This window comes from Emcibacter sp. (genome assembly GCF_048269205.1).
Classification (GTDB): Bacteria; Pseudomonadota; Alphaproteobacteria; order Sphingomonadales; family Emcibacteraceae; genus Emcibacter.
Genome location: NZ_JBLXJC010000005.1, coordinates 1 through 50,565, shown reverse-complemented (window position 1 = coordinate 50,565; position 50,565 = coordinate 1). Strand labels below are relative to the sequence as shown.

50 protein-coding genes are annotated in these 50,565 nt (G+C 52.8%); 11 read left to right on the top strand and 39 right to left on the bottom strand.

Annotated elements, in window-relative coordinates; translation table 11 throughout:
- The 4 genes from ACN0YD_RS14615 to ACN0YD_RS14600 all read right to left on the bottom strand — a co-directional run.
- A partial coding sequence (locus ACN0YD_RS14615) for an acetyl-coenzyme A synthetase N-terminal domain-containing protein (protein WP_417321060.1) occupies nucleotides 1-177 on the bottom strand: 177 nt, incomplete at its 3' end.
- A gap of 12 nt (nucleotides 178-189) precedes the next feature.
- Entirely contained in the window at nucleotides 190-996 is an 807-nt protein-coding gene (locus ACN0YD_RS14610) for an SDR family NAD(P)-dependent oxidoreductase (protein WP_417321055.1), read from the bottom strand.
- Nucleotides 989-1,411, bottom strand: coding sequence for a 2,4'-dihydroxyacetophenone dioxygenase family protein (locus tag ACN0YD_RS14605; protein ID WP_417321054.1), 423 nt, complete (start codon nucleotides 1,409-1,411; stop codon nucleotides 989-991). Before ACN0YD_RS14605 ends, ACN0YD_RS14610 begins: the two co-directional genes overlap by 8 nt.
- Before the next feature lie 111 nt (nucleotides 1,412-1,522).
- Complete coding sequence (locus ACN0YD_RS14600) at nucleotides 1,523-3,712, bottom strand: TonB-dependent receptor (RefSeq protein WP_417321053.1); 2,190 nt, start codon at nucleotides 3,710-3,712, stop codon at nucleotides 1,523-1,525.
- Nucleotides 3,713-4,055: 343 nt separating this feature from the next.
- On the opposite strand from ACN0YD_RS14600, the gene ACN0YD_RS14595 reads away from it, so the two are divergent.
- Complete coding sequence (locus ACN0YD_RS14595; protein ID WP_417321051.1) at nucleotides 4,056-5,027, top strand: helix-turn-helix domain-containing protein; 972 nt, start codon at nucleotides 4,056-4,058, stop codon at nucleotides 5,025-5,027.
- 57 nt (nucleotides 5,028-5,084) lie between these two features.
- Here the strand turns inward: ACN0YD_RS14595 and ACN0YD_RS14590 are convergent, their stop codons facing one another.
- Genes ACN0YD_RS14590 through ACN0YD_RS14565 form a run of 6 tightly spaced genes read right to left on the bottom strand, consistent with a single transcriptional unit; the run spans nucleotide 5,085 to nucleotide 12,285 of the window.
- Complete coding sequence (locus ACN0YD_RS14590; protein ID WP_417321049.1) at nucleotides 5,085-5,846, bottom strand: SDR family NAD(P)-dependent oxidoreductase; 762 nt, start codon at nucleotides 5,844-5,846, stop codon at nucleotides 5,085-5,087.
- A 26-nt stretch (nucleotides 5,847-5,872) separates the two neighbouring features.
- Nucleotides 5,873-7,258, bottom strand: a complete 1,386-nt coding sequence (locus ACN0YD_RS14585) for a parallel beta-helix domain-containing protein (protein WP_417321048.1) — start codon at nucleotides 7,256-7,258, stop codon at nucleotides 5,873-5,875.
- Nucleotides 7,255-8,454: a cytochrome-c peroxidase gene (locus ACN0YD_RS14580; protein WP_417321046.1), complete on the bottom strand. Its 1,200-nt coding sequence runs from the start codon at nucleotides 8,452-8,454 to the stop codon at nucleotides 7,255-7,257. Before ACN0YD_RS14580 ends, ACN0YD_RS14585 begins: the two co-directional genes overlap by 4 nt.
- Nucleotides 8,454-9,380, bottom strand: coding sequence for a tetratricopeptide repeat protein (locus tag ACN0YD_RS14575; RefSeq protein WP_417321044.1), 927 nt, complete (start codon nucleotides 9,378-9,380; stop codon nucleotides 8,454-8,456). Before ACN0YD_RS14575 ends, ACN0YD_RS14580 begins: the two co-directional genes overlap by 1 nt.
- On the bottom strand, nucleotides 9,364-9,981 hold the full coding sequence (locus tag ACN0YD_RS14570; protein WP_417321042.1) for a c-type cytochrome: 618 nt from the start codon (nucleotides 9,979-9,981) through the stop codon (nucleotides 9,364-9,366). Before ACN0YD_RS14570 ends, ACN0YD_RS14575 begins: the two co-directional genes overlap by 17 nt.
- A 12-nt stretch (nucleotides 9,982-9,993) precedes the next feature.
- Entirely contained in the window at nucleotides 9,994-12,285 is a 2,292-nt protein-coding gene (locus ACN0YD_RS14565; RefSeq protein WP_417321040.1) for a TonB-dependent receptor, read from the bottom strand.
- Between the two features lie 332 nt (nucleotides 12,286-12,617).
- Between ACN0YD_RS14565 and ACN0YD_RS14560 the strand changes: the two genes are divergently transcribed.
- A complete protein-coding gene (locus ACN0YD_RS14560; RefSeq protein ID WP_417321038.1) occupies nucleotides 12,618-13,280 on the top strand; it encodes a TetR/AcrR family transcriptional regulator in 663 nt (220 codons plus the stop codon).
- Nucleotides 13,281-13,325: 45 nt separating this feature from the next.
- Here ACN0YD_RS14560 and ACN0YD_RS14555 read toward each other — a convergent pair whose 3' ends face one another.
- The 5 genes from ACN0YD_RS14555 to ACN0YD_RS14535 all read right to left on the bottom strand — a co-directional run bounded on the left by ACN0YD_RS14555 (nucleotide 13,326) and on the right by ACN0YD_RS14535 (nucleotide 16,461).
- On the bottom strand, nucleotides 13,326-13,460 hold the full coding sequence (locus ACN0YD_RS14555; RefSeq protein ID WP_417321058.1) for a 2-oxo acid dehydrogenase subunit E2: 135 nt from the start codon (nucleotides 13,458-13,460) through the stop codon (nucleotides 13,326-13,328).
- Nucleotides 13,450-13,587, bottom strand: a complete 138-nt coding sequence (locus tag ACN0YD_RS14550; RefSeq protein ID WP_417321036.1) for a 2-oxo acid dehydrogenase subunit E2 — start codon at nucleotides 13,585-13,587, stop codon at nucleotides 13,450-13,452. Before ACN0YD_RS14550 ends, ACN0YD_RS14555 begins: the two co-directional genes overlap by 11 nt.
- 157 nt (nucleotides 13,588-13,744) lie before the next feature.
- On the bottom strand, nucleotides 13,745-14,770 hold the full coding sequence (gene dmpG, locus ACN0YD_RS14545; RefSeq protein WP_417321034.1) for a 4-hydroxy-2-oxovalerate aldolase: 1,026 nt from the start codon (nucleotides 14,768-14,770) through the stop codon (nucleotides 13,745-13,747).
- Between the two features lie 11 nt (nucleotides 14,771-14,781).
- The gene (locus ACN0YD_RS14540; protein WP_417321032.1) at nucleotides 14,782-15,726 is read right to left on the bottom strand and encodes an acetaldehyde dehydrogenase (acetylating); all 945 of its coding nucleotides are present in this window, start codon (nucleotides 15,724-15,726) and stop codon (nucleotides 14,782-14,784) included.
- 15 nt (nucleotides 15,727-15,741) lie between these two features.
- On the bottom strand, nucleotides 15,742-16,461 hold the full coding sequence (locus tag ACN0YD_RS14535; RefSeq protein WP_417321030.1) for a 2-keto-4-pentenoate hydratase: 720 nt from the start codon (nucleotides 16,459-16,461) through the stop codon (nucleotides 15,742-15,744).
- A gap of 195 nt (nucleotides 16,462-16,656) precedes the next feature.
- On the opposite strand from ACN0YD_RS14535, the gene ACN0YD_RS14530 reads away from it, so the two are divergent.
- A complete protein-coding gene (locus tag ACN0YD_RS14530; RefSeq protein ID WP_417321028.1) occupies nucleotides 16,657-17,439 on the top strand; it encodes an IclR family transcriptional regulator in 783 nt (260 codons plus the stop codon).
- A gap of 117 nt (nucleotides 17,440-17,556) precedes the next feature.
- Here the strand turns inward: ACN0YD_RS14530 and ACN0YD_RS14525 are convergent, their stop codons facing one another.
- The 9 genes from ACN0YD_RS14525 to ACN0YD_RS14485 all read right to left on the bottom strand — a co-directional run bounded on the left by ACN0YD_RS14525 (nucleotide 17,557) and on the right by ACN0YD_RS14485 (nucleotide 28,505).
- Nucleotides 17,557-18,405: an SDR family NAD(P)-dependent oxidoreductase gene (locus ACN0YD_RS14525; RefSeq protein WP_417321026.1), complete on the bottom strand. Its 849-nt coding sequence runs from the start codon at nucleotides 18,403-18,405 to the stop codon at nucleotides 17,557-17,559.
- Between the two features lie 11 nt (nucleotides 18,406-18,416).
- Nucleotides 18,417-18,920, bottom strand: coding sequence for a flavin reductase family protein (locus ACN0YD_RS14520; protein WP_417321024.1), 504 nt, complete (start codon nucleotides 18,918-18,920; stop codon nucleotides 18,417-18,419).
- A complete protein-coding gene (locus ACN0YD_RS14515) occupies nucleotides 18,898-20,601 on the bottom strand; it encodes an FAD-binding protein (protein ID WP_417321022.1) in 1,704 nt (567 codons plus the stop codon). Before ACN0YD_RS14515 ends, ACN0YD_RS14520 begins: the two co-directional genes overlap by 23 nt.
- A 65-nt stretch (nucleotides 20,602-20,666) precedes the next feature.
- Nucleotides 20,667-22,916, bottom strand: a complete 2,250-nt coding sequence (locus tag ACN0YD_RS14510; protein WP_417321020.1) for a TonB-dependent receptor — start codon at nucleotides 22,914-22,916, stop codon at nucleotides 20,667-20,669.
- Between the two features lie 403 nt (nucleotides 22,917-23,319).
- Nucleotides 23,320-24,123 carry an enoyl-CoA hydratase-related protein gene (locus ACN0YD_RS14505; protein WP_417321018.1) on the bottom strand — a complete coding sequence of 268 codons (804 nt, stop codon included), beginning with the start codon at nucleotides 24,121-24,123 and terminating at the stop codon, nucleotides 23,320-23,322.
- Nucleotides 24,120-24,905, bottom strand: coding sequence for an acyl-CoA dehydrogenase family protein (locus tag ACN0YD_RS14500; RefSeq protein WP_417321016.1), 786 nt, complete (start codon nucleotides 24,903-24,905; stop codon nucleotides 24,120-24,122). Before ACN0YD_RS14500 ends, ACN0YD_RS14505 begins: the two co-directional genes overlap by 4 nt.
- Entirely contained in the window at nucleotides 24,902-26,020 is a 1,119-nt protein-coding gene (locus ACN0YD_RS14495) for an acyl-CoA dehydrogenase family protein (RefSeq protein ID WP_417321057.1), read from the bottom strand. The genes ACN0YD_RS14500 and ACN0YD_RS14495 overlap by 4 nt, the downstream gene beginning before the upstream one ends.
- Nucleotides 26,021-26,052: 32 nt before the next feature.
- Complete coding sequence (locus ACN0YD_RS14490; protein WP_417321014.1) at nucleotides 26,053-26,847, bottom strand: enoyl-CoA hydratase/isomerase family protein; 795 nt, start codon at nucleotides 26,845-26,847, stop codon at nucleotides 26,053-26,055.
- Entirely contained in the window at nucleotides 26,844-28,505 is a 1,662-nt protein-coding gene (locus tag ACN0YD_RS14485) for a class I adenylate-forming enzyme family protein (protein WP_417321012.1), read from the bottom strand. Before ACN0YD_RS14485 ends, ACN0YD_RS14490 begins: the two co-directional genes overlap by 4 nt.
- A gap of 274 nt (nucleotides 28,506-28,779) precedes the next feature.
- On the opposite strand from ACN0YD_RS14485, the gene ACN0YD_RS14480 reads away from it, so the two are divergent.
- Complete coding sequence (locus ACN0YD_RS14480) at nucleotides 28,780-29,943, top strand: acyl-CoA dehydrogenase family protein (protein WP_417321011.1); 1,164 nt, start codon at nucleotides 28,780-28,782, stop codon at nucleotides 29,941-29,943.
- A 22-nt stretch (nucleotides 29,944-29,965) separates the two neighbouring features.
- Here ACN0YD_RS14480 and ACN0YD_RS14475 read toward each other — a convergent pair whose 3' ends face one another.
- Nucleotides 29,966-30,262, bottom strand: coding sequence for a DUF1330 domain-containing protein (locus ACN0YD_RS14475; RefSeq protein ID WP_417321009.1), 297 nt, complete (start codon nucleotides 30,260-30,262; stop codon nucleotides 29,966-29,968).
- Between the two features lie 137 nt (nucleotides 30,263-30,399).
- Between ACN0YD_RS14475 and ACN0YD_RS14470 the strand changes: the two genes are divergently transcribed.
- Nucleotides 30,400-31,023 (top strand): TetR/AcrR family transcriptional regulator, encoded by a 624-nt coding sequence (locus ACN0YD_RS14470; protein WP_417321007.1) that lies wholly within the window; start codon nucleotides 30,400-30,402, stop codon nucleotides 31,021-31,023.
- A 17-nt stretch (nucleotides 31,024-31,040) separates the two neighbouring features.
- On the opposite strand, the gene ACN0YD_RS14465 is transcribed toward ACN0YD_RS14470, so the two are convergent.
- The 10 genes from ACN0YD_RS14465 to ACN0YD_RS14420 all read right to left on the bottom strand — a co-directional run bounded on the left by ACN0YD_RS14465 (nucleotide 31,041) and on the right by ACN0YD_RS14420 (nucleotide 42,179).
- Complete coding sequence (locus ACN0YD_RS14465) at nucleotides 31,041-31,832, bottom strand: enoyl-CoA hydratase/isomerase family protein (RefSeq protein WP_417321005.1); 792 nt, start codon at nucleotides 31,830-31,832, stop codon at nucleotides 31,041-31,043.
- 51 nt (nucleotides 31,833-31,883) lie between these two features.
- Nucleotides 31,884-32,657: an SDR family NAD(P)-dependent oxidoreductase gene (locus ACN0YD_RS14460; RefSeq protein WP_417321003.1), complete on the bottom strand. Its 774-nt coding sequence runs from the start codon at nucleotides 32,655-32,657 to the stop codon at nucleotides 31,884-31,886.
- Between the two features lie 37 nt (nucleotides 32,658-32,694).
- On the bottom strand, nucleotides 32,695-33,900 hold the full coding sequence (locus ACN0YD_RS14455) for an acetyl-CoA acetyltransferase (RefSeq protein ID WP_417321001.1): 1,206 nt from the start codon (nucleotides 33,898-33,900) through the stop codon (nucleotides 32,695-32,697).
- A 3-nt stretch (nucleotides 33,901-33,903) separates the two neighbouring features.
- Complete coding sequence (locus tag ACN0YD_RS14450; protein ID WP_417320999.1) at nucleotides 33,904-35,355, bottom strand: 3-oxoacyl-[acyl-carrier-protein] synthase III C-terminal domain-containing protein; 1,452 nt, start codon at nucleotides 35,353-35,355, stop codon at nucleotides 33,904-33,906.
- Between the two features lie 288 nt (nucleotides 35,356-35,643).
- Complete coding sequence (locus tag ACN0YD_RS14445) at nucleotides 35,644-36,246, bottom strand: TetR/AcrR family transcriptional regulator (RefSeq protein ID WP_417320997.1); 603 nt, start codon at nucleotides 36,244-36,246, stop codon at nucleotides 35,644-35,646.
- A gap of 115 nt (nucleotides 36,247-36,361) precedes the next feature.
- The gene (locus ACN0YD_RS14440) at nucleotides 36,362-37,249 is read right to left on the bottom strand and encodes a VOC family protein (RefSeq protein ID WP_417320996.1); all 888 of its coding nucleotides are present in this window, start codon (nucleotides 37,247-37,249) and stop codon (nucleotides 36,362-36,364) included.
- Between the two features lie 48 nt (nucleotides 37,250-37,297).
- Nucleotides 37,298-38,128 (bottom strand): alpha/beta fold hydrolase, encoded by an 831-nt coding sequence (locus ACN0YD_RS14435; protein ID WP_417320994.1) that lies wholly within the window; start codon nucleotides 38,126-38,128, stop codon nucleotides 37,298-37,300.
- A 9-nt stretch (nucleotides 38,129-38,137) separates the two neighbouring features.
- Complete coding sequence (locus tag ACN0YD_RS14430) at nucleotides 38,138-39,307, bottom strand: flavin-dependent monooxygenase (RefSeq protein ID WP_417320992.1); 1,170 nt, start codon at nucleotides 39,305-39,307, stop codon at nucleotides 38,138-38,140.
- Between the two features lie 36 nt (nucleotides 39,308-39,343).
- Entirely contained in the window at nucleotides 39,344-40,420 is a 1,077-nt protein-coding gene (locus ACN0YD_RS14425) for a Rieske 2Fe-2S domain-containing protein (RefSeq protein ID WP_417320990.1), read from the bottom strand.
- A 22-nt stretch (nucleotides 40,421-40,442) separates the two neighbouring features.
- Nucleotides 40,443-42,179 carry an FAD-binding protein gene (locus ACN0YD_RS14420; protein ID WP_417320988.1) on the bottom strand — a complete coding sequence of 579 codons (1,737 nt, stop codon included), beginning with the start codon at nucleotides 42,177-42,179 and terminating at the stop codon, nucleotides 40,443-40,445.
- Nucleotides 42,180-42,467: 288 nt separating this feature from the next.
- On the opposite strand from ACN0YD_RS14420, the gene ACN0YD_RS14415 reads away from it, so the two are divergent.
- From ACN0YD_RS14415 to ACN0YD_RS14390, 6 genes are all read left to right on the top strand, one after another.
- Entirely contained in the window at nucleotides 42,468-42,935 is a 468-nt protein-coding gene (locus ACN0YD_RS14415; protein ID WP_417320986.1) for a MaoC/PaaZ C-terminal domain-containing protein, read from the top strand.
- A gap of 114 nt (nucleotides 42,936-43,049) precedes the next feature.
- Nucleotides 43,050-44,207 carry an acyl-CoA dehydrogenase family protein gene (locus tag ACN0YD_RS14410; protein ID WP_417320984.1) on the top strand — a complete coding sequence of 386 codons (1,158 nt, stop codon included), beginning with the start codon at nucleotides 43,050-43,052 and terminating at the stop codon, nucleotides 44,205-44,207.
- Between the two features lie 2 nt (nucleotides 44,208-44,209).
- Nucleotides 44,210-45,019, top strand: a complete 810-nt coding sequence (locus ACN0YD_RS14405; protein ID WP_417320982.1) for an SDR family NAD(P)-dependent oxidoreductase — start codon at nucleotides 44,210-44,212, stop codon at nucleotides 45,017-45,019.
- A 4-nt stretch (nucleotides 45,020-45,023) separates the two neighbouring features.
- Complete coding sequence (locus ACN0YD_RS14400; RefSeq protein WP_417320980.1) at nucleotides 45,024-46,298, top strand: acetyl-CoA hydrolase/transferase family protein; 1,275 nt, start codon at nucleotides 45,024-45,026, stop codon at nucleotides 46,296-46,298.
- Nucleotides 46,299-46,892: 594 nt separating this feature from the next.
- Nucleotides 46,893-47,150 (top strand): type II toxin-antitoxin system Phd/YefM family antitoxin, encoded by a 258-nt coding sequence (locus ACN0YD_RS14395; RefSeq protein ID WP_417320979.1) that lies wholly within the window; start codon nucleotides 46,893-46,895, stop codon nucleotides 47,148-47,150.
- A complete protein-coding gene (locus tag ACN0YD_RS14390; protein ID WP_417320977.1) occupies nucleotides 47,147-47,548 on the top strand; it encodes a type II toxin-antitoxin system death-on-curing family toxin in 402 nt (133 codons plus the stop codon). The genes ACN0YD_RS14395 and ACN0YD_RS14390 overlap by 4 nt, the downstream gene beginning before the upstream one ends.
- A 117-nt stretch (nucleotides 47,549-47,665) precedes the next feature.
- Here the strand turns inward: ACN0YD_RS14390 and ACN0YD_RS14385 are convergent, their stop codons facing one another.
- From ACN0YD_RS14385 to ACN0YD_RS14370, 4 genes are all read right to left on the bottom strand, one after another.
- Nucleotides 47,666-48,766, bottom strand: coding sequence for a Fic family protein (locus tag ACN0YD_RS14385; RefSeq protein WP_417320975.1), 1,101 nt, complete (start codon nucleotides 48,764-48,766; stop codon nucleotides 47,666-47,668).
- 74 nt (nucleotides 48,767-48,840) lie between these two features.
- Nucleotides 48,841-49,467: a TrbI/VirB10 family protein gene (locus ACN0YD_RS14380; RefSeq protein WP_417320973.1), complete on the bottom strand. Its 627-nt coding sequence runs from the start codon at nucleotides 49,465-49,467 to the stop codon at nucleotides 48,841-48,843.
- A gap of 25 nt (nucleotides 49,468-49,492) precedes the next feature.
- Nucleotides 49,493-50,113, bottom strand: a complete 621-nt coding sequence (locus tag ACN0YD_RS14375) for a hypothetical protein (protein WP_417320972.1) — start codon at nucleotides 50,111-50,113, stop codon at nucleotides 49,493-49,495.
- Nucleotides 50,110-50,565: TrbG/VirB9 family P-type conjugative transfer protein (locus ACN0YD_RS14370; protein ID WP_417320970.1), on the bottom strand; the 456-nt coding region annotated here is incomplete at its 5' end. The genes ACN0YD_RS14370 and ACN0YD_RS14375, both read right to left, overlap by 4 nt.

The following is a 50,565-nucleotide window of genomic DNA, read 5'->3' as shown; positions in this document are numbered from 1 at the left end:
GTCGATCAGGTTATGACAGGCGCTCAGGCGTCCGTCCGCAAACCAGCGGTAGCTGTCACCCTCACGATGCAGGATCTCTGTGGGAGAGACCTCCCACTCAAGCTCACCCGCCGCATCACGCCAGAAATCTTCAGGTGCAGATCGCCAGGAAGAAAGTAATTGTTCGTAATCAGACATGCGTTTTTCCACTCACCGCGCAATCCAGCCGCCATCAATCACCAGTTCCGCACCGGTGACAAAACCGGCTTCATTGGAGGCGAGATAAACGGCACCATTGGCGATATCTTCCGGCGTACCCATCCGGCCAAGCGGATGAAGCGCCGCCATCTGCCGGGAAATTTCCGCGGTATCACTGCTCATGATGTTATCCCTGGCCCAGAGTTCGAAAACTTCCTGGAGCATCTGGGTGTCGATACAGCCCGGATGGATGGAGTTGGCGCGGATGTTGTATCCGTTTTCGGCAAATTCGATGGCCAGCCCTTTGGTCATCTGCCGCACCGCCCCCTTGGAGGTGTTGTATGCCAGTTGGTTGTTAAACGCGATAATACCGGCGACCGATGACAGATTGACGATGGCCGCCCCCTGGGGAACACGTCGTCCGCTTTCCTTCATAAGTTCGAGCATGGTTTTACAGCCAAGAAAACAGCCTTCCACATTGATAGATTGCACCCAGCGCCAGTCCTCAAGAGATATCTGCTCTATCGGCTTGACCAGCTCCACACCGGCGTTATTGACCAGGATATCCAGACGGCCATGCCCGGAGTTGACGATATCGGCCATCTTTTCCCAATCAGAAGGCTCCACGACGTTGAGTTGATTCACCACGGCCTCTCCACCGGCACCGACAATCGCCTCTGTCGTCTTGACCGCCGTATCTTCATTCATATCCGTGACATAAACGAAGGCGCCCTGGGCGGCCATGGCACGGGCAATGGCCTGACCAATACCCTGTCCCGCTCCTGTAACAAGGGCAATTTTATCTTTCAGTCTATCCATTTTGATTATCCTGGGTTGTTTCATATATTTCCCGAACTGCCTGATGGTCCAGCACCGAGACTATTTCTCCCTCTTCGTCCAGAAAAAGCACAGGTCCGAAGTTGGTGAAATATAGTTCTGTATACTCGGGAAAACTGGTCAGTTCATGGATAGCATCAAGGGGTTCATATCCGTAATCGCCAGTCACCGCCTCCCCGGCCCGATAGACCATGCGTCCTTTGATCACCAGATATTCGCCCGCACCCAAATGCCGATGCAACGGAAAGCAGCTTCCCGCCTGACAACGGAAAATCACTGTCCAGGCCCCTGTCCTGTCACAGGTCCTGAGTAAGCGGAAATCAATCCCCTCAACCATGGGCACCCATGGCAGATCGCCAGTTTTCAACAGTATATCATCCACTACTTCTTTTGTCATTTTACTCTCCTGCAGACCGGTCGCCTGAACAGGCCTTCCTCAATTTTACCGGCCTTTGTGTCTTCAAAAAAATACCGGCTGCCCCTTGGGAACAGGCAGCCGGTTCCGGCATCAGTAAACGAACTTCACTTCAAGACCGTAGGTTCTTGGCGGTGCCAGGTTACCTGTAGCCGTTGAATCAATTATGTCTCCGTTAAATGTGCCGTTAGTGGCCACCGCCTCATCGGCAATATTGTCGATATAGGCAGATATCTTCCATTGACCGTCAGCTGTCGCATAAGTGGCCCGTGCCTTCAGCCAGTGATAGGCGTCCTGCTTGAGTGCATCCACATTAAAGGCGGAGAAATACACATCATCCTTCCAGGCCCAGTCACCGCGCAGGGTTATGCTGTCACCGTCCGCAAGCTCGACGCGATATTCCGCCCCCAGGATAACCTTGAGTTCGGGTGCCCGGGGCAAGCTATATCCGTCCAGGTTCTGAATGCCGGCAGAAGGGTTTTTCGGATCCGTCAGCAGGGCATCCTTGAACTGGGCGTCCAACCAGGCAAAGCCGAAATCAATCTGGAAAGCTTCACTGACCAGCCAGACCCCCTCAAGCTCTACCCCCATGATTTCCGCATTGGCCGCATTACGCACGATGGTGTTGTTATTTTCCACGTCCTGGATTTGCAGGTCCGTATAGTCATAATAAAACAGCGCAGCATTCATGCGGAGGCGTTGGTCGAACAGATCGGCCTTGATCCCTGCCTCATAGGCCCAGATCTCCTCGGGATCGAAGGGGGTATTCTGGTAACTGCCGATATTATAGCCGCCACTCTTGAACCCCTTGGAGACAGATCCATACAGGAACACTTCGTCATTGACGGCAAAGTTAAGCCCCACTTTGGGTGTGAAGCTGTTGAAGGTTTCATCCTCCAGGTCCGCCACATTATCCAGCAAGCCGGGGATGAAATTTTCAAACACTACCGCATTCCGGCCACCGCGTTTTTCCGTGCTGTAACGACCACCAAGAACCAGATCGAGCCGATCAGAGAGACTATAGGTGGCTTCACCAAAGACAGCAAAAGCTTCGGTTTCCGCCGTACCGTTCAGTTTCAGATTACAACATGCCGGATCGGACGTCAGACCGAACTGTTCATCGGCAAAGGGCAGAAAATATTCGTTGCGAACATCGTTGTCTTCGGTGAAATAATAAAGCCCGACAATCCAGGTCAGATCACCGTCAGAGGGAGAACTCAACTGCAGCTCCTGACTGAACTGTCGATGATCCTCTTCCCTGAGCTGATCCACCCCGAAGGCCGCAGAGGTATCCAGGTCATTGCGGTTCAGAGGGTGGGTTTCTTTATAGGCGGTAATAGACGCCAGGCTGTAGTCACCGAGACTGTAATCCACATGGGCAGTCAATCCCCAGATTTCCGGCTTGTTGACATGCTCCAGATCGGAGCCCAGAGTCCGGGAGCGTTCTTCCGGCAGGGTGCCGCCTTCAGCAGATACATAATCGCGGAAGAAAGGATTAGTCGCGGTACCGCGGTCCAGATAAAGCCAGACGGATTGGGTGTCATCTGCCTTGTAATAATCGCCGGTCAGTGTGACGGTCAGATCGTCACTTGGCCGGGCCTCGATGGTCAGACGGGTGACAAAATCATCCTTGGATTCCCCTTCGCCTTTAACCGGGCCAAGACCAAGGGGATCGGATACCGGACGGATAAAGGTGGTATAACCGGCGTGATTTTCCTTCTGGACCGCCAGTCGCGCCAACAGCTTGTCGCCGGCCAGCGGTCCACTCACGGCCCCGAAAGCCTTGTAATGATCATAGTTCCCGACGGTGAAAGATCCTTCGAGAGAAAATTCCTCGGTCGGTTTTTTCGGGATCAGGTTAATCGAGCCCGATGTGGCGTTCCGGCCATAGAGGGTCCCCTGCGGGCCGCGTACCACCTCGACCCGGTCAAGATCGAAAAACCCTGGCACAGCGGCAGAAGACCGGGACATATAGACCCCGTCCACATGCAGGGCCGTTGAACTGTCGGTCCCGCCGATAATGCCGGAATAGCCAATGCCGCGGATATAGACCTGGGCTTCACCCTGATAGAGGGAGACATCCATGCTCGGGTTGAATTGCCCGAGCCCCTCGACGTCCGTGATAGACCTATCTTCCAGCGCCTCGCCGCCCAGCGCCGAAATAGCCGAAGCGGTTGTCTGCAGATCCGTTGTCCTGCGCTGTGCAGTAATCAGAATCTCTTCCATGGTGAATGCGTCACTTCCTCCCGTATCAGTCTCCGAGGCATATCCGTGCGAGATCATCGAACAACTTCCCATCACGACACTGCCCAGCAGGGCTGATTTAAATTTTCTTATTGAATCCACTGTTACCTCCACTTGTTAATTATGTGGAGTTGATAGCAGGATGACCGGCAAGATACTTGGTGTGTAACGAAGGCGCTTTTGTGTGACAGTGCAGCCGGAGTCTCTATTCACTTGTTTTTGGAGGGAAGCAAAGAGCAAGGAGTTGGCTGAGGAGGAAGTTATCTTGGCCGAGAAGGAACTATTTGCATTATTTTCCCAGAAATTAGCCGTTTTCTTGCTTTTTCGGCAATTCCCATAGATACTTTCCAAAAATATAACAATTAAATCAGGGATGTTTCATATGACTGTAGTCGAGTATAATTCCCGGAGAGAACAGGACCTGCGTTTCTGGTCCACCCGGCCTGATATCAACAGGGATCATTTTGATGAATGGACGGAGATGCTTAGGGCATCCCATCTTCCCTGGACCATAGAGAAAAACAGCAAACCGGACTTTAATGCAAGCCTGAGCATCAGGTCTTTCTGTGGCTATAAGCTGGTCCAGTGCGCCTGCGACAAGCTTACCGGATTCCGCAGAGCAACTGAAATCGCCAATACCGATGAAGCCTATTTCAGCATCCTTTTGCTGCGCAAAGGCCGTGAACTCATCACCGCCGGACAGAATGACATTTACCTGCAGGAGAAAGACATCCTGCTGTGGGATAGCACCCAAAGCATGTCATTTGAAGTGCCCGAAAAAATTGAAAAGACAACATTGATTATACCGGAAACCGCCCTGGCCAGCATTTTTCCGCAGGCCCATGATTATGCCGGAACCGTAATATCGGGGTCCAGCGGCATCGGCGCGTTGCTTGGGCGTCACATCATGTCGCTTCATGAAGAAATGTGGAGCCTGGATGAAACTCACCTGACCTCGCTGATGCGGCCGACACTGCAGATTCTTGCCACAGCACTTACTGGTGAAACGGAAACTTTTCAGTCCACCAGTAAGCGAATGACCCTGGGGCGCATCAAAAATTATATTGTTAAAAACCTGAAGGACTTTGACCTTACCCCCTCCCGGATCGCAGCAGATATGGGGATCAGCACCCGATATCTTCATATCCTGTTCCGTGAGGAAGACACGACGGTTAGCGCCTGGATCAAGAAATGCCGTCTGCACAAATGCCGCGAAGACCTCGCCATGGCAAGGACGACAGGTTTATCAATCACGGAAATTGCCTATAAATGGGGATTTAACGACCTCAGCCACTTCAGTAAAAGCTTCAAGGAAGAATTCGGGCTTTCCCCGAGAGGCTTTCAAAAAATCTGACACGTTAAGGCTGAAAATTGTCTATTTTTTACTTGGTCTTTAGTAGCCTATTGGCTGCTATGAGACCGCCGTCTCCGCCAGTCCCAGAACGCCATACCCGAACCCGGCGGAAACCCCGCCATCCACATTGATCGCCTGACCGGAGATATAAGCCGATGCCCCGGAGGCCAGGAACTGGTAGAGCCCCAGCAGATCATCGGTTTCTCCGATCCTGCCCATGGGGCACAAGGTCTCTGTCAGTTTCACTTCCGGGTGATCATCCGGCAGCATGGCCGTGCGGATACTGCCGGGGCAAACCGCATTGACCCGGATGTTTCGGGGGGCTAGCTCCAGCGCCGCCGTCCGGGTCAGGCTCAGGACTGCCGCCTTGGTCGCAGCATAAAAACCATAAGTGGGCAGACCGATATTTGCCGCCAGCGAGGAAGTATTGATGATGGAGCCGCCGTCCGCCATATGGGCGGGACCGTATTTGAGACCGTGCACGACCCCCTTCAGGTTCACATCCACTGCCGGATCCAGTTCCGAGATGGCCTGTTCCACCAGGGTCTGGCCGACATTTTCCATGCCGGCATTATTGATCAGGATATGGATCTTGCCAACATCCTCCTCCACCACATCCAGCACATGGGCGAACAGGTCACCATTTGCCACATCAAGCTGAACCGCCGTAGCGCCGATCCCGGCAGCCAGATCCCCGGCGTCACGCCGTCCGGCAATAAATACCTTGGCCCCCTGTCTCACGAATCTTTCCGCCACAGCCAGGCCGATGCCGGAGGTACCGCCGGTGATGAATGCCGTTTTTCCTTCAACCGAAAACATGTTTCGTTCCTTTCAGCTTGAAAAGCTCAGTTCTTCAATTCTTCCAGAATATAGCGGGAAACCTCCAGACGCACTTCCGGCGACAGATAATTCTGCGGCGGCATTTCCGGATAGTCATGACGTTTGCGGGTCGGGGCGGCAATCCAGGCCGCCATTTTTTCCGGCTTACCGCGATAGAGCGCCCTGATCGCCACCATCGGCGGACCGACGATGCGACGGGAATAGGCATGACAGCCGGTGCAGACCGCGAGATAAGTGAGCCTGCCCTTCTGCTCCAGGGTCAACGGCGGATTGGCCACCGGTTCCGCAGTCTGCATGCTTGCCACCTGCAGGCTGGTCTCGCCCTTTTCACAGAGCTGCCAGCGTTCGGTGCCGACATGGTTGAGGCTTTCAGGATCGCTCATGCAGTTTTTGCGCCCCTTGCCGGTAGCCAGGATATCGGGACCGGTTTCGATGCCCGCCATTTTCAGAAGCCCGGCAACGGCTTCTTTCGGCGCCTTCCCGTTGTCCACGAACATATTGTTCAGCACACGGATTTTGTCCGGGCGCGGGTCCATTTCCGGATCAGGCACACCGCCGATGAAGCTATGGTCTGCCGCCATGACACCGACGCTATCGTTATTCTTGATCAGATTGCCTTCGATGACGATGTCATCGGTCGCGAAGATGAATACACCGGTTCCGGCCGGCACCCCGGCGGCAATGGCCCCTTCCGGCGCAAAGTTTTTGAGGTTGTTATTGACGATGAAATTGTTGCGCACAATCATCCCGGACGAGGTCTTGACCGGCAGCGAAGGCACCAGCGACAGCATCACCCCGGCAGAATTATTATGGACATAGTTATTCTCGATCAGGATATTATGGGAGTTCTCCCCCTCGATGCCCATGACGCTGCCAAAGGTCTCGTTATGGACGATATCCACATTGTCACACATGCCCACATAAATGGCCGCATCCTCGATCCCCCAAATGGTGTTATGGGACACCAGGCCGTTCTTGCCGAACTGCGGGAAAATACCGTAAACCCCTGCCCCTTCAACGATATTACCGATGATCTTGAAGTTATTTCCGCCCTGGGTCATGACGCCGTTACCCTTGTAGCGGCGCACATGCAGACGTTCGATGGTGACACCGTGACCGGACACCAGCACCCCGTCATTAAGCTTGTCTTCCCCGTCCAGAACCGGCCATTTCCGCTTTTCCACCACGCCTAACAGATGGATCTCATCCTTGTCGATAAACACAGTCTCCCGGTAGGTACCGGGATAAACCTGGATCACATCACCGGGTTTGGCCTTACGCACGGCGTCCTGGATAGAGCCACCGTCCCTGACGGTCAGTGTCTCGGCACCAGCCGATGCTGCATAAAGCAGCATTCCGAAAGCCAGAAGTATATTTACAACAGTTCTCATGGACGTTCTCCAGATTGATGGGTTCTCATCTCGGTAACCGGAAGTCCGGATGGCACGCGGACAGGAATTTCCGGCATCATGCTTTCATCAGTCAGTGTGGCAAGGAAGGCGACCAATGCATCAACTTCCTCCGCTGACAGGTTAAAATCCGTAATATGCCAGTGGATATTGAGCTGTTCCCCGGGCGGCACCGCATTGCCGCGGCCCTTGTTGTAAAACTCGATCACCTCTTTCAGGGTTCCAAAGCGGCCGGAATGCATATAAGGGGCCGTGAGGGCAATATTGCGCAGACCCGGCACCTTGAAGGCGCCTCTCATGGCCGGATTTCCTTCCGGGATTTCGGCACCTGGATCAAAATTCACTCCCTCAGGCTCCGGACTACCGATCACGGCAAGTTCGTCGCTGGTAAACAGTGGCGGCGTGTGGCACTGGGAGCAACGGGTGACAAAGGAGCGGAAAATATTGTGCCCGGCGATTTCCTTCTCATCCAGTGCCGACTGGTCACCATGGGCGTAACGGTCATACCGGCTGTTGAGGGAAACCAGCGAGGCTTCAAACGCCACAATCGCCCGGGTTACATCGACAAAACTGATCCCAGCGCTCGCCGTTTCAGGGTAGACCTCCACAAACAACCTGCGATAGGCGGCGTTGCCGTTGAGCCGTTCCTCGACCCCCTCCGGCGTTGCCGCCATTTCATCAGGCGACAGCAGCGGGCCTGCTGCCTGCTCTTCAAGGCTTGCAGCACGGCCATCCCAGAACAGCCTTTTCAAGAACGCGACGTTCCAGAGCGATGGAGCCCCGCGGGCGAGCACTTTCCCGTCCTTGCCGATGCTTCGGCCGAGCCCGTCTGCAAAGCCCTTGTCCGGCTGGTGGCAGCTTGCACAGGACTTGGCTTGATCTCCTGAGAGGACCGGATCAAAGAATAGATAACGGCCGAGATCGATCTCCTGCGGGGAAAAGCCATCCCTGACATCTGGCAACGGTGCGCGTAGGCCACCAAATCCCTTTGGCGCGGCATACTGCTGGTATAGCGATCGCAGCAGGCAACGGTTGTCGGCAGTATGTTCAAATCCGGGTGGGCAGGAGACAGTAAGGGTGAAGCCCTCTTCCGCTTCTGACAACAGGATATCCGTCATCAGGATGAGAAGGATCACCCCCAGACTTGTCCCGACCGGCCACCAGAATCTTGAGAGCATCAGTTTTCCTTGAGAGGATGATCCCCGCCGTGGCCACCGATCGCCATGCTCTGGCGGGTCATCAACTCCGGATGAGCCTTCAACAGCGCCTGACGTTTCTCCTCGAGCTTCTTCACCAGACCGGCCGCATGCAGACGACCAGCCAGCCCGCGCCCGAGCCTCAGTTCATCAGCCACAAGCTGGTACTCACCAGGACCGGGCTCAATAGCCATCATTGCCGTCAAGGTTTCCACAGCCTTCGCCTCCTCCATCTCCTGGTCATAGGATTCCGCCAGATAGCGCAGGGTCTGGATATTGTGCGGATTGCGCTCCAGGGCATCCTCCAGCAGGGAGATGGATTTCAGCACATCGCCACCAAGGATCGGCGGCAGTTCGAAATAGATCCGGCCCAGCACCGTCTGCGCCAGACCGCCCATGGTGTCTGGGGCTGCTGTTATCACCTCCTCCAGCAAGGCCATGGCCTGGCGGGTGCTTTCCACCGACTGTTCCACTTCGCCCCAAGGAGCCGCAATAACGACGACAAGCGCCTTTAGCAGCTTGAAATCCGGACTGCCCGGCGCTTTCGCCAGAGAATTATCAGCCACCACCAGCGCCCTGCCCGCAAGAGTGTTGATCCGGCCGATTAAATGGGTATCCGTTCCCATCAGGTCTTCGCGTTTAATTGATCCCATCAGGTCCATTGCCTGAGCGGTGATGCCGAGCGCCAGGCCCTGCACTTCAAGGTTTTCTGGCGCAGCTTCCGCCGCTGCCAGGGCCAGCGTGGCGGCACATTCCATGTTGGAAAGACTATGGGTCTCCACGGACAGACTTCCCGCTTTGGCGATCTTGTCTTCCAGTTTGTCCGGCACGGGACAGTCGGCGTAGGTCGGCAGGGCCGCCCCAATCAGGAAAGCCGGAAGAACCGCCGCCCTAGCGCAACGTGCCAATATAGGCCACAACATCCTGCATTGCAGTTTCATCGGGTAATACCTCCACCATGGATTTCATCTGTTGTCCCAGGTCCGTGTCCCCGGGCCCTCCCCGCGCACCGGAAAGGAATTTCTGCATTTGACTTTTCAGGTACCAGCCCGACAGAATGCGGAGGTTCGGCGCCTGAAGTTCAGCATTGCCTTCGCCCCCCACCCCGTGGCAGGCGGCGCAAATTTCATAATAGCCCCCGCCCAGTCCGGCATTACCCTGGACCACTTCGCTCTTGTTTTCGCTCACCGGCAGGGAGGCCACATAGGCTGCCAGTGGCGCAATATCCGCTTCCTCCAGTCCTTCGGCGATGCTGCGCATCATGGCGCCGTCCTCATCCCTGTCCGGATCGGCTCCGCGCACCCCGCTCCGGAAACTTTCCAGCTGACTGGAGATATACCAGTGATACTGTCCGGCGATGGCCGGCGCGTTCTGGCTCACATCCCCCTCCCCCTTTGCGCCGTGGCAGGCGGCGCAGGTTTCCTCAAACAAGGCGGCGGGATCGGCGGCAAAGGCAGTCCCCAGACACACCTTTGCCATCAGGAAGATCAGAACTCCGGTCCTCTTCACGACCAACACTCCTTAGTAACTGAGGCTGAGAGTCAGGCCATAGGTGCCGGGATCGGCATAGTTCATCTGATCGAAACCGAAGTCCGTCACGTCAAATACATCTATCAGATAACGCTTGCCGAATATATTCCTCGCCCAAAGGGTCAACTCCCAGGCCTCGTCCTCGGAACGGAAACCGACCCGGCCATTGACCAGCCAGTAGCCGTCCTGACTCAGCCGTTCGGCATTGCTGGTCTCCAGATAGATTTTGGACTGATAGGAGAAATCGGCCCCGATGAGCAGGCTACCCATGCCTTCAAGCGGCATTTCATAAGAGGCCGCCCCGTTGAATGAGGCTTCTGGTGCCGCCGGCAGACGGTTGCCGGAATAATCCTCACCGCCCTGTGTCATGAAGTCGCGATATTCGCTGTTAAGCAGACTGAGCCCCAACGACAGGTCGAAGCCCTCGAGCGGCCGGGCCTGCAGTTCAGCTTCCATCCCGTAAACACGCGCATCGGATGCGTTAGTCAGCACCTGAACCGGCACCCCGCCCCGGTTCACCAGTGTGAACACCTGCAGATTGCTGTAGTCATAATAGAAGGCCGCCATATTCAGGCGCATTCTTCTGTCGAAGAGGTCGGACTTGATCCCCACCTCATAAGCGATCAGTTCTTCATCATCGAAGGGTTCGACCTCCTCGATCTGGAAAGCAAGACCACCTGAAAATCCACCACTTTTCACCCCCTTGCTGACTTTTGCGTAAGTCAACACATCATCGTTGACCTGATAATCAACACCGATGCTGCCGGAAAGGTCGTCAAAACTTGTGGTGTTGATATAGGGGAAGCGCGGATCTGACGGTATCGCAAGATCAAGGCCATCCAACACGGATTCATCGAAGCTGGTGCTGTAATTGATCGAGCGCTCCTCATCCGTATAGCGCAGTCCCAGATGCAGTGTAATTTTGTCTGTCGCCCGGTAGTCGAACTGGCCAAAGATCGCAGCCGTGCGAACTTCCTGTTCGTAACCGTAACGGGCCAGAAAGACAAAATTCTCCGGCGACAGGCCAGTCGGATTGGCAGGTTCCATAAACAGAGGCCTGAGATCACGCAACAGGTCAAAATAGCTGTCGCTCTCGATATTGTCCTTGTAATAATACCCGCCGACCATCCAGTCGAGATCCTCTCCACCGCTGGACGCCAGGCGAATTTCCTGACTGAACTGCCAATAATCGGCCTGATAAAGACCTTCTGCCAGACTTGCTGGTCCGCTGTCTGTATCCTCAAGCGTTTCACGGGCCGTATCTACATAGGCGGAAATGGAAGTCAGCTCTACAGCGCCAAGGTCCCATTTGACCGTCCCACTGACCCCGAAAACATCAACCGGCTCTTTGCCATCAAGACTGTAATCCCCGGCGTACAGATCGCCGTCGGTATCGCTATAGCCGAAAATATCGGTACAGTTTGCCGAATTGAAATAGGCCGGTGCGCACAGGCCACTGGCATCGGCAAACTCGGCAGATACCGGTAACATGCCACGATGCTGGAAATGTTTGGCATCGGCCCGGCTTTGACCACCATTGATGTTGAGCAGGATTTCCAGATCTTCAGTCGGGGTGAATTCCACAATTGCCCTAGCGGCCCAGTTGTCGACATCATTGACCTTTTCACCCGTCAGCCGGTTCAGGGTTATACCGTCCCGCTGGTTGAAAACACCTGCGATGCGAATGCCGAGCCTGTCCTCCACCACCGGGCCACCGATACCGGCTTCCAGCCCGACTTCGTTAAACCGGCCATAGGTCAGGCTGGCCTGCCCTTCCCAGGCATCTCCCGGTCTGCGACTGTAGACATTGATCGCGCCGCCGGTCGTATTCCGCCCATATAGCGTCCCCTGGGGGCCACGCAGGACCTCAACCCGCTCCAGATCGAAGAACTGGAAAAGCTGTCCCGCCGGAGAGCCCAGATAAACCTCGTCCACATAAACCGCAACCGCGCCTGTGGAGTTGGCATTAAAATCGTTGAAACCAATCCCGCGGATAAAGATGGTCGGGTTAACAGATCCCGCCCCGGTCTTGATCTGCAGACCAGGCACCTGATGCGCCATATCCATGACCGTCTGGACACGTTGCTCGGCCAGGGTATCGCCTGTGAAAGCGGTAACGGCAATCGGCACGTCCTGCAGGCTTTCGCTGCGCCTGCTGGCCGTAACCGTGATTTCCTCGATGAGGAAAGCGCCGTCATCGGACAGGGACTGCTCCTGTCCCCAGACCGGCAAGGCGCCGGCCGAAACTGTTGAAAATAAAACACCGGTTAAGATTCTTTGCATGCGAGTCTTCATTTGCATCCTCCCGTGGACAGAAATACTCATCTTATATTCACCCTTTTCCCTATAAATGTGACAAATATCATATTTTATAGCAAGCGTGATTTTTCATCGGCCCCTATCATTTTCACAAATAATTTTCAAACGTTTGTTTTTGCTGGGTTTTCTGGGACAAATACAACTTACAGACTTCTCTGAAAAATAACTTTTTTATGATTTTTGTTATATTTATGCTTGGATCATCAGCCGAAATCTCCCGATTCCGGTTTCCCTGCCTGCCATAATGTTCTAAGAAGATAATGAAATGCTGACATATGAATCGAACGGGGAACAGAATGCCCAACAGTGGAGCTCAGGCCGGACTACATACACCCAAAAAGCCTGTTCAGAAACGCAGCCAGGAACGAGTGGCCCGAATACTGGCCGCCGCGGAAGAGCTGCTGAAAGATGAAGGTGCCCCCGGGGTAACCGCCCATGCGGTTGCTGACAAGGCGGAGGTGCCCCCAAGTTCGGTTTATCAATTTTTCCCCTCCCGTGAGGCCATTCTATTCGCCCTGGCGCAAAGTTTTATCGACCGGGTTCAACCCTATTACGACAAGGAAATGTCCAAAGCCACAATCCGCCAGTGGCAGGACATCATCGAAACCATGACCCGCGTGGGGCAAAAATTTTACCGCGATATCCCCTATGCGGCGCCGCTGATCATCGGTTCCTATCGGACGACCGATATCTACGCCACAGACAAAAGTTATAACGAGCAGCTGGCGGGCCAGGCCATAGAAACCTTTCGTCAGCATTTCGAGCTTCCGCCGATTGAAGATATTGAAACCAAATTTCTGATTATGATTGAAATTGCCGATGCCATCTGGGCCATCAGCGTCCGCGCTCACGGCCTGATCACCGATCAATATAACCTGGAAGCCCGGCGGGGCATGATCAGCTATCTTTCCAATTATCTGCCTCCAGCGCTTCCGCCCAAATCCAGCCCAGCGTCATAGCTGAGCCAGATGCCATTTATTAATCACGGTGGATGAACCCCCGGTTCAGACCCTGATTTTCTCAATCTTGTCACACAGCCTGGTCAGGAATTCCCCGGAGGGATCGCCGTCCACAACCCTGTGATCCGTGGTCAGGGACAGCCCCATCACCGGCCGGATCGCAAGTTCGTCATTCTCCAGAACCGCCGGTTTTCGCTGAACCTGGCCGATGCCAAGAATAGCAACCTGAGGCCTTGTTCAGGATCGGTGTAAAATAATGGATACGCCTGAGCCCCAGGTTGCTGACGGTGAAACTACCACCAGTCATTTCCGGCACAGTCAGCTTTCTGCGGTTTAGGAATGAATGGGAAAGGATATTGGTGCGGCCGAGAGGAACCGGAAAATCCTATTTCTCCAATAAGTTAGAAGAAGAAATGCGCAAATAGTGCGCATTTTCTGACCTACTTTTTACTGAAAACATCCACTCAGGCGGCAGTTTCCTTTTGTTTCAGCAGGTCAAGGGCGACATCGACAATCATGTCCTCCTGCCCGCCAACCATTTTGCGACGTCCCAGTTCCACAAGGATTTCCCGCACGTCCAGACCGTAATTTTCCGCCGCCGTTTCCGCGTGCCGCAAAAAGGAACTGTAAACCCCGGCATATCCAAGAGACAAGGTTTCCCGGTCTACCCGTACTGGACGATCCTGCAGTGGACGCACAAGATTTTCCGCAGCATCCATCAGCTTGAAGACATCACAGCCATGGTTCCAGCCCATACGCTCAGCGGCAGCGACAAAAACTTCCAGCGGCGCATTACCGGCGCCGGCCCCCATGCCTGCCAGCGAGGCATCCACACGAATTGCCCCGTTTTGTACCGCTACAATTGAGTTGGCGACACCCAGGCTGAGGTTATGATGGGCGTGGATTCCGCGCTCCGTTTCCGGTTTCAGAACCCTGTCAAAGGCCTTCAGGCGGGCCGCGACATCATCCATATTCTGGGCCCCGCCACTGTCCACCACATAAACCGTGGTTGCACCGTAGTCTTCCATCAGCTTGGCCTGTTCGGCCAGCACCTCCGGCTCGATCATATGACTCATCATCAGAAACCCGACCGTGTCCATGCCCATGTCCCGGGCGGCGCCGATATGCTGTTTCGAGACATCCGCCTCGGTACAGTGAGTGGCAACGCGCACAGAGCGCACACCGAGGTTAAAGGCCCGCTTGAGGTCTTCCCGGGTGCCAATTCCCGGCAGAAGAAGGGTTGTCAGCACGGCCCTGTCCAAAACATCCGCCACGGCCTCAATCCACTCCCAGTCCGTATGGGCGCCGAAACCATAGTTAAAGCTGGAGCCCGTCAGGCCGTCACCATGCGCCACTTCGATGGCATCGACACCGGCCTCTTCCAGGGCCCTGGCAATTTCACGCACATGGTCAACGCTATACATATGACGGATGGCGTGCATACCGTCCCGAAGGGTTACATCCTGGATATAGAGTTTTTTATCTGTCATGGTTTTGCTCCTCAGGCAGCTTTGTTAAACTTCAGCCGGGCGATTCTTTCTGCCGTTCCGAGCGCCGCTGATGTCATGATATCGAGATTGCCCGCATAGGCCGGCAGATAATGGGCTGCCCCTTCCACTTCAAGAAAAACGGACGTTTTCAATCCCTCGAATTCCCCGTACCCCGGGATCTTCAGCGGATTATTGGCGCCGAAACGCTCAAACTGCACTTTTTGCTTGAGCCGGTAACCCGGCACATAGCTCTGCACCTGCTTGACCATTTCTTCAATGGAAGCTTCCACCTCCGCTTCATCAGCCGTTTCCGACAGGGTAAAAACCGTATCCCGCATCAGTAGTGGCGGTTCCGCCGGATTAAGGACAATAATAGCCTTACCCTTGCCCGCCCCGCCGACTTTTTCGATGGCGCGGCTTGTGGTTTCAGTGAACTCATCGATATTGGCCCGGGTGCCGGGGCCCGCCGAACGGGAAGAGATACTGGCCACGATCTCGGCGTAATATACTTTTGCCACACGACTTACAGCAGACACGACCGGAATGGTCGCCTGGCCGCCGCATGTCACCATATTGACGTTGGGTTCGTTGAGATGGGCTTCCATATTGACCACCGGCACCGTATAGGGGCCAATCGCTGCGGGTGTAAGATCGACCAGGATCTTGCCGGCAGCCCGACAAATCTTATCATGATTTTTATGGGCATAAGCCGAGGTGGCATCAAACACGATCTGGACATCTTTCCATTCCGGCATTTTCACCAGACCGTCGATTCCTTCGGCCGTCGTGGCAACCCCCATACGTTCCGCACGGGCAAGCCCATCGGAAGCCGCATCAACTCCAACCATCACACCCATCTCCAGCACATCGCTGGTACGAATGATTTTGATCATCAGATCAGTACCGATGTTACCGGACCCAAGAATGGCAACTTTAGTTTTTTTATACTCAGACATATTTCCAACCCCTGTTTATTGATCCGGACCGACCGTAAATTGAACGGAGCCGACATTTTCAATTGATGCTTCAAATCTGTCACCGGGGGAAATCGGCACCATCGGCCCCATGGCGCCAGTGAGTACGATATCTCCGGCTTTGAGACCAGTGCCGAACCTGGCACAGGTATTTGCAAGCCATAGCGCTGCATTGAGCGGATGGCCAAGACAGGCGGCCCCGACCCCTTCCGACACAGTTTCACCGTTTCGCGTCATCACCATCGCGGCTGCGGCAAGATCAATTTTCCGCCAGTCATGAACCGGCGCGCCCAGCACATAAAGACCGCTGGAGGCATTATCCGCTACCGTATCTGAGAGATGGATATTCCAGTCCCGGATTCGGCTGCCGACAATTTCAATGGCCGGCATGATATGGTCTATGGCCTCGATAAGGTCTTCATAAGAGGGTTCTTTGTGTTTCAGATCGGACTTGAGCACAATCGCCAGTTCAGCTTCCGCCTTTGCCTGGTGCATGACAGAAAGGGGAATTTCCGATCCGTCCGCATATTCCATGTCGGCCATCAACACCCCGAAGTCGGGTTGATCGACACCAAGCTGCTTTTGCACCGCCTCGGACGTCAGGCCTATTTTCCGACCACACAGCCGCCGTCCTTCCTGAAGCCAGCGCTCTGTGACGATGGATTGGACAGCATAACCTGCTTCAATTGTCTCCCCGATAAGCTCACGAACCGGCATACAATATTCTCCAGTCCTGTATGCTTCGAGGATAAGGTCAGCTGCCTGCCTAAATTTCTCTTTATTCATTGTCTGCTTTCCAAAACCTGTTCCCTGATACTGTTGGAGCTTATTATATGTAAGTGAAGCCATCAGACAACTTGCCTCACAATCAATATTCTCATATTGTGGGAATATCTGAATAAGAGGTGATATATGTCTGGCACTAAAACCGTGGAAAAAACCTTCGCGATTTTCACTCTGGCTGTTGACCGCAGAACCCCCCTGGACGCACGGGAAATTGCGGAAATTCTGTCATTGCCCCTGGCTACGGTTTATCGCCACCTGGCGGTGATGGAGCAGCAGGGACTGGTCCATCGGACAAAAAATGGCCTTCTGGGTCCCGGCACCGCACTTGTGGCCCTCCTCGACCAGCATCGTCTGCATGAACTGCTGTCTTCAGCAGCGCGACCGATTCTGGACAAAATTACACGTACGCTTAATCTGGTCGCCCAGCTTGGCGTTTATGAACAGGAAATGATCACCTATCTCGCCAAATCCGAACCCCAGGGACAGGAGGTCTTTACCCGAGAGAACGAACAACTGGAGGCCTATTGCACCGGTATCGGCAAGCTGTTGCTGTCAGAACTGCCGGAAACCGCTATCGAAACTTATCTGGAGGCGGGCCCCTTCCCGCCCCTGACCAATCACACCATTACTCAACCGCATAAGCTGCGCCGGGCTCTCCGGGATATCCGCTCAAATGGCTACGCAGTTGATGATGGAGAAATGGAAGCAAATATTTTTTGTCTTGCGGTTCCGGTGCGGGGATTGAAAGGAGAAGTCATTGCAGCCTTGTCCGCCACATGTCGCGATGAGATTTTTTTTCGTCGCGAGAAACAGCGGATACTGGATTTCCTCGACGATTCCGCGAAACAACTGACAAAATCCCTTTACGGAAAAGGGGTCGGAAAAACCAGCCCCACCCCAAGCGTGTGACCGCCTGATGCCAGAGACACAAATAAGATTTTGCATAATGGTTATCGAAAAAAGGAAGAGATCGTCGATTCCCTGACAACATACGCTGAATAAACCTCCCCTTTTTGGTCCTGTATACTACATGTCCACCAAAGGCTGATAGACCGGGTTTTCCTGCCTTGCGACAGCTTCAGCTTCTTCACGGATCCGCGTCAAATATTCGGGATGAGTGAATATCCAGAATTTATCTTTGCCTATCGCGTCGAAAACAATATTCGCCACCTTTGCAGGATCCATTCCGACAGCGAGAAGTCCCTGCCGCAACTGATCCTTCATGGCCTTTTTCTCTGTGTCTTCCAACGGTCTCTCATTCTCGGGCCGGTTGCGGTCCGCATCGGCAATCTGTGTCGCCACGGCACCCGGGCAAATAACCGAAACACCAACCTTTGACCGGGCCAGTTCCAGTTCAAACTTCAAACTCTCACTCAGGCTGACCACGGCGTGTTTGCTGGCGGAATAAATGGAGATGGCCGGTGAAGAGAGAAAGCCGGAGATGGACCCCGTATTGAGAATCCTGGCCTGAGTGCCCTGTGTCATCATGCGCGGCAGGAAACTTTTAATCCCGTTGACGACACCATTCAGATTCACGCCCATCACCCAGTTCCAGTCCCTCAGGTCATTTTCCCAGCTCATACCGTTGATCATCACCCCGGCGTTGTTGAACAACAGATCTACAGAACCAAAACGGTCAAAGGCGAGGTCAGCCAATGCTTTGACCTCTTCAGGGTCAGAAACATCTGTGAGGCGCACCTCCACAGCAGCATCATGGGCCGCGACCAGGTCCTGCCTGAGTTGGTCCAGGCCCGCCTGATCCACATCAGCCAGCACTAAATTCATCCCCAGGCAAGCTGCCTTTTCTGCCAACCCCTTGCCAATGCCGCTTGCAGCACCCGTAATTACAGCCAGCTTCCCTTCAAAGTCTTGCATTATTCTCTCCATTAAAGCTTACCCTCCGCCTTTTTTCTGCTCCTTATGTCGACATAGGCTCCTTGATGAAAGACCAGGACCGGCGCATTACGGGTCTCATATTCTATCACTTTCCCCACAAAAATCAGGTGATCCCCGCCTTCATACTGATATTGGGTTTCGCAGCGAAACAGGGCGGCATATTCAGGCAGTATGGGATAACCCCTGTCGCAGGGCTTCCAGTCAACACCCCTGAACTTGTCGTCACCCGGACGGGCAAACTGGTTGGAAATTGCCTCTTGATCCGCCGCCAGGATATGAACATTAAAACCGCCCGATTTCTCATAGGCTCGCATGGAGGCAGCAGATTTCGCCAGTGACCAGAGAACCAAAGGAGGATCGAGTGAAACAGAGTTAAAACTACTTGCAGTAACCCCGACCGGCTCCCCCTTCTCTGACGTCGTCGTTATAACGGTAACACCAGTCGCAAACTTGCCAAGTGCGTCACGAAATTCACGGGTTGCGGGCTGAGACATATTTTTCTTTCTGACTGGAAATATTGGAAGCAGCGTGCCGACCGGCTATACGGCCGGAATAGACACAATCCGCCAATGAGAGACCACTGACATAGCGATAAGACGACAACCCTTTTGCATTTTTCCCGGCCGCATAAAGTTTCGGGATCAGCTTCCCCCCCTCGTCAAGCGCCTGACCGGTTTCCTCGTCGACGACAATTCCCCCAAGTGAGATAGACGGGCAAAGATAGCGCCGGTTGCCTATCGAGATATCGATGGCGTAAAACGGAGGCTTCAGAAGCATGCTGGTGAAGTCAGGATGCTTTGGAAATTTTGCATCCTCAGCCCCCTCCGAGCTCTTATTGTAATGATTGACTGAGTCCGTGAGCCTGGCAGGATCCATGCCGCACTTTTGGGCGAGCTCATCGAGCGATCCTGCTTTTTTAGAGCTCAGAAACAATCCCATTAAAGCAGGGGCGCCCTGCAGACGGAACAGTTTGCCTCGACCCGGCAATGCCTGGAAAAATGCCCGCTTTCGCAAATCCGCATCAAGGATGATAAAGGCCCTGCCCTCATGGTGCCGGGCGATTTGATGGCCAATCGTGCCGCCATAGCAATCTTCCGCGATAAAACGTTCGCCTTTTCCGTCGACAATGATACCCGTCGCCAGCGCCGCCGGTGGCTGGATAATCCGCCATGCGGAAATATTCTCCATACACCCGACCTTTGCCCCCACAGTCTGACCCAGACGAATCCCCGATCCGTCACAGCCAATACTTCCCAGGGGGATGGCCCCGGAAAATTCCGGGGCATATTGCGTTACCATTTTGCGGTTATGAATATATCCTCCCGCAGAAAGGATGGCGGCTTTATTGATCTTAATGAATTTCTCGGCCCCCTCATGCTCAGAGATGGCATTCGCCTGTCGCACCAGTTTTTCTGCGATCTTCGGGAACAGAAGTGTTGTTGATCTGGCAAATTTTCTGGTTATTCTTCTGAGTTTCGTGGCGGCCGGGGATTTTTCCGGGACATGCTGGATCTTGATCCCCAGAATCTCGCCGTCTTCCGACAGAATAAACCGCCGGCCCTCACTATAGCTATAAAGCTTCAATCCCATTTTCATTGCCGCGTCAAAAAGGGGGTCGAAAAATCGATGGCCCGTCAAGCCCTCCCCTAAAGTGCGGTGACCGCGTTGCGCAGGCTTCGCCTTGGCCGCGTAAGCCGCCTGCGCTTCATTACCGGAATGGTAGAGAAAATGTCCGCTGGCGGGATAAGATGTTTTTTTGGGCGATAATGTGCTGTTGAACCTTACGCCGTGTCTGGCAAGCCATTCGACACTCTCTGAACTGGTCTCGCAAAAATCACGCAGCGTTCCGTCCTGAACTGCGTCCCCTACTTCCAGCTTCAGATATTTGTACATTTCTCCGGCACTGTCTTCGACCCCGGCTTCATTCTGGAAAGGCGTGCCACCGCCTGCATAATAGACGCCTCCGGACATTCTGGTGGCGCCACCTCCGTCAAACCTGTCTATGGCAATCACCGACGCGCCACGATCCAACGCCTCAAGAGCTGCACAGACGCCGGCTCCACCGAGACCGACGATGATCACATCTGCGACATCGTCCCATTCGATTGACTCACTGCCATCAAGAACTATGGGAGCCTCAACACGAGAGTTCCAGTCAGGGTCATCGCTATTCATAAAAGCACCTCGATTGGTTTCAAACGATTACAGGCGGCGATCACTGATCGCCGCCTGGATACTGACTAGAACCGATAGCTCGCCTGAACAGCTACTGTGCGGCCCCGCGCAAGTTGAACAGAATAGGAGCCGGCCGAGGCAACCACGTCGTTGGCAGCACCAATCACTTTTTCGTTGGTGAGGTTCTTGCCCACTACGGCCAGATTCCATCCCTGATCCACATTACTGAGGCCAACACGCACATCGATTTTCTGCCATGCGCCCTGCCGCGTGTTCGGGTCCTTGTCGCCAATCACGTCATAAGCACCTGAGAAGGACAGTATGGACTCTGCGGTGAGTTCAAAGCTGTCACCGATTTCGCGATTGTACCCCACCCGGATATTTCCTGAGTATGTCGGTGCGAAAGGCGGCGCTTTACCGGTCAGATCCTGCGCGCAGCCGATTTGCCCGGCCAGATCGGCCTCGTAAGCCTGAAGCACTGTACAACCGGCGTTGGCATAATCCCTGTATTCAGCATCCAGAAGTGCAAAGTTACCACCAATCTCGAAATTATCACTGGCCCGCCACAGCAGGTCGGCTTCAATCCCCTGCGTACGCAATCCCCCAACATTATCAATAGTTACGAAAGCTGACGTTTCTGTAAACTGAGTAATCGACTGTTGCAGGTCATCATAATCGCTGTAGAAGACAGCAAGATTGAAGGACAGTGTTCTGTCAAACCAATAGGACTTGAGGCCAGCCTCGTAGGACACAACGGTTTCGGGCTCAAACGTATAGCGATCCGGAACATCCGTTAACTCCAGAGTGTCAAAACCACCGGCCTTAAAGCCTTCACTGAACTTCGTATAAAGCGAAATATTGTCGTTGGCCTTATATTGCACCGAGAATGAGGGCAGAAAGTCATCATCCTCCACAGTACCGGAAGTTGTATGGTCGACAAAGCCCGTCAGGAAAGCAGCGACAGGCTGCAGTGCCGCCGGCAGCGGAGTCACGGACAAACCAAAGGGATCATTCGAGGTCGTATTTGTAGCAGACTGGGTGCCGGTCTTTTTCGACTTGGTATAGCGCAGCCCCACAGTGGCGGATAGCTTGTCATTGAAGGGATAGGTTATTGACCCGAATGCCGAGTAAGCCTTTTCAGTTTGATCATGCTGAAGGTCGCCGGACAGCGGTGCATATGGGGCCAAAACCGATAACGGCCCCCCGAGAAGAGCTGTGGCAAACGGGAAATTCAGCGTGGTATCAACCCGGGTGTCGGAATCAAGATAGTAGGCCCCCAGGATCCATTCTATCTCGGAATCAAAGCGCGACATCACTCGCAACTCAACTGAATCCTGAGTAAAATCTTCCGAGGTGTTGAAGGCAAAAAATTCCGCTGAAACGCTGTCCGTGTCCGCCGCCAGCAGGAAGTCCTGCTGCGAACGGGCGGCCTGCAGGAAGATGCCGGGTCCCTCGGAGTTATCACGCTCGATCGTGAAGGCATATTCCTCCGCATTTATTGAGCCCTGTTCACCGGGCGATGAGGACCGGCGATAATCCAGTTCAGCTTCTTCACCAACGGCAAGCGCATAACCACACGAGAAAGTCGTCGCAGCGGAAAACGGCGCTGGTGGCGGGCAGCCGAACAACTCCGTCGAGAAAGACCCTCTGGAGTCCTGATCACCGACCTCTACCTTGAAGGTCGCCTGCCATTCATCCGAGAGTTTAAGCAGAGATGATCCCCTGAAGAAGAAATCCTCTATATTGGGATCGGTCTGTCCCGTGCCCAGATTCTGGACGTAGCCCTCCAAGCTGGAGTAGCGCCCGGCAAGACGAATGGCCAGCCTGTCTTCGACCAGCGGGCCGCCGGCGGCACCCTCAACTGTTGTTTCGTCGCCTTCAAACTCATAAGCCGCCTGAATATAACCGTCCCATTCTGCGAGGTCCGGCTTCCTGGTGGTTACGCTGAAAGCGCCGCCGATGGCGTTATTGCCGAAATAAATGGTCTGCGGCCCGCGCAAAACCTCGATCTGGGCGATGTCGACAAGCGTTGACTGAGCATAACGTGACCGGCCATGATAGATGCCGTCAACAAAAGTCGCGACCGCCTGTTCAAAGCCGGAGTTGGATCCGGACCCCACACCACGAACATAGATATTGTTGGCAACTGAGTCCTTGGACACCATAACGTTCGGCAGATAACTGGCCAGAGATTCTGTGTCGGAAATTTGGCGGTCCTGCAAATCCTGACCCCCAACCACCTGAATGGAGATCGGCACGTCCTGAATAGATTGATCGCGCTTCTGGGCCTTAACAATAATTTCTTCAATTTGCATAATCTCTTCCGCACCGGCAGGCGCTGCAATGCCTGCCAACACTGAAATAGCCACTGATTGTAAAAGTGCGCATTTGTACCCCTTCATTGTATTTCTCCCTGAATGAGCGCCCCTCCCGGAGCGAATGATTTTCTATTGTTAGCCAATTTTATTTTTGGATTTTCGATGAAATCCTGAAACCGTATCCCTATATTTTTCTGCTCTCAGTATTAACATAACACCCCTCGCATTCCACTCGCGTTCAACTCACAGTTTACTTTGGACAGGGGTATAACAGCTCGCGCACACTGTCATATGATTTTTCCTATCTCATTGATGTTTAGAATGAATTACCTATATCTCATACTTTTATTTCTTGTTCTCTTTCGGCTTTCTGACATGATAAGTATCGGGCTGGCACTTCCTATCGCGCCCGCATATTTTCTACCATCGACCTAACCGCTTCCCGGTGTTCTTCGGAAGTGTGACAAACACTCTGCAGGCTGGCGCAATAGTCGAGGAAATCTGGAAGCGCCATTCGCTGTCCGGCACGCAGAAGTCTCTTTGAGACTCTCAGGGCGTGGCGTGGTTTGGAGGCAAATTGCCGTGCAAGCTCCTCACATCGGGTCATGAGTTCTTCTGCCGGACAGACTTCCATAAGTATGCCGATATCCTGCGCTTCGGCTGCATCAATAATTCGACCGGAAAAAGTGAGTTCGGCCGCTCGCTGCAACCCTGCTACGCGCGGTAAAAACCAAGCCCCGCCATCGCCCGGCACGATCCCTAGATTCACAAAGGTTTCACCCAACTTTGCAGTATCTGAAGCAATGCGAATGTCGCACATGCAGGTAAGGTCAAACCCGGCGCCAATGGCGGCACCGTTAATCGCGGCAATTGTTGGCACTTCGATATCGTACATCGCCCGTGCCATACGCTGGATTCCAAAACGGTAAGCCTCCTGAATCTCTGCGGGTGAGCCACCAAACATCCCTCTCTTTTCATGGATATCGAAGACATTGCCGCCCGATGAAAACGCGGATCCATTGCCGGTTAATACCAGTGTTCCGACTTCATTATTGATATTGACCCATTCACAAACGGACGTGATTTCGGCAGCCAGTGCTGTCCCTGTAAGCGCATTGCGCACATCGTCTCGTTCGAAACGTAGAATGGCGACTCCGTCATTAAATGTCAGAGCTGATTCTTCGAGTGCAGGAAGCGTTGTCATTGGTTACCTCGTGAAGTTATTAAAGCCCAGGCACTATTGTCACTGTGCCCGAGGATGTGTTTGCCGATCCTTTGAGCCCAGTATCTGTTGTTGCCAAATTCGGCCCGCCACGCCCAAAGGCGCTGGGTATGATGATAAAGGCCAAATTCTTTGGTAATACCTATCGCCCCATGGAGCTGGTGAGAGATTCCTGCCACCAAACCGGCGGCTTGATTGGCGCGCAGTTTTGCACAGGAAACCTCGAAATTGCCGTCCGACCTGTCCAGGGCGACGGCCGCAGCGGCAGAAGCGCTCGCAACAGCAGCAGCTTCTTCTGTCAGTAAAGCCAGCTGATGCTGTATCGCCTGGAACTTGCTCAGTTGACGTCCGAACTGTTTGCGATCACGGGTATATTCCACAGTTTTCTCCAGGCAGGCGAGAATAGCGCCCGAGATCTGACATGTGCGCAGATAAGCACCGTATTTCATCAGCATATCGCCAGTCACAAAGTCGTTCAGGTTCAGTGGACCGGAGGGGATTTCAATCCCGGCTTCGTGAGCCATTTTGCGGGCGATCATGGTTTCACCAACGGGCAAAGGAATGGCGTGGTAGCCACTAAGACGCAAAATGACGGAAGCCTCCTGCCACCCGCCGTCCATACCACCCAAGTCTTCTGGCAGGAACAGGTTGAGGATGCCCAGTTCCTCTATGAGTTGCCAATTTCCGGGTTTTTCAGGACCATCAGAAATGTCGCCATACAGGCGATTGACGCTGTGTACCAGAATTTCAATATAGTCGTTCATCTCAGTCCAATTTCTCTTGCAATGATGCCGCGCAGGATCTCGCGCGTCCCGCCACGTAGTGAAAAAATGGGAGAAAAGCGCAGGAGATACTCCATAACATCAATCAAATCCGATCCAGTTGCATGCCTGTCTCTCTGCTCGATCCCGGCCTGAACCATTAGTGGCAGATCCTGTTCAAATGTCGTGCCAAGATCCTTGACGATTGCCGCTTCGATATCAGGGCTCTCCTTGGCCCCAACGCTTTCATAAACTGACAATGACATTTGACGCAGATTCCAAAGCCTCGCGGTCAGTTCCCCAACGAGATTTTCAATCACCGTGTCGGTGCCCCCCTTATGAGCCTGGACAAGCTCTTCATAGAGGCGGTAGCTACTAAGGTATCGCTCAGGTCCGCTTCGCTCCAGCGCGAGTTCTTCGATGACCTGTGTCCAGCCCTGTCCCGCTTCGCCGATCAGCATGTCATCGGGTACAAAGACATCATCGAAATAGACTTCACCGAAATGGCGTTCCGACTGATGATCTTCAATTGTCCGGCGTGTCACACCGGGTGCCTGAAGATCTATGATCAACTGGCTCATGCCATCATGCCGGGTTTCACGCGAACGATCTGTGCGCACCAGCGCAATCATTTGATGGGCATCACTAATATTGGTGGTCCAGAGCTTGGCGCCATTCACAATCCATCCCCCATCGGACCGTTCCGCCGAGGTTTCGATAGCAGCAAGATCCGACCCCGCATTGGGTTCGCTCATCCCGATACAAAAAAAGATCTCGCCTTTGGTAATGCCCTGCAGAAAAGCCGCCTTTGCGACGTCGGAACCGTAATTCTGGATAAGCGGCCCACTTTGCCGGTCGGCGATCCAGTGGGCACCCACCGGGGCACCTGCCGCGAGCAGTTCTTCCATCACCACATAACGGTCGATGGCCGGGCGCGCCTGCCCCCCATATTCCTTGGGCCAGGTCATCCCGATCCATCCCTGCGCGCCCAGCTTGCGGCTGAATTCCGGATCACAGGCCGCCCAGCTTTTTGCCCGATCAACCGGCGTTATCTCAGTCATCTCCCGGTCAAGAAAAGCCCGCACTTCTGCTCTCAAATCTTCTGTGTAAGCCGGCATCAAAACCGGAGACAGCTTGAACTGATACACTGTTATCGCCCCGTGAACTTGGGCTTTTCCTTACGCTGGAATGCTTCGAGCGCGATGCGATGGTCGTCGAGAAGCTGGGATACATTTTCGAACGCTGCCGCGCGATCGATGACCGCATTCGCCGTGACCTTCAAGCCCGCGTTGATTGCGGCCTTCGTCCACTTGATAGAATGAGTGGCACCCTTGGAAAGCCGCTTTGCCATCTTAGAGACTATTTCGTCGAGTTCGCCCACTGGAACCGCTTCTGTAATCAGACCCATGTCAGCAGCCTCGACCGCGTTGATTGCATCACCAGTCAGAAGATATTTGCGCGCCCGGGCATACCCGATCAATTGAGGCCACATGACCGCCCCGCCATCCCCGGCAACCAGACCGATCGACACATGCGGGTCGGCAAAAATCGAATGTTCGCTGGCGTAAACGAAATCGCAGAAAAGAGCGAGCGAGCAGCCCAGGCCGATCGCCGACCCGTCGACTTTGGCAATAATCGGTTTTTCCAGATCCAGGATTGAGTTCTGGATTTTACGATCCCGCTTGATACCGATACTGGTTTCAGCGACATTTCCATGCATGTCCAAAAGCCAGTTGAGATCACCGCCCGCACAAAAGGCCCCGCCGGACCCGCTCAACACAACAACATCCACGCTCTCATCAGCGTCCACGTCGTCGAAAATTCTCGCGAATTCCTTGTGCAGTCCCTCATTAATTGCATTCTTGGCATCCGGGCGGTTTAAAGTGATGGTCAGTATGTTACCGTCCTGCTCGATGGAAAGTTCCTTGTAACGATCGTAGTTCATATTTTGTTTCCCTTGTTTTTTCGAAGGCTGTCATGTCGCTGGCGGTCTGCAACCCCGAGGCGTTCTGACATTGTTTTCTGAAGAATGAATTTTTGAATTTTGCCAGACGAAGTCATTGGAAAATCGTCAACAAACTCGACATACTCGGGCACTTTCCAGCGTGAAATGCGTTCGCCACACCATTGCAGGATATCTTGGCTGGTAACTTCCGCTGCAGGTCTCAGGCGCACGACGGCGCATGCCACCTCGCCATATTTCTTGTCGGGCACACCGATGACGGCTACATCGGCAATCGCTGCGTGCTCTTTCATGTAGTTTTCGATCTCCACCGGCGAGAGATTCTCGCCGCCGCGAATGATCATTTCCTTTTTGCGCCCTGTGATGGCAACAAAACCGTCTGCGTCCATCCGTGCGAGATCGCCCGAGGCAATCCAGTCATCGCCCTCCGCCGCCGGGGTGTCCGCGCTGCCATAACCTGTCATCCGGCCCGGCCCCCTGTAAAAAAGCTGACCAAGTTCACCGCGGGGAACGACCTGTCCCTCTTCATCCCGGATTGACACGCCAACCCCGACCAGAGGCCGTCCACTGGTCTTGATCTTCATTTCATCACCGTCGGTGTAGAGGGTGGTGGTGGTCACCCCGCAGGTTTCGGTTTGGCCATAACAATTTATGACTTCCGCCTTGAAAATATCCTGACAGCGGTGAAGAAGGTCGTGCGAGACCGGCGCGCCGCCAACGATGATGCTCTTCATCGCGGAAAAATCGCGACCGGAAATCGTTGGATCATCGAGCATGGTCAGCAGCATAGTTGGCACGCCGATAAAGGCAGTGCAGTGTTCATGCTCCAGAATATCAAGCGTAATGGCAGGCTTGAAGATATAGAGCGGCAAAGCCGTTGCCCCGTTAAGGCAGGCGCCGGGCACGGAATTTCCGGATCCGCCGACATGAAAGAGCGGAAAACCAAAGCACACCCGGCTATTTTCATTCAGCTGCCACTGTGAATAAGAGTTCCTGGCCGTGGTCGTAATCGCCTTATGGGACAAGCGCACTGCTTTGGGTACGCCGGTTGTGCCCGATGTATATTGAATCATGAATGTCTGGCCGGGATCGACAGCGATCTTCGGCATCCTGCCGGTTTCACGTTTTAACAGATCGCTCCATATACTGGAAAAAGAATGGGCATAGCGCAGCAAGGGGGCCTCCTCGCGCACTTTAGAGATTGTTTCGTCAGGGACATGGGCTCCGATCCGGTCAGCATAGAATATCCCGGCAGCGCCGGAATCATGTAAAGCGAATTTTAGTTCTTTGAGACGGTACAACGGATTCAGCGCCACAATTACCAGGCCGGCCTTGGCGATGGCGTATTCCAGCAGGATCCAGTCCGGATGGTTCGGACCCCAGACAGCAACCTTCTCTCCAGGCTTATATCCAAGTTCCAGAAGAACCGCAGCAAGTCGCTCTGCAGTCGCATCAAGCTCTTCATAGGTCCATACTACATCGTCGATCAAAGGTTGGTGCCCGTAGACAACCGCATCACGATCACCCCACTTTTGACCGGCACGGGCGATCGCGTCACCAACAGTCAAGTCAAGGCAATGCTCCTGGCATTCTCCCAGCGGGGTAAAGCATTCGGATAGTTGTGGGACGCTCTTATTCATTCTGCACTTCTCATCAACATGCGGATGAATATGGTTTTGTGTGCCTACCCGACCGCAATATAAATACCGCCTCACCCTAATGCCGCACCATGCTCAGCTTAAACTCGTTTTCATTTCGCTGTGCGATAGAAGCGCGACATCAAATTCACGGTGAAAAGTATGCGAGTTACAATTGAACCTGCCGGTTTGTAGGGTCAGAGCAAACCCAAGGCCGCACGGGGAAATCCACAGAAATTTAATTGCCCGGTGTGCCCCCTATTCACAGGACAAAATAATGAACAACTCCTCTGAGAATGAACATATCCTGATGCTTCGTGAGACGCTGCAGCGTTTTATTGACAATGAAATGCCCGCCGACCTCGTTCGGAAATGGGACAAAGACAACCACTTTCCAGCGGAGGTGCACCGTAAGCTGGCGGATCTTGGCCTGATGGGCCTGACAGTTCCGGAAGAATACGGCGGATCCGGCAGGGATATACGCGCTACTATAATGGCCATAGAAATGCTTTGCGGGCGCAGCATGGCGGTAGGCGGACCTTTCATTCAATCCACCTGCTACGCGGGCCTTAATCTTGTCGAAGTCGCCAGTGAACGTCAGAAGAGAGAACTGCTGCCGCGCGTTGTCGAGGACGGCATGATCTTCGCTTACGGCATCAGCGAGCCCGATGTCGGTGCAGACATCGCCGCGGTACGGACGACGGCCAGACTCGATGGAGAACAGCTGATCATCAATGGCTCCAAACGATTTTGTTCAGGTGCAAAAATTTCTGAGTACATCTATACGCTGGTGCGCACCGGACCAAAGGAGAACAAATACAAAAACCTGACGCTCATCCTCGTACCGACCTCTGCAGAAGGGATAACGTTTGAGGAGCAGGACGCTCTTGGCCTGAAGGGAACCGGCACCTATGACGTCACCTTCTCTGATGTCAATGTACCGCTCGATCATGTTATGGGAGAAGAAGCCGGCTGGAACAATGCATGGAGCATGTTGATCGGGCCAGGGCTGGATATTGAAAAAATCGAGGTGGCCGCAATGGCGCTCGGCATTGCTTCTGCAGCCGTGGACGAAGCCTGGACCTATGCAGAGGAACGGGAGCAATTTGGCAAGCCAATCGCCGCATTCCAGTCAATCCGCCATATGCTGGCAGATGCGAAAGCCAAACTTCACGCCTGCCGCGCCGTCACCTATCACGCGGCGGAGATGCTCGACCGGAATGAAGCCGCATCACTTGAAACCTCGATGACCAAACTTTTTGTCTGCGAGACCGCAAAAGAAATTGTGCTGTCCTGTCAGCAGGTGTTGGGCGCTTATGGATATATAAAAGAGTTCAACATGGAACGTCACGTCCGCGATATACTGGCAATGCCGATCCTCGGTGGATCTTCGGCAATCCAGAAGAATAACATCTGCAACATGCTGAAACTGAAGAAGTGACCCCCAGGCCCGCATAATCGGCTTATTCAACGCTGTCGACAAGCATGAGTTCAGTAAGGACGTTACTCTTTTGGCGCAGGTCTATCATCAGGACATATTCGGGGTCGTTATACCAGTTCATGGCAGACTGCCGGTCCGGAAACTCGATCATCACCACCGCGTGGGCCTGGGGAGCAGAACCTTCTACAGTTTCCGGGTTTCCACCTTTAACGAGATAACGCCCTCCATGTTTCGCGACCAGCGGCTCGGTAACATTTCGGTATTCACGGTACCAGTCCCAATCTTTTACTATCAATGATCCGATAATATATGCTGACATGTCTCACCCTTTCTTTTTAATATAATAGTTATCAGGTGGTGTGCTCACTATGAACTCGCCTATAGCCCGGGAAACTTTCCGGGTCCCGCTTGAAAAAGGGAAAGAATAAATACAGGGCCGCAAATGGGAGGCAAAAGATGACAGAAAATGACAAGAACGACTTTTCCCGCCGTAAGATGCCAAAGCAGGAGCGTGCACTTGCCACAGCAGATGCTATTACGCAAGCGACGCAACAACTTATTATCAAGGAGGGATACGAGAATGCCACCACGAACCGAATTGCAAAAGCTGCCGGTGTCAGTGTGGGCTCTCTCTACCAGTACTTCCCGAACAAGCAGGCGATCATCAAAACGTTGATACAGGAGACCGTGAACGACGCGGCCGCCCAGATCCGCAATCAATTGCGGGACCTGATGGAAGTGCCACTGGAGTCGGCACTACATCAGATCATCAAGCTGCTCTTCGAGATTTATAAGGAGAACGCATTTATTCTTATCCAGATCATCGAATATGTGCCGGAGATGAAGGAATTCACGAAGAATATCAAGTTGGATATATATACCTATTCAACCAATCTGGCTTTTCTCGAACAACATCAGGATGAAATGACCGTCACCGACTATCCGACCGCTCTTCTCCTCATTGTGCGATCCACAGTCCATAATATCGAATGTTTTTTGACAGAAAGCCCGACTGATATGACCGAAGAGCAACTGATAACCGAACTGACACGAATGGCCTACGGCTATCTCACCAAATAATGAGTTTCTTAAACGGTTTATTTGCCTGATATTTTTTGTTGTATCGTTTCAAGTCGGCCGCGTACGAAATCTGAACCAAGGAGTTCATGGAAAACCTGCGCCTCCTCGGCAATCGTCGTCTGGACCAGTTCCTTTGTCGTCATTTTTGCCAGTCGTTTTGTTTGCATGACAGCATCAGGAGAAAGCTTCACAAGCTCCTTTAAGACATCCGCAACATAATCGCGCAACTGGGTGCGGGGAATAGTTTCGTTGAAAATACCCCATTCGACCGCCTGTTCCGCAGTGCACCCGCCTTCGCGAAGAAAAAGCGACATCGCCTTGCTGTAACCGATGAGCTGGGGCAGGTAATATGTAGACGCGAATTCGGGAACCAGGCCCATTTTGATAAATGGAAAGATAATCCTGCAGTCAGGAACCGCATAGACGAGGTCACAATGCAGCAGCAGTGTTGCCCCGACACCGACGGCATCACCGTTGACCGCAGCCACCACCAGCTTTGGAAAGCGGGAAAGTGTCTGCATGAAGCTGTATGAAGGTTTTTCGTCATAAGCCAGATCAAGCCCCCTGGTAAACCCGCCGACATCGTGCCCCGCCGAAAAGATAGATCCGCTGGCACTAAAGAGCACAGCGCGTATGTCATCTTCACTTTCCGCCATTTTGAGCGCTTCGGTGATGGCGTCATACATGTCGTAAGTTATCGAGTTGCGTTTCTTTTCACGATCAAGCCTGACCGTCAGTACATCGTCCGATACGTCCAGCTCGAGACCCGTGACATGTTTATTTTTGATTTTCTTAGAGAAGTCCGTCATTTTTTCCTCATTGCCTCAAGGAAGTCCTTCACCCGGCCTCAATCCTGTTGACTAGGATGAAATATGGAACCCTCCATCAATGCCGATATGCTGACCAGTGATGTAGGAAGCCGCATCGGACAGCAGGAAACATGTGGCGGGCGCAATATCCTCAGGTGTGGAAAATCGATTTAGCGGGATCGACTGGAGATACTTATCGCGGTATTTTTCCTGCCGGATCGTCTCCGTCATGACTGTTTCAACCAAACCATAACAGGCGCTGTTGACGTTGATATTGTAGCGTCCCCACTCTCGCGCGGCACTCATCGTCAAGCCCAGGACACCTGATTTCGCGGCGCCGTAGTTGACCTGCCCAATGGTTCCACGTCGCCCGGAAACAGATGAAATATTTACGATAGAGCCAGGATTGGCACTGCCTTTTTTAGCCATCTCGACCATATGGCGCCCAACAGCCTGCATACAGAGGAAAGCTCCTGTCAGGTTTACGTCAATGACCGCTTGCCATTGTTTAATGCTCATATCCGTGATCATTTCAGCGCGAACAATTCCTGCGTTGTTCACCAACCCGTTAACATCTCCAAAAGCATCCACTGTTCCGCTGACAACGCCAGAAACGAAATTTTCATCTGTAATGTCGCCCGCGAATACCTTGACCAGGTCGGGGTCATGCTTGCCAAAGCTATCTTGAAGGGCCGCTTCGTTTATGTCGACGGCGGCGAGGCGGGCCCCCATCAGAATTGCCTGATCGGCCAGTGCCTTGCCAATTCCCTGGGCAGCCCCGGTAACGATGACGACCTTGTTTTCAAGCGATGCTGGATTTTTCATGATGGAACTCTTTTTGATTTGTGAAGGAATAAAACGTTCAGCTGCCGAACAGACCAAACACTGAAATGCTGCACACATTGAAATTTGGAAAACCACCCAGGTTATGGGTAAGTGCTGTGCCGGGACGGTTGAGCTGACGATCGCCGGCGCGATTAAGCAACTGATTGTAGCACTCGTAAACCATGCGAAGTCCCGAGGCGCCGATCGGATGACCGAAACACTTTAGCCCGCCATCGATATTGCTGGCGACTTCCCCGCCGGCATCGAATTTGCCAGCCAGGACGTCGCGATACCCTTCGCCCGGCTTTGATAAACCCAGGTCCTCCATAGTCACGAGCTCCGTGATCGAAAAGCAATCATGCACCTCAACAAGGTCAAGCTCAGTCAGCGGGTCCGTGATGCCAGCTTCTTTATAAGCTCTCTGAGAGGCGACACGCGTGGTAAGTGCGTAGCTGCCATCCCATGAATCATGAGACATTTCTGCGCCATTGCTGACAGCTACCTGTACCGATTTAACACTGACAAGATCACCGGTCCGTCCAAGCTTTCGGGCCATTTCAGGTGACGCAACGATGGCGCAGGCCGAACCGTCACTCACACCGCAGCAATCAAAGAGGCCCAGGGGATAGGCCACCATGGGCGCCTTGAGGATTGCTTCCTTCGACAGACGACGGCGCAAATGGGCCTTCGGGTTTTTCGAACCATTCTCGTGGCTCTTCCAGGACACATGAGCCATGGCTTCCTTCAGTGTATCGATATCAACATTGTGACGTTCTGTGTAGGCGCTGGCGAACTGGGCAAATGATCCCGGTGCCGTTGCGCTGGGTTGCCACAATTCGTTAAAGGTGCCCTTGCTGCGTTCCGGCAGACCGGCATAGCCGGTGTCCTTCAGTTTTTCAACGCCAATCGCCATCGCGATATCGACCGCGCCCGATGCAACGGCGTAAACCGCGCCGCGCAGGGCTTCAGAGCCTGTCGCACAAAGATTTTCCACTCTGGTTACCGGAATGTTCGGCAAGCGCAGTGTTTGCGAAAGCGACAGACCGGATTTGCCGAGGTTTTGTTCTTCCATAGCGACCCCGAACCAGCTCGCCTCAATCTGATCCCGGTCAATTCCGGCATCAGCGATAGCTTCCATAAATGATTCCGCGAGAAGATCTTCGGCGCTGCAATCCCACCGTTCGCCAAAACGCGAACAACCCATGCCCAAAATAACAACTTTATCTTTGATACCATCTGCCATGTGTCACGCCTTTACAATATTTGTCGGGGCCGCTTTCCAGAAGTAGCGGTGAAATTTGCGTTTTGGGTCCTTGTCCTTGATGCGGAAGACAAAGCGCACCGGTTGACCGACCTTTAACTCGCCCGGTTCGAAGTCCGTGAACTCCATCATGATGACACCACCGTCCTCGAAGGCGACATTGCCATACATCAAAGGAGGATTGGCAGAGATGGCAAGCCAGTCTTCGGTGAACGACTTGACCTTCCCTGTTTTATTTTGGAACGGATGGTCGACCAGGGTGTCGAAGCTGCGGCATGCGGGATTGACGCAGGCCTGCCCCTTGGGAAACTGCCTCGTTCCGCATTCTGTACATTCGCCGCCGATGAAACTCGTGACGGTTTTACGGTGGCGGTTGAAAGCTGATAGAGAGGTGCGATTGTCGCGCTCTGCCCGAACGCCCCAATCCATATCAAGCTGATCGTTAAAGGATAAAAAACGATTGTAATTGTGATCCACGGAACCGTTTTCCAGCTGGGCACTGATCGGTTTTGGAGGCGTCCACTGTGCAATTGCGTCGGTCGTTTCAAAAAGTATACATTGTGCGCCCTGTGCGACATTGACCAGGAGTATTCGTTCCTTCGGGCCCGCCTGCTCGATGGCATGACTCAGCATCAGAAGCGCATGGGCGGTACCGATGTTGCCGCAATCGGAATCAAGTGTATCGGTTAACCGGTCCTCCGGAATTCCACAGGCCGTAGCTACCTGGCGCGCGATGGCGGGCTTCACACCGGCGATGGCGAAACGGTGCACATCGCCACCGTCACAACCGGCTTTGGCCAATAGCGTGTTGATCGCAGGCAAAGCGATTTTCACCTGCCCTTCATCCCGCACCCAGCGTTCTTCCTGAATGTAATCAAAATCAGCCCCGGAAGATCGATAATGGTCGACAAAATCTTCAGCCGTGGTGTGGTCTGCTATCAAGCGTGCAATTATGTTTTCGCTGCCGGTGGTAACCGCGGCGGCACCATGGCCCAACGTCATTTCCAAAGGGGAGCCCGGCTTTGCCGCACGCTTATCCGCCGCAGCAATCAATGTCCGACGGTCATTACACAGAGCATCAATCAGGGCCGTGACGCCCGCACCAAGAAAACCGGAAAAATCCGCGCAGCGAATATCTGAGGGCATAGCAAGTGCTTCGCTCAAGAGCACCGAATTCGCACGATCTTTGAAAGGCGAGGTCGTGCTGGCAAAATGAACGGTTGTTGCCTCAAAGCCTCCGGCTCCAGAAAGACAGGTGCGGCTGGCTTCGACTGCCATCGTCAGGCTGTCTTCATCAGGTGTGCAGGAAGTGCGGTGCCCTTTACCTTGTGAGACTACCGCAGGGTTTGCCCATTTGTTTGCGTCGGCGATTGCCTTGCGCGCCAGCCGCAATCTGGGAAGATAAGCCGCGATAGAAGTAATACCTATTTCCGACATTCTTTACTCCACAGGTTTCTTGTTTGTCAGCTCTTGAGGAGAACAGCCTTGAAGGGCGCCTCAACATGATGTGAACCGTTGCGACATCAGCAGATGCGCTTTCCTCAAGACCTACAAACTGGAGCGCTCACATAAAACTCGTTTCGGCTCGAATGCCCGTAATGTCGGTATATTTTGCAAAAACGGCGCCCCGCCAAGCAAGGCGGGAAACCGTCATTTTGCAGCTAAGGTAAAATTGCTAATGTCTGCGACTTACAGGCTGAGGAATTACGGCGAGTTCCGAGCGCACTACATTTCATATTTCAGGTAGGAAGTAGATAACCGTGACATTGAGTCAATGAATTCGTCATCCGTCATGCCAGCTGGATTTTCCATGATATAGCGTCTTAAATTTGCAAGAATCGCGACCTCCAGGACAATCAGAGACTTCTCGATATCTACGGTTGTAATTTCGCTTTTATTCTGTTCCAGCAGAGCCTTATTTGTGAGATGCGTGAATTTTTCAATGGAGAGGTTTTTAGTCAGTTCAATCAGATCGGGAGAAAGCTTTGGAAACGTATAGAAAAGTTCTTTATTTTCCCGAAGGTTATGCAGCAGGAACGTATACACATTTTTGCTGGCAACTTTTAGCGGCAGCCCCATAGACTCCCGCAACACTTCTTTCACACCATTGGAAACTTTTGAAACCGTCTGCTCTATCAACGCCGAAATAATAGAATCCTTGTTGGCGAAATATTGGTACAAAGTACCAATACTCACACCGGCCTTTTCCGCAATATAGTTCGTCGTCGCTCTTTCATACCCTTCTGTAAGAAGGATGATCTGGGCAGCCTCCAAAATGATATCGGAGGTAAACCTGGAACGCTCCTGAACAGGTTTCTTACGTCGCAACAGATCACCTTTCCTTATTGGTTAGTATCCTCGAAAGCCATTGCAGCATGTTAGCTTCTGCCGGTAATTTTACAATCAAATCCATCACGCTCAAGATATACATACTCTGTTCCCCCTAACCCAGGACGTAGGCATGCCCCCAGATGTCGGGCACCGTACTGACTGTCGGCTCAAAACTGCTCCAGTCCAGCTGCAAGCCGTCACAACCAATTTCAACAGGAATATTGGCGGGACCGTTGACATAGAAGGACAGCATATTGTCATTGCAGTGACGGCCCAGGGAAGCCATTAAACTCATGCCATTTGCCATGACCCGGTCCAGACAATGACCGACATTATCCAGATCTTCCATCTCCAGCATGACATGCACAATGCCTGTAGGCGACGGCAGGGTTGTCAGCGCCAGACTGTGATGTCGCGGGTTTTCCACATGCATAAAGCGGACAAGAATGTCAGGTATATCTTCGGGAGGGAAAGAAATGGTCAGGTTATCGCTGTCACCAAACCCTAATATGGACGTGTAGAATGAGTGTGTTTCGTCCAGGCCACCAGAGGCAGGGACGACCAGATGACCCAGTCCCATATCACCAGTCACAAATCCGGACACACCGATCGGTGAGACAAAAGGCTCCCCGCACCCGGTTCGACCATAATAGAATTCAAGCGGGTTTCCACTCGGATCCTCGGTCGCAAAAAACTCCGTAACGCACCGCTTTACTGCTTGTTCGGCGGTTCCATTGCGAATCATCAGGCCTTTGGCTGCGAGATGTTCCCGAAGCGCCTCGAAATCAGCGCGGTTCGCCATTTCCCAGCCAATGGCGGTAAGCCGGTCTTCATGGCTCTTTTCAATGAGGAAGCGAAAGGGGTGTTCGTCAATTTTCAGGGCAACCTCTGCGCCTGGAACTGTTACTTCCATCGTTCCGACCACATCCAGTCCGAATGTGCGCCAGCTTTCGGGGGCCTGTGAAGAGACGATCAAATAGCCGAGGTTAGAGATTTTCATCGTGATATGTCTTTCTTTTTTCTGGAGTTCTCGAGCGTGGTGCTCCCGTTATCTTTGCGGGAGCGAATTAAGAAACTGCTGGAGATGATTGTTAAACATGGCGGCACGTTCAACCATCACCCAATGGCCGCAATTTGAGACAATCGTAAAAACACAATTCTGGTTGGCATTTATGATCTTGTTGAAGCCAGAGACTGGTGTGAACCGATCGTTCTGGCCCCAGAAACCCATGATCGGACATTGCAGCTTATCTAGCTCGTCTTCCATATTGGCGACAACCAAACGGGATAGCACCTCCACCGGCTGCGTCTCAAGGATGGCAAGCCGTTCAGCGACCAGTTGATCATCAACGAAGGCCGTGTCCTGAACAAGCATTTCAAGTAACGCTCGAAGACCCTCGAAGTCCAGCGTTCCGCCAACGAACCCCGCAATCATGCTCTTGATTCCGGGCATGTTATAATAGACTTCGGAAGTCTCGATTCCTCCCGGCGCCATCAGGACCAGGCCGTCCACCAGGTTCGGCGTATCGATTGCGATGCGAATGCTTACGGCTCCCCCCAGTGAATTTCCGACCAGCACGCAGCGCTCCACCCCGATCCCAGCCAGTGCGTCAGTGATCGTGCTGGCAAACAATTCGGTGGTATAATCCCGACCTGTGGGCTTGCTTGAATACCCGAAGCCGATCATGTCGAAAACTATCGCCCGCCGGCCAGTGTCAACGATGGCGTCAATATTCTGTTTGAAATTACTATAACCACTCGCTCCGGGGCCGCTGCCGTGCAGCAGCACTACGGCGTCCCCTTCCCCATAGCTGAGATAGTGGATTTTATGCTCACCTACGTCGACTATATTGCCGCGTGGCAGGAAATCTTGTGTCATGAGCTCACCCTAGAGGAAATAATCCTGGTTTTTACCACCGAGCAGCAGATTGCCGTAGTTCCGTGCCAGTGGCACCGGATTGTTCGCCACATGAGCCCGTGTAATATGGATATCGTGCCAGATTTCCTGGATTTCAGCGCCGTTGAAAACACTGCGGCCGCCAGCAACTTCAAAAAGAATATCCACCGCCTGCATCATCTGTGTGGCGATCGATCCGGTTTCATAGCGATACCTTGCCCGCTCGACCAGGGGCACTTCACGTCCCTCATAGAGAGCGCTTACCAGGGCGTCAAAATTGGAGATCAGCGTATTTTCCGCCCTGTCAATCAGTGACTTGGCCTCGGCCGCCCGGCGCAGAATATCCGGGTCTCCCACAAGCTTGGTTGGATCGGTACTGCTGGAGCCTGCTTTGGCCGTAAAGAGCTTGAGCGCATGTCGGGCTGCGCCAATTGAAGGGGCCGCCACCGTGGCCGCAAAAATTTGCGCCCAGGGCATGGAATAAAGAGGATCGGGCTGGTCATTGAGACAATGGTACCCGTCCATCTGGGCATGAATTCGATATTCCGGCACCAGAACCGGCTCTTCGATCACGATGTCCTTGGAACCTGTTCCCTGCAGGCCCATGACATGCCAGGTGTCCTCAATCACATAGGCCGAGCGCGGCACCAGCATGGTCTGCAGCAGAGGCCGGCCTTCGACGATGGAGCCAAGCAGCGCCCAGTCGCAATGATCACTGCCGGAACTCCAACCCCAACGGCCACTTAACATTACACCACCATCAGTGACCTGGGTTTTCGCTCCGACAGGATTATATGAACTACTGACCCGGACATCCGGATCAGAGCCATATACTTCATTCTGTGCGCGGGCATCCATCAAGGAAATCTGGAAGCCATGCACCGAAATAACGCCGCTGATCCAGGCTGTACTCATATCGTGTTCGGCCAGTTTAATCAGCGTCTTGAGCCACACCTGAGGTGTCGCTCCGGTTCCGCCCATTTCTTTAGGAAGGTAGGCCCGGAAAAAGCCTGACTCACGAAGGGCTTCTACAGACTCCACAGGAATCTTGCGCTCCTTGCGTCCGAGTGGACCGTTCTTTTCGATCAGATCCAGAATGGGATCAACATTGAAATCATTCTCACGAGAAAAGTTCGACTTTTCAGAAATAGTGGTATGCATGATAGTCTCCCAGATTATGTTAAGCCCGCAACGCGCTCATCTTCCAACTTCACGAGCGGCCTGGTTGGGTTTCGCTTTGTGCTGTGGAACGTAGTGACCGGTGTTCTTTTTGTGGAACTCTTCCGCCAGGCTTCGCGGATTGTAAAACTGCCGGTACCAGGTCCGGCCCCGTTGAAAATTCGTCTCGATCGGCAGGCTCATGATCTGAACCGCAGGAACCTTGTTGGACCAGATTTCGAAATCCTGACTGAAGGCGGCCAGGACTTCATCCTGCATTTTCCTGGCTGTAGTGACATCTTCTTCGCTCGGGCTGTCAGTGGCTGTCTTGAACAGATTGTTGTGCCAAACCCGCGTTACCCCGTCCTCCACCGGCGTGTGGAAGATGAACTCGATACCGTTAATGTCCCCGATCGACTGGCGCGACAGAAGGAGGCCGGGACCGGTGTACCAGGTATCCGTTCTCAGGCTGGCGTTATACTCACGCCGGAATCCGCCCTGAAGCTGGCGATAAACATGCTTATCAAACGAGTTCTCAAAATATTCGCATGGCGACCCATGGGTCGGACCGAGGTGGTTGGAGTCCGCCATATTGTCCAGAATTTCCTGTGGATGCGTGTTCAGGGTGCCAAGATGATCATAAGTACCGTTCACCCAGTTCGGCATGTCCCACTCTGGCAAATGAGGCGGATCATAATCCGGCTCTCCCCCCTCGGGATCATGCCACATCATAATTGAACCCATGACTTCCTGGACAAGGTGGGTATTCAGTTTCGCTGCCTTGGGACAGGGACCGTCATAATCCGGAATATCATCAAGCTCACCGTCCTGGTTATACCGCCAACCGTGATAGGGGCAGCGAATCGCATCCCCCTCGATCTGTTCTCCGTGCGCGGCAATGGACGCACTTGAAGACGCCGCAAGATGGGCTCCCATATGCTTGCAATGGGCATCAAGACAGACCAGCCGACCGCTTTCCCCGCGAAACAGGGCGAAGTCCTTGCCGAAGAACCGCAACGGCACAGGCCCTTTATCAAGTTCCGACGCCTCGCAGACCATGAACCAGCCGCGCGGAAAATCAAATTCACCCAGTTTATAATCACTCGTTTTCGCCATATTTATTCCTTTTACTCTGCCTTTAACCGGCGTCGAATTGCATAATTGCGTTGCTTGCGCGAAAGGCCATGGTCAGCGCCGGTCCCAGGGTGCAGCCTGCCCCCGGGTATTTGTCACCCATGATTGAGGCGGTGCTGTTGCCGGCGGCATAGAGTCCGTCGATGGGTTGCTCGTCTTCATCCAGCACCTGCGCATTATCGTTGATGACAAGACCACCTTTTGTACCGATGTCGCCTGGATATAATTTCGCGCCATAAAACGGGCCCTTCGCCATTGATCCGAGGCACGGGTTGGGCTGCACGCGTTCATCTCCGTACATGCGGTCGTGCTCATCGCTGCCGCGCCCGAATTTCTCGTCGATCCCCGTTCTGGCATAACCGGCCACTTCCGTGGCTGTCGCCTCCAGGCCATCGGCATCAATCCCCAGAGTGACAGCGAGTTCCCGCAACGTTGGGGCCTTCTGCAGCAACCCGTCAGGACCAAAGGCTTTACGGTTCATCCAGTCAGGCGACATGCTTGCTTGCAACAGACCTGCAAACATATATCTTTTACGATAATGCCCATCGAAGATCACATAGGCAGGAACATGGTCGGACAGAGTGTAGTCCTCCCCGTAAATACATTTGCCGTATGAATTATAAGTAATGGACTCGTTCATGAATCGCCGTCCCCTGCGATCAACGATGATCAGGCCCGGCTTGGATTTTTCGAAAAACAGGACAATTGTCTTCTCACCCCAGCGGACGACCGGGGCCCACCAGGCCTCGTTCATACGGCCCGTTGCCGCGCCAATCTCTTGTCCGGCTGTGATCAGATCGCCGGTGTTGCCAGGGCTACCCGCTGACCAGTCAGGCTGTGTGGGATTGGCAAGATACCGTTTGCGCATCTCCGCACTGCGCTCGAACCCACCGGCCGCGACAATAACGCCTCGGCGTGATTTGATACGCTGTAGTTGTCCGTCTTCGCGCTCTATTTCGACACCGCATATCCTGTTGTCTTCTCTGAACAATCCTATAACCGGACTGTTCAGCAAAAAGTCTGTTTCGCGTTTACGAACGGCAAGCAGCAGCCTGCCGACAAGCGCCTCGCCCATGCAGAGACGTCGGTCCCGGCGACCCTTCAACCGGCCTTTGACGTCTGCCAGATAACGGATGACAGCTTTTGCGGCGATCTTTTGCCAGCCCTTTGCCACGGCCTGAATTTTCGAAGCCTCGGTTATCGAAAGATTGATCCTGCCAAATGCCTTTGACGCCTGGGGCATTTCGCGCAGGAGATAAAGGTCGTCACCCAACTTTCGCCCGTCAAATGGTTCGCAATCCATTGTCCGCCCCCCTTCCTTCCAGCCAGGCAGGGAAGGATAATAATCCGGATATTTTTTTACCGGGCTGTAGGGCACGCCGATCTGGCCGAGATATTCAATCATTTTCGAGGACCAGGAGATGTAAGTCCGGATCGTGTCGTCGCTGATCTGGTCTGCCGGAATGACATTTCGGAGATAATCGAAAGCATCTTTTTCGTTATCCGCTATGCCCGCAACGGCCATCTGCGCATTATTCGGCACCCATATCCCCCCACCGGATGTCGCGGAAGTGCCACCAATCCGGCCTGTTTTTTCCAGCACCAGAACACTTGCGCCCAGATCCCTACAGCGACAAGCCGACATCAGCGCCGCGGCGCCAGACCCGATGATAATCACATCATAAATCAGGTCTTCGGCAACATCGCCCACAATATTCTTGTCGTGCTTAGAAAGCGGCATGGTTTGGTCCGAACAAATGTTGAGTTAGTGTCAACGGCTTAGATCGCACTGAGACTGCGCGGTAACCATCTAATTACATTCTTGTTTTGGCTGTCCTAAAAATATGACCCGACCGGGTTCAGTTCAAACTCGTATTTGGCAGGTGAAAGCGAGTTTTTGTTGAAAGGTCTCCAGTGTTCTAATCCCGTCAGACGTGAAACAAAGAAATTAAAAAATGGCCGACAGTCCCGTCCGGTCAGTTTCCGATTTCACATAATTAACAAGCCTGGAACTGGAATATAGAAACACATGAACTCCATCAGATTTGACGACATTGACAAGCTAAACTCGCTTGTTTCCGATGAATATGGACCGTGGGGCAAACAACGCCTGATTTCACAGGAAGGCATTTCGGCATTTGGACAATTAACCGAAGACATGCAGTGGATACATGTTGATGCAAAACGCGCAAAAACAGACAGTCCGTTAGGCACCACGATCGCACATGGCTTCTTCGTCCTTTCCTTTATTACGGCGCTTTGCAGGTCGGACGGTTACAACATTGTCGGCCACAGTAGTGCCCTGAACTATGGGATAGAGCATTTGCGCTTTATCAAACCGGTGCTGGCCGGGTCACACATCCATTGCAGGACACGTATCGATAAAGTTACCGAAAAAAAGGGAGGAACAATGATTGATCTGGGTGTTGCCGTTCACATCGTCGGTGACGACGATCCCTGCCTCGTGCTTTCGTGGAAACTTTTCTACCGGTCTTAAGCCTGCAGCGGACCCTTAAAACGAGTTTAAGATGAGCCGGATCGCCCTGTAAACCTTCATCATGTAAGGCTTCACCGGGTATGGCCGAATAATTCTGAGTTAGGAGAGACTTAAGTGAATGACGCAAATTTCCTCCCCATCGAGCGCACGATATTTACAAGCGAACACGATATGTTCCGTAATACGGTTCGCCGCTTCATGCACGATGAAGTCATTCCAAACCTCGACAAGTGGAACAAGCAAAACCATCCTGACCGAGAGGTCTGGCTGGAAGCCGGAAAACATGGTCTCTTATGCGTTACCACGCCGCCTGAATATGGTGGTGCCGGGGCCGACAGAAAATACAGCGCCGTGCTTATCGAGGAACAGCAGCGGGCCAACGCTGCAGGCCCCGGGTTTGTGATGCATTCAGAAATCGTTGCCGGCTATATTGAACGCTATGGCACAGAAGAGCAAAAGCAAAACTGGTTGCCTAAAATGGCCCGCGGCGAGGTTATCGGCGCGCTTGCCATGACTGAACCGCGTGGCGGATCAGATCTGCGTTCCATCGCGACCCGGGCCAACCCAATCGGCAACGAATATGTGATTAACGGAAACAAGACCTTTATCACCAACGGATATGTTTGTGATCTCATCATTGTGGCCGCCAGGACCGATCAACCCGACGGAACCAGCGGCTTGTCCCTGTTTCTTGTTGAAGCGGACCAGGAAGGTGTCACCAAGAGCCTTCCACTCGACAAAGTTGGTCAGAAGTCACAGGATGCAGTTGAGCTCTTCTTTGACGATGTCCGCATACCGAAAGAAAATCTCCTTGGACAACTCGGCAAGGGGTTAAACCATCTCATGCAGGAACTGGCCTGGGAGCGATTGATGATCGCCATCCGTGCTGTTGCGGGGTGTGAGATAGCTCTTGAAAATACGGTCGACTACACCAAGACGCGAAATGCGTTTGGGAAAAGTTTGCTGGAATTCCAGAATACAAAGTTCAAACTCGCCGAGTGTAAAACCAAGACCCAGATCGCCCGTGTCTATATCGACAAATGCATAGACCTTGCCACCGGGAAAGGGTTGAGCGCCGAAGCCTCCGCCATGGCCAAATGGTGGTGCACCGAACTCCAGAACCGCGTGCTCGACGAATGTGTCCAGTTGCACGGCGGTTACGGCTATATGCTCGAGTATCCCATCGCGCGCGCCTGGACCGACGCCCGCGCACAAATGATCTATGGCGGCACCAACGAGATCATGAAAGAAATTATTTCCAGGAGTTTTTAACCATGGTTTCCACATCCGATAAGACCCTGCAAAACACTTCGCACTGCCCGGACTTTCCCGACCAGGACGGCATCGCCCTGGTCATTGGCGGTAGCGGCGGCATTGGTCAGGCAATCTGTGAAAAACTAGCGCAAGGCGGAACCGACATCGTTTTCACCTATCGCACCAACAAAGAGGCTGCCGATAAAGTTATCTCTACTGTGGCCAAATACGGGCGCAAGGCGTCAGCATATCCCATGGCCCTGGAGAACGGCACCGAGGTCGCTGAAATTTGCAAGGACATTATCGCTAAATTTGGCCGCATTCATACAGTTGTGAATGCCTCCGGTTCCCATATCGATATGAAATTTATCGGTGACATCGACCGGGACGAATTCAGTAGAGTGATGAACGCGGACACCAACGGCTTTTTTAACGTTGTCCATGCCGTCCTCGGCCATATGCGCGAAAAAGGCGGTAGTTTTGTTGCGATCAGCACCACAGGCCTGTTACGCTGGCCCAACAAGGATGCACTTTCCGTCATACCCAAGGCCGCGAATGACGCCCTGATGACTGGAATTGCACGGGAAGAAGGCCGTAATCAAATCCGCGCGAATACGGTTGCATTGGGACTGATAGACGCGGGTTTGTTTCGAAAGCTGATCGGCACCGCCTATGATGAAAAATATATTGAAGCGGCGAAGCGGAATTCCGCATTGAAACGTCTTGGTACGGCGGAAGAAGTCGCCGAGGCCGTATTGTTCTTTGCGTCCCATCGCGCAAGCTTTGTCACCGGCCAGACCCTCACCCTTGACGGCGGCTACAGTCTCTAGTCCCATGTCGGTAACAACCTCACATATCACCGCCAGTGACGTCCCTGATCTGATCAAACCCGGGATGACGGTTTTCGTACAGGGCAGTATCGGTCAGCCGCTCAGGCTCATGAAAGCCTTGCAAGAAGCCTCTGCTTCACTGGGGGGGATTCATTACATTTCACCACTGACGCCGGGAATTAACAAATTTCCGATATCGCCGGGCACGCAGGAAAGCCGACTGACTACATTCTTCGACTATCCCGATTTACGGCAAAGCTATCAGGCTGGGCCAATCGAATTTGTGCCTGCTCATTACAGCAGGATCATCCCTTTTCTTGAACAGAAGGTCACAATCGACATCGGGTTGATTCAGGTGAGCGCCCCTGACGCACAGGGATATTGCAGCACCGGAATATCAGAAGATTTCGTCTCTGAAATACTCCCGCAGTGTCATACTGTCATCGCCGAAATTAACCACTCAATGCCGCCTGTAGTAGACGGACCCAGGATCCCTTTAGGCGCGTTTCACTATGTGGTCGAAACTGACTATCCATTACCCCAAATCCCCTCCCCCGACTCCAATGCGGTGTTGGACCGGATCGCGGCGAACGTTTTGCCGCTGGTGCACGACGGGGATACAGTTCAATACGGCATTGGCCGCGTTCCACAATGTATCGTCAGCGGTCTGAGCGAGCATAACGACCTTGGCCTGCACAGCGGGCTGATCACACCGGCCGTGCGTTCATTGATCGATAAAGGGGTCATGACGGGAGTGCGCAAAACCATCGACACCGGCCGACATGTGACGGGCGTTGCCGCAGGAGATCAGGACTTTTATGACTGGATTTCGTCCCGCCCCGACTTTTCCTTCAGGTCGGTTCGGCACACCCACAATCCGGACACACTTGCCCGGTTGGACAAGCTGGTTGCCATAAATTCCGCCTTGGAAATAGACCTTTTCGGTCAAGCAAATGCCGAGATGATTGGTGGCCGCCAGATCAGCGGCAGTGGCGGTCTCGTCGATTTTGTGCGCGGCGCCCGCTTGTCCAGAAATGGCCGCGCGGTAATCTGTTTGCAGTCGACCAGTCGCAATGGCCAGCGCTCTAACATCGTGTTAAACTTGTCCGGCCCGGTGACCATCTGCAGGACAGATATGCAATACGTCGTGACAGAACATGGCGTTGCCGACCTTGCGCATAAATCGATAGACGAGCGCGCGCATTCGCTTATTGCCATCGCGGCACCCAAATTTCGCGAGCAGTTGAGCGAAGACTGGAAAGCCGGACGCAAGCCGTAAAAATGATAACGAGGCAGGACTTGAACGGAGCTTGCGCGTCTATCGACAATATTTTGGCTACAGCTTTTCTAATCCTGTTTTACCTTTACTTTGGTCAAAGCGGAAAGTGCCGAAAAGTTTCAGAAAGATCAAGAAGGTGCGCCGGTCTGCTTCACCGACATTATATTTTACGGCGCCTCAACAGAAAAAGTGAGAAATTTGCGCACTTTTCTCGGGAAATATGGGAAAACCGAGGAAATATCAGGACGTCACAATCCCAGAAAACTGAAAATTTCTGCGAGCTAGGAAGATTTAGGAACTTCTGGGAAAGAATATTGGTGCGGCCCAACAGCACCGACAAACCCATATTCCTCAGTATATGAAAATAAGAAAGTGCGCGTTTTTTGCGCACTTTTTGAAAACCCATGTATTGCTCTCCAAGTTACCCTCGCGTCTCTTTGACTAATGTTCATGTTACTTACGGAAAAATAAATAACGAAAACGGCATTTTCGTTATTTATTGAACTTCTTCATTGGGACTCATATTACACAAAATATGGAACCTGCACATATTACGTAATTTGCGTATAGTAGAAAAATGTAAGGAGAACTACTATGACAACGACAGTAACAGCTTCTGAGTTCCAGAAAAATTTTGGGCAATATAAAGAACTGGCCCAGCGAGAAGCCGTGAGTGTGACAAGTAACGGCCGCGAAAGCGTCGTGTTGCTCTCTGCTGCCGAGTATAAAGAATTCCTAAAATTCAAACAATCACGCTATGCCTACGACGGCGAAGTCACGGACACTTTCAAAAGTGACGTTGATGCCTTCATGGGAGAGCACAGTGATGTACTGGATGGCCTGGCCAAGTGATCCCCTCCCAAGAACCGAAATGGATCAGCAAAGTCCAAGCGCTTTATATCCATGAACAATCCATTTTGCGACATGGTGGTAGTGCCGGAATACGTGAAGAAGGTTTGCTGGAATCCGCCCTTGCTCGCGCTGAACACTTCTATGCCTATGGTGAGGATGATCTATACATATTGGCGGCGACTTATGCAGAAGGTGTTGCCCGCAATCACGCTTTTGTTGACAGCAACAAACGTACGGCCTATTCCGTTACCGGTCTGTTCCTGCACCTGAATGGGCAAGCCTTGCAGATTATATCTGTTGAAGAACAAATCAAACTGTTTGAAGATGTCGCTGCCGGCAAGGTATCACGAGAAGAATTGGCTGCCTTCTATAAAGCCAATACTAGAGAACGAAAATAACCACCCGTATATTACTTCAATCAGACAGTCTAAAGGCACCGAACACTCTATATATTTCATGAAGTTAAACGAGAAAAATGCGCAATTTGTGCGCAGTTTTCACAGACTTTGGATAACTTAAATATTCAACCAGTATCGTGTGCCTTTAAGCTGCCCTGTTTTCTTCAGAGCGTCTTTTTCCAACAAATCCTGCAAATCACGGGTCGTCGTTGCACGGGATGCCCCTGTAATAGAGATATAATTTTCCGCACTCATCCCACCTATAAATCCAGAGGGGCCTTCCTGGAACATGTGTAGCAGGGCTTTTTCCTGGCGTTGATTCAAAGATCCACTGAGCCGGTCAAAAAGCTTCGATTTGGCAATGATAAATTCCAGAAGGGTTTCCGCATTCTCCTGTGCAGCAAGAACAGTCTCGGCAAAATAAATCAGCCAACGTGTGATCTCGGTTCCCTTGTTGTTGTCCTCCAGGGCCTGGTAATAATCTTTTTTCGAAGCCTCTATGGTTTGAGACAAAGCTATCAAAGAGGGCTGACCAATGGATTGCGCCAGCGCTTTCTCTGTCAATGCCCGCGCAATACGTCCGTTTCCGTCTTCATAAGGGTGAATACATACGAAATAAAGATGGGTAATTGCCGCTCTCGTCAAAGCAGGCACAGGATGCTTCCCGCTGGGAGAGGTGTCATTAAACCACTCGATAAAACGGGTCATTTCCTCCTGCATTCTGGCAGATGGCGGAGCCTCAAAATGCACAGTCGGCTTATGAAGATAGCCGGACACCACTTGCATAGGTTCTTCATGCGTTCGATATTCACCGATACACTCCAGATCACGCCTGCCCCTGGTGAGCATCTTATGCCAGTTATGGAGTGTTTGATGCGTAAGCTTGTCCGAATAGGTCTCATACAAATTGACCATCATGTCGGCAATGCCCTGCTCGGCAGGGGGTATATTTGCAATCGTGCTTTGCAACCCAAATTGGCGACGGATAGATGATTGAATGCTGTCCCGGCTGAGCATTTCACCTTCTATCTCTGAAGTTTTCAGAGCTTCTTCGCTAATCAGATCTACGATAAGAACTTTACGCTCATCTTCGGTGATATGCTTATAGGCCCCAAAAAACATGCCGGAGCGCTGGAGAAATTTGGCCTCAAAATCAGATATTTTTTCCGTTTTATAGGTAAAGTTCGGCCAGTCTTCTTGCTGCCAGTTCCATTTCATGAGCTATATCTTTCTCTTTTATAACTCATAATATGACAATTAATGAGCTATAAATCAAGTTTTTATAACTCATCTCATCTAGGTGGAGGAAAATTCCGTGACACAGATTCAAAGGAGGAACCGACTTTATGAAGCGCCCCGTCAAACGTTTCAAGCGTTATATCCCTGGTCACGATTATCCTTATGGGCCAGCCGGCACGAACGGTGATCGTCGGCGGGATATTCAGATTTCGGTCGACTATTCTCTGACCTGCATTGTTCAGGCTTGACTGAGAACTTTCTCTTATTGCCCTGGCAAGTTCGCCCTCGGCATTACCATAAGCAAGCTCCGTACCGACGCCCAGAAGCGTGGCAAGTCCGACACCAGCAACCAACCGGTCTGTATGCCAGTCCACCTGATCCGAAAGTCCGGAATATCCACCTTTGTCTGTTCCAGGCATTCCGTCAAGCTGAACGGAAATCCCATCTGGACGAATGATGCGATCCCAGACAATCAAAACGCGGTCTTGACCGAATTCAATCTCGTTCACATATTTTCCCAGAATACGTGAACCCTGCGGAATCAGAATCTTTTGGCCCGTCACAGTGTCATAGACAGGCTCCGTGATTTGAGCGACGACCTGCCCCTTTAAATCACTATTGATACCCGTCAGAAGGCTACCGGAAATGATGGTTCCGGCAAGAAGGTTGAATGTTTCCACGGGCTGACTAGTCGCCTCTGCGTTATCAACTCCCGACGGTGAATAGGGCGGATTGTTTTTTGCTGCCCTTCGCGTCTGAAAATCCACGCCGTTTTGATGAGGAATTATCTATCGAAAAGAACACGACCGAATTTCTCGCCTGCCGTTCCAGTTGCGCAGCCTGAAACTTTTCAGCCCTCTGCTGCTCCTCTAATACAGAAGGTCTGAAAGGTTGCGAGCGGTCGTTTTGCTCTGGCCTGTTTGTCCCCAGATCGCTCTCCGCCCTGAACAGGGCGGGACCCGTATCTCCCATATAAGTCGGACCAAGGGCAACAACGTTATCACTCTGCTGTTCCAAATTGCTTCCCAGGTTGCTTCTCAAGTTCTGGGGCACATCCTGGTAGCTGGCAGGAAGTCTGGAGACAGTTTCCATCGGAGCGTGACGGCCAACAGAATATAATTCCTTCCGGGGAGATTTTTCCGACGCCCCTCCAGGTTCAAGAGCGTAAAAGCTGATCGCCAGCATCCCTGAACATGCGAGACACACGACAGTAACAATCAGTTTTTTGTTTAACCGGCGAACCGGCCTGGGTTTCGCACGAAGCTGGAATTTTTTCTCAATCTTTTCTGCTTCGCTCTCCCCCTCGTCTTTTTCAATACTCGTCATTGCCGCCGCCCCCTCTGATGGACAATCTGTACCCTGGTCTGAGGATCAGTGCCCAGACGCAGCTCTGCCCTGGCAAACAGCCTGTCAACAATATAATAGTTGCCGCGCATTCGATAATTGACCAGTTCCACTTCATCTTTCCTGCCCAGCACAAAGAGAGGTGGAGCTTCACTTCTGTCGATTGTGGCGGGGAATTCGATATAGATTTTCCGGCCATCGTCAAACGCTCTCAGAGGGCGCCAGTCGGGTTCATCCCCCTGAATGCTGTAGGAGAAATCCAGATCTTCCAGTTGAAGCCCTTTATCAATAACTGCCGAATTCCGGCTTCGCTCATTGAGGCGCTTCAGAGCCCTGATTTCGGTCTGAGGGTAAGTCTGGACTTGTCTTAAAAAAGTGGACAGGACCTCCAAAAGAATTATTGATATTTTATGGAGGAACTTATGGTCCGAAAA

Excerpts from the sequence above, each read along its gene's own strand:
- ACN0YD_RS14535 (WP_417321030.1), bottom strand. The coding sequence starts at position 16,461 with ATGCCGGTTCGTGAGCTTATCGGGGAGACAATTGAAGCAGGTTATGCT.
- ACN0YD_RS14395 (WP_417320979.1), top strand. The coding sequence starts at position 46,893 with ATGACAACGACAGTAACAGCTTCTGAGTTCCAGAAAAATTTTGGGCAA.
- ACN0YD_RS14400 (WP_417320980.1), top strand. The coding sequence starts at position 45,024 with ATGTCGGTAACAACCTCACATATCACCGCCAGTGACGTCCCTGATCTG.
- ACN0YD_RS14505 (WP_417321018.1), bottom strand. The coding sequence starts at position 24,123 with ATGACAACGCTTCCTGCACTCGAAGAATCAGCTCTGACATTTAATGAC.
- ACN0YD_RS14495 (WP_417321057.1), bottom strand. The coding sequence starts at position 26,020 with ATGCCGGCTTACACAGAAGATTTGAGAGCAGAAGTGCGGGCTTTTCTT.
- ACN0YD_RS14590 (WP_417321049.1), bottom strand. The coding sequence starts at position 5,846 with ATGTTTTCGGTTGAAGGAAAAACGGCATTCATCACCGGCGGTACCTCC.
- ACN0YD_RS14435 (WP_417320994.1), bottom strand. The coding sequence starts at position 38,128 with ATGACACAAGATTTCCTGCCACGCGGCAATATAGTCGACGTAGGTGAG.
- ACN0YD_RS14585 (WP_417321048.1), bottom strand. The coding sequence starts at position 7,258 with ATGAGAACTGTTGTAAATATACTTCTGGCTTTCGGAATGCTGCTTTAT.
- ACN0YD_RS14515 (WP_417321022.1), bottom strand. The coding sequence starts at position 20,601 with ATGAATAGCGATGACCCTGACTGGAACTCTCGTGTTGAGGCTCCCATA.
- ACN0YD_RS14480 (WP_417321011.1), top strand. The coding sequence starts at position 28,780 with ATGAACAACTCCTCTGAGAATGAACATATCCTGATGCTTCGTGAGACG.
- ACN0YD_RS14600 (WP_417321053.1), bottom strand. The coding sequence starts at position 3,712 with ATGATCTCGCACGGATATGCCTCGGAGACTGATACGGGAGGAAGTGAC.
- ACN0YD_RS14420 (WP_417320988.1), bottom strand. The coding sequence starts at position 42,179 with ATGCCGCTTTCTAAGCACGACAAGAATATTGTGGGCGATGTTGCCGAA.
- ACN0YD_RS14490 (WP_417321014.1), bottom strand. The coding sequence starts at position 26,847 with ATGAACTACGATCGTTACAAGGAACTTTCCATCGAGCAGGACGGTAAC.
- ACN0YD_RS14485 (WP_417321012.1), bottom strand. The coding sequence starts at position 28,505 with ATGAATAAGAGCGTCCCACAACTATCCGAATGCTTTACCCCGCTGGGA.
- ACN0YD_RS14525 (WP_417321026.1), bottom strand. The coding sequence starts at position 18,405 with ATGCAAGACTTTGAAGGGAAGCTGGCTGTAATTACGGGTGCTGCAAGC.
- ACN0YD_RS14565 (WP_417321040.1), bottom strand. The coding sequence starts at position 12,285 with ATGCAAAGAATCTTAACCGGTGTTTTATTTTCAACAGTTTCGGCCGGC.
- ACN0YD_RS14520 (WP_417321024.1), bottom strand. The coding sequence starts at position 18,920 with ATGTCTCAGCCCGCAACCCGTGAATTTCGTGACGCACTTGGCAAGTTT.
- ACN0YD_RS14530 (WP_417321028.1), top strand. The coding sequence starts at position 16,657 with ATGTCTGGCACTAAAACCGTGGAAAAAACCTTCGCGATTTTCACTCTG.
- ACN0YD_RS14430 (WP_417320992.1), bottom strand. The coding sequence starts at position 39,307 with ATGCATACCACTATTTCTGAAAAGTCGAACTTTTCTCGTGAGAATGAT.
- ACN0YD_RS14540 (WP_417321032.1), bottom strand. The coding sequence starts at position 15,726 with ATGTCTGAGTATAAAAAAACTAAAGTTGCCATTCTTGGGTCCGGTAAC.
- ACN0YD_RS14460 (WP_417321003.1), bottom strand. The coding sequence starts at position 32,657 with ATGAAAAATCCAGCATCGCTTGAAAACAAGGTCGTCATCGTTACCGGG.
- ACN0YD_RS14470 (WP_417321007.1), top strand. The coding sequence starts at position 30,400 with ATGACAGAAAATGACAAGAACGACTTTTCCCGCCGTAAGATGCCAAAG.
- ACN0YD_RS14580 (WP_417321046.1), bottom strand. The coding sequence starts at position 8,454 with ATGCTCTCAAGATTCTGGTGGCCGGTCGGGACAAGTCTGGGGGTGATC.
- ACN0YD_RS14605 (WP_417321054.1), bottom strand. The coding sequence starts at position 1,411 with ATGACAAAAGAAGTAGTGGATGATATACTGTTGAAAACTGGCGATCTG.
- ACN0YD_RS14550 (WP_417321036.1), bottom strand. The coding sequence starts at position 13,587 with ATGACTGGTGGTAGTTTCACCGTCAGCAACCTGGGGCTCAGGCGTATC.
- ACN0YD_RS14375 (WP_417320972.1), bottom strand. The coding sequence starts at position 50,113 with ATGACGAGTATTGAAAAAGACGAGGGGGAGAGCGAAGCAGAAAAGATT.
- ACN0YD_RS14425 (WP_417320990.1), bottom strand. The coding sequence starts at position 40,420 with ATGGCGAAAACGAGTGATTATAAACTGGGTGAATTTGATTTTCCGCGC.
- ACN0YD_RS14560 (WP_417321038.1), top strand. The coding sequence starts at position 12,618 with ATGCCCAACAGTGGAGCTCAGGCCGGACTACATACACCCAAAAAGCCT.
- ACN0YD_RS14385 (WP_417320975.1), bottom strand. The coding sequence starts at position 48,766 with ATGAAATGGAACTGGCAGCAAGAAGACTGGCCGAACTTTACCTATAAA.
- ACN0YD_RS14595 (WP_417321051.1), top strand. The coding sequence starts at position 4,056 with ATGACTGTAGTCGAGTATAATTCCCGGAGAGAACAGGACCTGCGTTTC.
- dmpG (WP_417321034.1), bottom strand. The coding sequence starts at position 14,770 with ATGACAGATAAAAAACTCTATATCCAGGATGTAACCCTTCGGGACGGT.
- ACN0YD_RS14440 (WP_417320996.1), bottom strand. The coding sequence starts at position 37,249 with ATGAAAATCTCTAACCTCGGCTATTTGATCGTCTCTTCACAGGCCCCC.
- ACN0YD_RS14415 (WP_417320986.1), top strand. The coding sequence starts at position 42,468 with ATGAACTCCATCAGATTTGACGACATTGACAAGCTAAACTCGCTTGTT.
- ACN0YD_RS14405 (WP_417320982.1), top strand. The coding sequence starts at position 44,210 with ATGGTTTCCACATCCGATAAGACCCTGCAAAACACTTCGCACTGCCCG.
- ACN0YD_RS14500 (WP_417321016.1), bottom strand. The coding sequence starts at position 24,905 with ATGAACGACTATATTGAAATTCTGGTACACAGCGTCAATCGCCTGTAT.
- ACN0YD_RS14465 (WP_417321005.1), bottom strand. The coding sequence starts at position 31,832 with ATGACGGACTTCTCTAAGAAAATCAAAAATAAACATGTCACGGGTCTC.
- ACN0YD_RS14475 (WP_417321009.1), bottom strand. The coding sequence starts at position 30,262 with ATGTCAGCATATATTATCGGATCATTGATAGTAAAAGATTGGGACTGG.
- ACN0YD_RS14455 (WP_417321001.1), bottom strand. The coding sequence starts at position 33,900 with ATGGCAGATGGTATCAAAGATAAAGTTGTTATTTTGGGCATGGGTTGT.
- ACN0YD_RS14450 (WP_417320999.1), bottom strand. The coding sequence starts at position 35,355 with ATGTCGGAAATAGGTATTACTTCTATCGCGGCTTATCTTCCCAGATTG.
- ACN0YD_RS14610 (WP_417321055.1), bottom strand. The coding sequence starts at position 996 with ATGGATAGACTGAAAGATAAAATTGCCCTTGTTACAGGAGCGGGACAG.
- ACN0YD_RS14510 (WP_417321020.1), bottom strand. The coding sequence starts at position 22,916 with ATGCAAATTGAAGAAATTATTGTTAAGGCCCAGAAGCGCGATCAATCT.